We start from the raw sequence: 56,893 nt of genomic DNA, 5'->3' as shown, positions 1-56,893 counted from the left end.
TCGTCGGGCTGAGCAATATGACCGGCCATCCGATCCTTTCGGTGCCGGGAATCGCCGCTCACCTGCGACCGACGGGGTAGTTTCGGCCGCTGGTCCGGGCGGATGTGGATTCAGGCGGTGAGTTCGCGTTGCAGCGGGGTGCGGAAGCGGGGTATGGCACGGGTATCGCCGAACCAGGTTGTGGTGCGCTCGATTTCGGTGTCGATGAGCTTCCGGGTTTCCGGGGTGACGTCTTCGAGGAGGCGGGTGACCACCTCGCCGTCGGCGCGTTGGGCCCATCCGCCGACGATGCGGCCGTCGGCCCAGATGGAGGGGCCGATATTGCCGTTGGTGTCGAAGAGGGCGGCGGCGTGGGGGCCGAGGAACCAGTCGCGGGACTGCCAGCCCATGGGGGTGGGGTCGAGGGCTGGCAGGAGCGCGGCCCAGGGTTCGGGGGTGGGCACCGGGTCGAGGTCGTCGGTGAGGACGACGCCGGGGGTGCCGTCGAGGTCGACGTCGGTGATATCCAAGGGGGCCAGGGCTTTTCGTACATCGCTCGTGGTCCAGCCGGTCCACCATTTGAGGTCGCCGACGGGGGCCGGGCCGAAGACGTGGAGCCACCGGCGAACGAGTTCGGTGCGAGCCTGTTCGGCGGACATCGGTGTGAAGCCTTCGGGGAGCCAGGTTTCCACCGGTGCCCAGGTGTACTGACTGCTCGTCCAACCGCCGTTGGGGCGGCCGCGCACGATGCGGCCCTCGGCGCCGAGGATCACCAGAACCCAGGTGGTGATGCTCGTCGGCTTGGAATACGACTTGCCGGGCGCGGTGTCGACCTTGGTCTGCAGCCGGGGGACGTCCCTGCCCAGCTGGGCGCCGGTGGCCGCGCCACGCGCCAGGAGCGCCGCGTGGGTCTCGGCCTCCACCTCGCGTAACCAGGTGTCCACGTCGCCGATCCCGGCCTGCTCGAGATACCGGCCGTAGGCGCGGCGCTGCTTGAGCGCCAGCGCGTCGCAGGTGGAGGCCTGCAGCACCGGCAGCAGTTCGGTGGGGGCGACGAACATGGTGCGGCGCATGGCGAGCAGGCGCAGCAGGGCGCGATCGCCGTAGAGCGCCTTCTCCACATCCGCCGGGGTGAGATCGATACCGCGCGCGCCGACCGACAGGAACACCGTCGCCGGATCGGTGGCGTGCAGCACGACCATCGACCGGGCGATGTCGACCGGATCGGTGGACCGCGCCGAGGGAGCGAGCCGATGCCGGATCGCCAGGCGGGCACGCCGCTGCGCGCTATCGATCGAGAGCATGCGCCGAATCCTAGGCGGCCCCACCGACACGAAACGGCCGTCCGCTTAGTGTCCATTTTGTGCAGACCGTCCGGTCACCGTTTTCGCTCCGACGTGCGAATCCCGTTGCTATCGTCCGCACATGAGCGTTGCGCCACCCGTTGTCACCACGGCTGAACTGGGCGTGGACGACGAGGAACGCCCCGCACGAACCCTCGCCGGATTCCCGGCCAGGCTGGTCGGCCTCGTCGCGCTCACGGTGGCGCTGCTGTCGATCTGGCAGGTGTTCCGCCCGCTGGCCCAGGGCAGTCAGTACTACCTCGTGGTGTTCCTCGGTGTCGCGTTGCCACTGGTGTATCTGAGCTATCGGTCCTGGTGGGGCAGGCTGGACCGCGCGGACGCGCCGTCGGTGCTGGACTGGGTGCTCGCGGCGATCGCGCTGGTGGTGTGCCTGTACCCGATTCTGCCGCTGACCCTCGGCGACGCGGGCGGCGGTTACAACGCCTTCCTCGACCGGCAGGGCATGCTCGCCCCGCTCGATGTGGTGATGGGCGGACTGCTGCTGGTCCTCGTGCTCGAGGCGTGCAGGCGCACAACGGGTGCCATCTTGCCGATCGTGTGCCTGGTGTTCCTCGCCTACGGCTACTACGGCGGGTTGCTGCCGCAGAACTGGGCCATCGCGCACGCCGGACTCGACGTCGACCAGATCGTCGACGCCCTGTACAACTCGGGCAGCGGGTTCTACGGCACCCCGCTGGACGTGGCTGCCAGCTACATCGTGCTGTTCACCCTGTACGGCGCGGTGCTCGAATTCTCCGGCGCCGCACGGTTCTTCGTCGACCTGTCGGTGTCGCTGTTCCGCCGTTCGCACAGTGCGGCCGGGCGCACGGCGGTGGCATCAGGGTTCCTGCTCGGCACCGTGTCGGGATCGGGCACGGCGACGGCCGTGAGCACCGGCGCGGTCACCTGGCCGATCCTGAAACGGGCAGGGTACCGGCCGGAGCAGGCGGGCGGCATGCTCGCCGCGGCGGGCGTCGGCGCGATCCTCTCCCCGCCGACGCTCGGGGTGGCCGCGTTCATCGTCGCCGAGTACCTCGACGTGTCGTATGTGACCGTACTCGGCTGGGCCCTGATCCCGACGCTGCTGTACTACCTCGGCATCCTGCTGTCGGTGGAGATCGATGCCCGCCGCATCCACGCCGAAGGCCGCGCACCGGCCGACCTTGCCGACGGCCCGCTGCCGACGCCATGGTGGAAACTGCTAGGGCGCTTCGGGTATCACTTCTCGTCGCTGATCGTCATCGTGGTGCTCCTGCTCGCTGGAGTGAGCGCCACCCGGGCCGTCGTCTACGCGACGGCTCTCGCCCTGATCCTGGCGATCCCGGATCGGCTGCTGCGGGCTCGGACCGAAGCACCGACAACCGAAGCATCGACAACCGACGGATCGGCACCGGCATCGTCGACCACGGAATCGTCGACAGCTGAAGGGTCGAAGACCGATCCGACGGCGGGCACCGCTCCGAAGACAGCCGACCGCGCATGGTCGCGAAACGCTCTGGGCCGGTTCGTGTTCGAAGCATTGCGTGCGCTCTCGCTCGGCATGCGCTCGGCACTACCGGTAGTCGCCGTGTGCGCCGCGGCGGGCGTGATCACCGCGATGACAACCAAGACCGGCCTCGGCGCCCAACTGGCTTCGCTGCTGGTGCGGGCGGGCTCGGTGCTCTCCGACGACCCCGCCGTCGTCCTCGCCACCACCGCGCTGCTCGCGGCGATCGCGCTGTCGCTGCTCGGTCTCGCGGTCCCGGTGACGGCGTCGTTCGTGATCGGCTGGGTCATCATCGGGCCCGCCCTGCTCGATCTGCACGTGGCCGCGCCCGCTGCCGCCATGTTCGTCTTCTACTTCTCGGTGCTCTCGGAGGTGACCCCGCCGACCGCGCTGGCCGCTGTCGGCGCCGCCGCCGTCACCGGGGCGAAGGCCATGCCGACGATGTGGTCGGCGTTGCGCTACGCACTACCGGCGTTCCTCGTGCCGCTGATGTTCGTGCTCACCGACTCCGGACAGCACCTGCTCGGTCGCGGTGCGCTGCTCGACGTGCTGTGGGTGAGTGCGGCCGCGTGCGTGGGGGTGGCGGCCTTGGCGGTCGCGACCGGCGGCTGGATTCTCGGCGTCGGCGCGGTGGGGACGGTGCCGCGCGTGCTCGCGGGCGCCGCCGGTCTCACCCTGCTCTACCCGCATCCCACGGCGACGGCGATCGGGCTCGGAGTGCTCGCCGTCGCCGTGGCGGCCGGGGTGGTCGACCGCGTGCGTCATCGGAAAGCCACGGGCACACCGTGATCGGTCAACAGGCGGCGTCGCCGTCGAGGAAAGAGGTCGTCATGATCAGAACGCTTGGCATCGTCGTCGCGGCGAGCACCGCCGCCGCCCTGCTCACGGGCTGCGGCGGCAGACAGGACGCGCCGACGGCCGATGCGGGTGGCGAGGTGAGCTGTGAGGTGAAGCAGGACACCAGGATCGGCATCGCCACCGGCAACGCGACCGGTGTGTACTTCGCGCTCGGCAACGCTTACGCCGAACAGATCTCGGCGGCCACCGACGGCAAGGTCAAGGCCACCGCCGCCGAGACCGGTGCCTCGGTGCAGAACATCCAGCAGGTGGTCGGCGGCACCTATCAGGTGGGTTTCTCGCTGGCCGACTCCGCCGCCGACGCGGTGCAGGGCAAGGGCAGCTTCACCAGCGCCCAGCCCGTCCGCGCGCTGGCCCGGCTTTACGACAACTACACCCAGGTGATCGTGCGCGCCGACGCCGGCATCAACTCCCTCACCGACCTGCGTGGCAAGCGCGTCTCCACCGGCTCGCCCAAATCGGGCACCGAGGTGATCGCCCAGCGTGTTCTGCAGGCCTCGGGCCTCGACCCCGACACCGACATCTCCGCCCAGCGTCTCGACCTCACCAAGACCGTCGACGGGCTGAAGGACGGCTCGATCGACGCCATGTTCTGGTCCGGCGGCCTGCCGACGCCCGGTGTCACCGACCTGTTCACCACCGCGAAGGACAAGGTCAGGTTCCTCGACATCACGGGCGCGTTGCCGAAGCTGAAGGAGACCAACCCGGTCTACGAGGCCGGTTCGATCCCGGCCGCGACCTACGGCCTGAGTGCCGACGTGCCGACCGTCGTCGTACCCAACCTGCTCGTGGTCCGCGACGACCTCGACGCGAACCTCGCCTGCGTCCTCACCAAGACCCTGCTCGACCGCAAACCCCAACTCGAGCAGGCGAATCCGGCCGCCAAGGGCATCAATGCCGACACCGCGAGCAAGACCGCGCCGGTGCCGCTGCACCGCGGCTCCGAGGTCGCCCTAGGCTGACCTCGCCCGACGCCACCCGCGCCCGACACGCGGGTGCCACGGTCCCCGTCACCTGCCCGACAGCGGTGCCGGGGACCGTGCGCGTGCTGGGAACAACCCGTGCGGACCTGCGGTTGTGCGAAGCGGACGCCGACGAAAGAGGATGCGATGACCGAGGACGCGGGACGCGACGCACGCTGGCTGGGCGAGGAGCTCGATCTGGATGCCTACCTGGCCCGGATCGGCTACGACGGACCACGCACGGCCTCGGTCGCCACCCTGCGTGCCCTGGTGCGCGCCCACACCACGTCCGTCCCCTTCGAGAATCTCGAGATCATCCTCGGCCGCGGCATCCCGCTCGACCTGGAATCCCTGCAGCACAAGCTGGTCCGGCACGCGCGCGGCGGCTACTGCTACGAGAACGTCGGCCTCTTCGCCGCGGCTCTGGAACGGTTCGGGTTCGGTGTGCGGGGTCTGAGCGGCCGGGTGACCTACGGTTCGCTGGCGGGCGGGTCGATCCGGCCCGCCACCCACGCCCTGCTCCGCGTCACCACACCCGAGGACGGCCGGGTCTGGATCTGCGATGTCGGCTTCGGCTTCGGCCCGCTCGAGCCGTTCGAACTGGTCGACAGCTCGGGCGAATTCACGATCGGCGACTGGCGCTTCCGGCTCGAGCACCGCGACGACCTGTGGGTACTGCACCAATTCGGCCGTGACGGCTGGATCGATCGCTACACCTTCACCGAGAACCCGCAGTACCGTATCGACTTCGCGGTCGGCAACCATTTCGTGTCGACCTCGCCACACTCGCCGTTCACCACGCGCCCCTTCCTGCAGCGCTTCCATCCCGATGTCCACCACGTGCTCGACGACCTCACCCTGGTGACCGAATACCCCGACGGCACCGGCGAAAGCCGAGAACTCGATGCCGCGGACCTGCCGAAGGTGCTGGCCGATGTCTTCGACATCGAACTCGCCGCCGCCGACACGGACGTGCTCGTCACCACACCCTGGCGAACGAACTGAGCTCATTTCGGTCCCCCTGACACGGCTCGGCGGTTTGCTTCCCTCGTGTCGCTACGGCAAATTGATGGTTACTTGCCGGGAAACAAAACCCCGATCTTGCGGTGGGGTCCGATTCAGTGGGGTCGTTCGTGCCGAAGGTTCATGTCGCGCTGCCGGGTCGGCCGGAGCAGGGGGTCCGTACCAGCCGGGCCGCTGCCCGGCCGGGCTGGCGCACAGACCTGGACGGGTTGCGCGGTGTGGCGATCGCGCTGGTCGTGGCGTTCCATGTGTGGGCGGGCCGGGTCTCCGGCGGCGTCGACGTGTTCCTCGTGCTGTCGGGTTTCTTCTTCACGGGCGCGATCGTGCGGGGGGTGGAACGCGGCGGTGGGGTGAGTGCCACCGAGACCGCGCGCCGAACCCTGCGCAGATTGACCCCGGCACTGGTCGTGGTGCTCGCCGCGATCGCGGTCGCGACGATCGCCCTGCGGCCCTACACCCTGTTCGGGGAGACGGCGGCCCAGACCCTCGCCTCGATGTTCTACGTCCAGAACTGGTACCTGGCCGTCGCCGAACTCGACTACACCGCGCCCGACCCGACGGTGAGCCCGCTGCAACACCTGTGGTCGATGTCGGTCCAGGGGCAGTTCTACCTGGCGATCTTCGCGATCCTGGCGGGCTGGGCGTGGTTGCGTCGTCGGGGCAGGGCCGATCGCGCGACACTCGTCGCGGTCCTGACCGGAATCGGTCTGCTCTCCTTCTGGTACGCCACGACCGGCACCGGACACCATCAGGCCTGGACGTACTACGACACTGTCGCGCGCGGCTGGGAACTCCTCGCCGGTGCGGTCCTCGCCGTCGCCGCGCCCTGGCTGCGCCTACCGGCCCGGCTGCGCGGCCTGGCGGCGGCGGTCGGGCTGGTGATGGTCTTCGCGTGCGGTCCGCTCTTCGACGGTGCCACCCAGTTCCCCGGCATGGCCGCCCTGTGGCCGGTGACGGCCGCGTGCCTGGTGATCGCCGCCGGGTTCGGATCGGACACCACACCGGGAACCGCGAGCCGGATCCTGTCGGGGCGGGTGTGTACCGAACTGGGCGCGATGGCCTACCCGCTGTACCTGTGGCACTGGCCGATCCTCATCTTCTACCTCGGGGAGACCGGGCGCACCGACGCCGGTGTCGTCGACGGCCTCGTGGTGATCGGTGTCTCGCTGATTCCCGCCTACGCCACCGCGCGCTGGATCGAGGCACCGCTGCGCATGGCTCCGCGCGGTCAGCAGACACCACCGCACAAGGCCACCGGCACCCTCGTCGGGGCGCTCACCGTCGCGGTGCTCGCGTCGGCCCTCGGCTGGCAGATGGTGCTGCTCGCCAATCCGGCCGTGCCGCCCCGCGACCTCGACAGCCTGCGCTATCCAGGAGCCACCGCACTGCTCTCCGGTGCCGAATTCGCCAAGTCGCCCATGCGCCCCACCGTGTTCGAAGGTCACGTCGACACCCCCTCGCCGACCACCGACGGCTGCATCACGCCCAACCGCGAGGTCCGCACCTGCGTCTACGGCGACCCGGACGCCACCCGGTCGATCGCGCTGGTCGGCGGGTCCCATTCCGAACACTGGCTGCCCGCCCTCGAGGTCCTCGGCGCCGAACACGGATTCCGGGTGGTGTCCTACCTCAAGGAAGGGTGCCCGCTGGTGTTGGTCGACGAGCCGTCCTACGCCGAATGGCCCTTCCCCGAATGCCACGAGTGGTCGGTGGAGGTGCTCGACCGGCTGGCGGCCGAGCAGCCGGAGTGGGTGGTCACCCTCTCGACCCGCTACCGCCAGGACGCTCCCGGCGACGAAGTGCCCGGTGAATACCTCGAGGTGTGGTCGGCCCTGCAGGATCGCGGGCTCAACGTGCTCGCCCTGCGCGACACACCGCGCCTGCGTCGCGACGGGGTGTTCTACCGTGCCCCGGACTGTCTCGCCCATCGCGGCGATCCCGACAGCTGCGGTATGGATCGCAGCGAGGCCCTCGACGCCGTGGATCCCGCCGCCGCCCCCGCGGCCGGGTATCCGAACATCTACCTGCTCGACCTGTCCGACGCCGTGTGCCGCCCGCAACGCTGCCGGGTCGTGGAGGGCAACGTGCTGATCTATCGCGACGAACACCACCTCACCGCCAGCTACTCCCGGTCGCTCGCCCCCGAACTCGGGCGTCAGATCGCCGCCGTCACCGGCTGGTGGTGAGAGCGAGATCACCACGCGCGCTCCGCGTCCGGCTACCCTCGGACCCGTGCGCATCCCCCGCAAGGCATCGGTCCTGCTCGTCGCGCTCGCTGTCGTGCCCCTCGCGTGCTCGTCCGGCCCGGACCAGCCACAGACCGTGGCCGAGTCTTTCGCCCAGGCCCTGAGCAGCGGTGACGCGGCCGCCGCCGCGGCCCTCACCGACGCGCCCGACCAGGCCCGCCAGACGCTGACCACCCTGTTCGAGAACCTCGGCACGAACGACACCGTGCGGGTGAGCGCCACCGACGAGGCGAGCTTCACCCTCGAATCCACCTGGAAGCTCGGCACCGGCGGCCAGGACGAATGGACCTACACCAGCACCGGAACCGCCGACGAGAACGACTGGAAGATCGACTGGAACCCGGCGACCGTGGCGCCCGGCCTCGAGCTCGGACCGCTCAGCTACAGCCCGGTCCCGCCGAAACCCGCCCGCGTGCTCGACGCGAGCGGCGGCGAGCTGATGACCGAGCAGGTGGTGACCCTGGTGACCATCGCCCCCGACGCCGACCTGCCCGCCGTGGCCGCCGCGCTCGCGCCACACGGCGTCACCGAGGCCACCTTGAGCGCGGATCTCGGTGCGGCGCAGGGCAAACCGATCACCGCCGTCGCGCTGCGTGAGGCCGACATCGCGCCGGTCCGTGACGCGCTGACCGGACTGCGCGGGGTGACCCTCGCGCCGCAGCCGAGACTGCTGACCGTCGACAAGACCCTCGCCGCACCGACGCTGGCCGGGCTCACCGAACTCTGGCAGCACCAGGCCGACGACGCCGCGGGCTGGGCGGTACGCGCCCACACGCCCTCGGGCACCCAGCGCATCGCCGGTCCCGACGCCACCGCGACCACCGACATCGCCACCACCCTCGACATCGACCTACAGAACGCCGCCGAAGGCGCACTGGCACCGGTGCCGACGCCCGCCGCGATCGTGGCGCTGCGACCCTCCACCGGCGAGGTCCTCGCCGTCGCGCAGAACGCACCGGCCGACGCGCAGGGACCGATCGCGCTCACCGGCCTCTACCCGCCGGGTTCGACCTTCAAGACCGTGACGGTGTCGGCCGCGCTGCAGGCGGGCGGCGTCACCGCCGACACCGTGCTGCCGTGCCCGGGGCGCGCCACCATCGAGGGCCGGACCATCCCCAACGACGACGGTTTCGACCTCGGCGACGTCGCGCTGCACACCGCCTTCGCCCGATCCTGCAATACGACGATGGCGTCGCTCGGGGTGCGTCTGCCCGCCGACGGGCTCACCGAGGCCGCCGCACAGCTCGGTCTCGGCGTGGACTATGTGACACCCGGCTTGACGACCGTCACGGGGAAGGTGCCCGCCGCCCGGAATCCGGCGCAGCAGGTGGAGGCGAGCATCGGGCAGGGCACCGTGACGGCGTCACCGTTCGGGATGGCCCTGGTCGCCGCCTCGCTGGCCCGGGGGAGCGCCCCCGCCCCGTCGGTGGTCGCGGGCCGTCCCGGCACCGCCGACCGCCAGGCCGAACCGGTGCCCGTCGCGGTGACAGCGCAGGTGGAGGCCATGATGGCCGAGACGGTGAGCGCCGGAACCGCCACCGCTCTGCGCGACATCCCCGGTCTGCTCGGCAAGACCGGTACCGCGGAGTATCTGGACGACCAGCACGCGCACGGCTGGTTCGTCGGGATCCGCGACGACCTCGCCTTCGCGGTCTTCGTCGCCGACGCGGGCAGCTCCGGACCGGCGGTCGAGTCGGCGGGACGGATGCTTCGTGTGACACGATGAGCCATCTCACTCTCCGCAGGCGTGCAATCCCCCCGCTGCCGCACGCGGTCAACACCAGTCGAGCTACACTCGTCGGCGGGCCATATCCATGGTCAATACGCGGGATGTCACAATTTCGAGAAGGTTCGGAGTAGGCGCCATCGATACCGGTCAGAAGATCGCGGAGCATTACCGCCTGGTCGAGCGTATTGGTAGCGGCGGCACAGGCGTTGTATGGCGCGCTGTCGACGAACGCCTCCAACGCTCGGTTGCGGTGAAGCAGATCCACATCAAGCCGAGCCTGCCCGAGGCCGAGCGAGATGTGCTGCGCCAGCGGGCGATTCGCGAAGCCCGCAACGCGGCACGCTTCCAGCATCCCAACGCCATCGTCGTTTTCGACATCACCGAGCACAACGGTGATCCGTGCCTGGTGATGGAATACCTGAAGTCGGTGAGCCTCGCCGCGGAACTGGGCCAGAAGGGCCCGTTGCCGCTGCTCGAGGTGGCCCGCATCGGTGAGCAGGTGGCGTCGTCGCTGATCGCCGCCCACCAGGCCGGGCTCGTGCACCGCGACGTGAAGCCGGGCAACATCCTGCTCGGCGAGCACGGTGAGGTGAAGATCACCGACTTCGGCATCTCGCGCGCCGCGGGCGATGTGACCCTCACCGAGACCGGCCTCATCTGCGGCACCGCCGCGTACCTGGCGCCCGAAGTGGCGCGCGGCGCCGACCCGACACCGGCCGCCGACGTGTTCGCACTCGGCGCCACCCTGTTCCACGCGCTGGAAGGCGAGCCGCCCTACGGCGCCAACGCCAACCCGCTCGCCGTGCTCTACGCCGCGGCCAACGGCCAGGTGCGCGAACCGCACAATGCCGGTCCGGCCACCGATTTCCTGCTCGACCTGCTCAACCCCGAGCCGCTCGACCGGCCGACGATGACCGAGGCCCGCGACGCGCTGGCCGCCTTCGCCGACGACGCCGACGCGGTGCCCGCCGGGTTCGTCCCCGCCAGCGAGGCCTACGGCCGCCGCAACTCGGCCGCCACCACGCAGGTGATCCGGCAGTCCGGCGGCAGGCGTGCCTCGCACGCGGGCGCGTCCAACGCCGCCACCCGCCAGATCCGGTCGCAGCCGCGCCCGCAGCAGCCGCGCTACGACACCGCCGCGCATCCGCCCACCCAGGCCCAGCCCGCCCCCGCGCCGCGCAAGCAGCCGGGCAAGGGCCGTGCGGTGCTGATCGGGTCGGGTGTCGGCGCGGTGATCGCCGCGATCGCCGTCGCGATCAGTGCCATGAGTGGGTCGGACTCCGATTCGCCTCAGGTGCAGGCGAATTCGACGACGACGGCGCAGGCCGCTGTCGCGCCGACGACGACCTCGGCGATCCCCGCGCTTGGTCAGGCGCCCAATACCGGCACCGTGAACATCGGGTCGGCCGGTCTGCTGGTGGAGAACTTCTTCAGCGATCCGGCCGGGTCGTGGTCGATGCTCACCCCCGCCGCGCAGCAGGTGTACGGCAGCGAGGCGGAGTTCCGGCAGTACTGGAACTCCCGCGTGATCACCAGCTTCACCAGCATCACCGCCGTCAGCGGCAACAACGCCGACGGCTCGACCGATATGCGCCTGGCCAGCATCACCATCGACGGCCAGACCAAGTCGATGGTCATGCGCGTGGTGAACTACAACGGCAACCTGCGCATCGACGGCGACACCCGCTAGGTCACCCGCCGAAAACCGCTGGTCCGCCCGTCACACACGGGCGGATCGGCGCGTGAGGAGGATGTGGCGGAAAAGCGGTGGTTGCCGCCCATTAGGCTGGTACCTGACCTGATGCCACGCACAGAACAGGACCGCACTCCGATATGACTCCCCGCATCGAGCTCGCCCGCGTCGATCTGCGCGGTCGTACTCCCTCCGCCGCCGAGCTGCGCACCGCGCTGCCGCGCGGAGGGGTCGACGTCGACTCGGTGCTGCATCATGTGCGGCCGGTCGTCGACGACATCCGCGACCGGGGCGCCGAGGCCGCGCTGGACTACAGCGAGAAGTTCGACGGTGTCCGCCCCAGCGCGGTCCGGGTGCCGGTCGCCGAGCTGGGCAAGGCCCTCGACGCCCTCGACCCCGCCGTGCGCGCCGCGCTCGAAGTGGCCATCGAGCGGACCAGGAAGGTGCACGCCGATCAGCGCCGCACCGATTCGGTCACCGAGGTGGTGCCCGGTGGCACCGTCACCGAGAAGTGGGTGCCGGTGGAACGGGTGGGGCTGTATGTGCCCGGCGGTAATGCCGTGTACCCGTCGTCGGTCGTGATGAATGTCGTCCCGGCGCAGGCCGCGGGCGTGGAATCGCTGGTGGTGTCCTCGCCGCCGCAGGCGCAGTTCGGTGGGCTGCCGCACCCGACGATCCTGGCCGCCGCCGCGCTGCTCGGCGTCGACGAGGTGTGGGCCGTCGGTGGTGCCCAAGCCGTGGCGCTGCTGTCCTACGGCGGCATCGACACCGACGGTGCGGCGCTCGAACCGGTCGACCTCATCACCGGGCCGGGCAACATCTACGTGACCGCTGCCAAGCGGTTGTGCCGCGGGCTCGTCGGCATCGACGCCGAGGCGGGCCCCACCGAGATCGCCGTGCTGGCCGACGCCACCGCCGACCCCGTGCACGTGGCCGCCGACCTCATCAGCCAGGCCGAGCACGATGTGCTCGCCGCCAGCGTGCTCGTCACCGATTCGGTCGCCCTGGCCGATGCGGTGGATGCCGCCGTCAACGCCCAGCTGGCCGTGGTGAAGCACCACGACCGGGTGCGGGAAGCGTTGAGCGGCAAGCAGTCCGGGATCGTCCTCGTCGACGACATCGCGCAGGGTCTGCGCGTGGTCGACGCCTACGCCGCCGAGCACCTCGAGATCCAGACCGCCGACGCCGCTGCCGTGGCGGCGCGGGTGCGCAGCGCGGGCGCGATCTTCGTCGGTCCGTGGGCACCGGTGAGCCTCGGTGACTACTGCGCCGGATCCAACCACGTGCTGCCCACCGCCGGTTGCGCGCGGCACTCCTCGGGCCTGAGCGTGCAGACCTTCCTGCGTGGCATCCACATCGTGGAGTACACGGAGGCCGCGTTGAAGGATGTCGCGGGACACGTGGTCGCGCTGGCGAACGCCGAGGACCTGCCCGCGCACGGCCAGGCTGTGCAGGCGCGATTCGAGGCGCTGTCATGACCGGCGTTCGTGCGTCCAGCACTTGCGAGGTGACGGAATGAGCACCCCGACTGTGCCCGGTGCCTCGGCGACCCTCGATCAGCTGCCGCTGCGCGACAACCTGCGCGGCAAATCCCCGTACGGCGCACCGCAGTTGACGGTGCCGGTGCAACTCAACACCAACGAGAACCCGCACCCGCCGAGTCGCGCGCTCGTCGACGACGTCGCCGAATCGGTGCGCGCCGCCGCCGCCGACCTGCACCGCTACCCGGATCGGGACGCCGTCGCGCTGCGCCACGACCTGGCCGAGTACCTGACCCGCCAGACCGGTGTCGCCGTCGACACCAGCAATGTGTGGGCGGCCAACGGCTCCAACGAGATCCTGCAGCAGCTGTTGCAGGCCTTCGGCGGGCCGGGCCGCAGTGCCCTGGGTTTCGTGCCGTCGTACTCGATGCACCCGATCATCTCCGAGGGCATCGACACCGAGTGGCTCGAGGCCGCGCGCGGCAGCGACTTCTCCCTCGACATCGACTACGCCGTCGCGCAGATCGCCGAACGCCGACCCGACGTGGTGTTCGTGACCAGCCCGAACAACCCCACCGGCCACAGCATCCCGATCGACGACCTCGAGCGCGTGCTCGACGCCGCGTCGGGCATCGTCGTGGTGGACGAGGCGTACGGGGAGTTCTCGGCCGCGCCGAGCGCGATCACCCTGATCGACCGCTACCCGACCAAGCTGGTGGTCACCCGCACGATGAGCAAGGCGTTCGCCTTCGCCGGTGGCCGACTCGGTTACCTGGCCGCCTCGCCCGCGGTCATCGACGCGATCCTGCTCGTCCGGTTGCCGTATCACCTGTCGGTGGTCACCCAGGCCGCCGCCCGCGCCGCCCTGCGCCACGCCGACGAAACCCTCGCCAGCGTGGCCGAATTGGCGGCGCAGCGCGATCGGGTCGCCGCCGCGCTCGCCTCGTTCGGGTTCGAGGTGATCCCCAGCGATGCCAACTTCGTGCTGTTCGGCCGGTTCACCGACGCGGCCCGCGCCTGGCAGCACTACCTCGACGCGGGGGTGCTCATCCGCGATGTCGGCATTCCCGGCTACCTGCGCGCCACCATCGGGCTCGCCGCCGAGAACGACGAGTTCCTGCGGGTGAGCCGCGATATCGCCGCCACCGACCTCACCCAGTAGTGGAGAAACACATCATGAGCAGAACAGCGCGCGTGGAGCGGGTCACCAAGGAATCCTCGATCCTGGTCGAGCTGAACCTCGACGGCAGCGGCGACACCGAGATCTCCACCGGTGTGCCGTTCTACGACCACATGCTCACCGCCCTCGGTGCCCACGCCGGGTTCGACCTGGTGGTGCGTGCCGAAGGCGATATCGAGATCGAGGCACACCACACCGTCGAGGACACCGCCATCGTGTTCGGGCAGGCACTCGGGCAGGCGCTCGGCGACAAGAAGGGCATCCGCCGGTTCGGTGACGCCTTCATCCCCATGGACGAGACCCTCGCCCACGCCGCCGTCGACGTGTCCGGGCGGCCGTACTGCGTGTTCACCGGCGAACCGGAACACCTGGTGCACACCATCATTCCCAGCGCGGGACCCGGTGCGTCGTATTCGACGGTGCTCAACAAGCACGTGTTCGAATCGATCGCGCAGAACGCGCGTATCGCCCTGCACGTGCGGGTGCTCTACGGGCGCGACCAGCACCACATCACCGAGGCCGAATTCAAGGCGGTCGCCCGCGCGTTGCGCGCGGCCGTCGAGATCGATCCCCGGGTGAGCGGTGTGCCGTCCACGAAAGGTGTGCTGTGAAATCCGTCGTGCTGCTGGACTACGGCTCCGGCAACCTGCACTCCGCCGAACGCGCCCTGGTGCGGGCGGGCGCCCAGGTGGAGGTCACCGCCGACCCGACCGCCGCGCTGGCGGCCGACGGTCTCGTCGTCCCCGGTGTCGGCGCGTTCGCGGCGTGTATGGCCGGGCTGCGCGCGGTGCGTGGTGAACGCATCATCGGCCAGCGCCTGGCCGGTGGACGTCCGGTGCTCGGCATCTGCGTCGGCATGCAGATCATGTTCGACCGTGGTGTGGAGTTCGGGGTGGAAACCGAGGGCTGCGGTGAATGGCCGGGCACGGTCGCCGGTCTGGACGCCCCCGTCCTGCCGCACATGGGCTGGAACACGGTGAAAGCACCCGCCGAAAGCACCCTGTTCGCGGGCATGGACGCCGACACCCGTTTCTACTTCGTCCACTCCTACGCCGCCCAGCAGTGGGAACTGCCCGAAGCCGACCACATTCCGCCGCCGAAGCTCACCTGGTCGGAGCACGGTGTGCCGTTCCTCGCGGCGGTCGAGAACGGGCCGCTGTCGGCCACCCAGTTCCACCCGGAGAAGTCCGGCGACGCGGGCGCACAGCTGCTGCGCAACTGGATCGGGTCGCTGTAGGTCAGGTGAGCCTCGGGTCGGCGGCGGTGGATTCGATCGTTTCGCCCGGCGTGTAGTAGAGCTCCACGACGTTGTCGATGTCGAGGTGGCGGTGCCAGTGGCCCCTCGGCACGACGACGAATTGTCCTGCGGTGAGCCGGGTTCGGTGGTTGCTGTCGTCGGTCAGGATCTCCACTGTGACGCTGCCGTGCAGGACCATCAGGAATTCGTCGGTGTCGGGGTGCAGTTCCCAGTCGGAGCCGGGGAGTTCGGCGCCGTGATACATGCAGAAGGCGCCCGTGTTGAACGGGGCCAGTTCGCGAAAGTCGAACTGGGCAAGGGTTTTCGCGGTGGTGATGGGGTCATGTTTGCGCATGGTTCGGCCCTTCCGGTTCGGGTTCGGCGGTGATCGTCAGGGGAGTGGGTGGGGTGCCGGGTCCTATTCGACCCAGCGTCCGGCGGTGAGGAAGGCGCGGATCGGGGCGGCGCAGGCGGCCGGGTTGTCGAACCAGGGGTTGTGGCCGCCCGGGACTTCCTCGAGGTGTGCCGAGGGGATGCATCTGATGCCGGGAAGGGCCTCGGTCGGGGAGAGGATGACGTCGCCGCCGCCCCAGACGAACAGCAGTGGAATATCGATTCGACTCGAATCTGTTGGGGTGAGGACATTTTCGGGACGTGGTGTGCGGCCGTCGAGGAGTCGCGTCAGCAGGGAGCGATAGGTGGCGGCCTGACCTGGACGACGCAGGGGTAGCCGATGCAGGTCGACGAGGTCGTCCGACATGGCGGTGACCGCCTTCTCGCCGAGAGCCTCGGTGAGGGCGGCTTCGGCGAGAAGGCGCGGTGCGGGCAGTGTCATGAGAGCCTGTTCCACCCGGCCTCGGCGCGGGGTTGTCAGGGAGACCATCGCGGGAGTCGCCCGGGCGCCCGGGAGTGCGGTGGCTGGTGCGCCGAGGAGCACGGCCCGCGCGATCCGGTCGGGGGCGTCCACCGCGGTCCACAGGGTGCACAGGGCGCCGAGCGAGTTGGCGACGACGGTGGCTTTCGGTAGGTCGAGCGCGCCGAGGGTCGCGATCAGGGTTTCCACGGCGAATCGCCCTCGATCGCGGTCACGTCGGGGGCCGCGACCTCCCAGTCGCCACTCAACTCCGTTTCGGACGCGATCGGACGCACCTCACCAGCGTAGGCGCGTCGCGACGGGTCTCGCCGAAGGTCGGCCGCGGCCACCGGTGATCAGATGGCGGCCCGGCCCGAGTGGATTTCGCGCCGCAGGGTCGTGATCTGCCGCCGAGGCGGTAGGCGCGTCGCGACGGGGCTCGTCGGAGGACGACGGCAGCCACCGCCGATCAGGCGACCCCACATGAGTGCACAGAGTTCGTGGCTGCCGACGTGCCCGATTGCCGGACAAGGGAATCCGCCGCGGCGACGATGGGTCAACCGCGGCCGAAGTGGGCGTGGTCGGCGGCGGTGGTGCCAGCATCCCAGCCCTGTTCGCTGCGGATGGTGATCCCCTTGGCGCGGGCCGTGGGGAAGTAGGTGTCGAAGGCCCTGTCGAGCTGTTGACGATGAGACGCGAGAGCGGGGAGAAGGTCGGGGCGGTCGGTGGCGTGGGCGATGGTGGCGTCGGCGGCCTCGGTGAGCCGGTCGCCGATGCGGGTGGCGTAGGCGGTGAGGAAGGCTTTGCGGTAGTGCCGGGAACGGGTTTCGCCGGAGTCGGCGGTGTCGATCATCGTGCGGGTGGCCTGGACCAGCAGCGAGGTGGACAGGAGTTCGACGAGGTCGAGGTCGGTGTCGTCGCCGACCACGGTCACGAAACCCCACTCGGCGGCGAAGATCGCGCGGCACCGGTTGGCGTGGGCGACCCGGTCGATGAGCAGCGCTTTGGCGTCGGTGTACGGGGTGTCGAGCCAGATGCGGCGGGTGGCCGGGAGGTCGCTCGACGGCTCGAGCAGCAGGTGATCGATCGCGTATTTGGTGATCAGTTCCTGGGCTTTGGCCGACAGTGCCTCGGCCTCGTCGGGAAACGACGTGGATTCGGCCTTCGCGAGCAGTCCGCGCACCCGGCCGAGCACCTTGTCGTCCACACCGTGCCGGGGGCGAACCGGACCGGTCGACTCGAGCCTCGGCAGTCGCGCCAGGAGACCGAGGGCCTCGATCACCGTGGTCAGCGCTTCGTCCCCGGTGAGCAGGGCACGATCGGCCCAGGCGCGCAGATGGGGCGGTGTCCACCAGACCGCCGCCGCCAGGTCGTCGAGTTGAGATTCCCACAGCGGGTCGAGACGATGCGCCGCCATGAGATCGGTCAGATAGCCCAGCGCGAACTCGCCGAGGCGCCTGCGGGCGGCGTGGTGGATGTCGGTCGGCCGCCAGCCGAGATCGAAGGCGTGGGCGATGAGCCGCCCACCGGCCAGCTCGGCGCCCGCGGCGAGTTCGTCGGTCACCGTCACCGGGCCGATCGACTCGGCCCCGCCCCGCGCGGCCGCGGCGATGATCGCCTCGGCGATGGTCGTCGGGTCACCCGACCCGACGTCGAAGGCGGTCGGTGATGGTGGTTTGCGGCCGGTGCGACGTCGGCGATTCTGTTTGGCCATGGTCCATCGATCGTCCCCGGTCGTCGCCCGGTGGCCAAACGGGCAGTCGGGCGGCGAAGGTCGAGTAGCCCGATGCCGCCTGTCGCACGACCGGTTGCCAGTCGGCCACCGAGCGATCGTCAGGTCCTGGCGAGGCGGCGGTAGGACTCCGGATTCTGGCCGGTCCAGCGCCGAAACGCGCGACGCAGCGTGCGGGCATCGGTGTAACCCAGCCGCGCGGCGATCGCCTGCACCGGCAGGTCGGAGGCGCGCAGCAGGTGCTCGGCGCGCTCGCGGCGAGCCGCCTCGACCTCGTCGCGCCAAGTGGTTCCCGCCTCGGCGAGGCGGCGCTGGAACGTACGCGGGCTCGCGGCGAAGCGGGCTGCCACCGCGGTGAGGTCGAGACCACCCGCGGCCAGGTCGTCGAGGATCGAGGCGCGCACTGTGTGGGGAAAGCTCGGAATGGGACGGCTGTTGGCCACGGCGATCTCGGCGTGCCTGCGTACCAGTGCGCCCAGGTGCGGATCGGTGCCGGTCGGTAGCGCACCGACGTCGAGAAAGGTCAGCTGCGCGTGCGGTGCGCCGAAATCGATCCGGCGAGTGCCGAAGGCGTCGATCAGGTGCTGGTGTGTCGGCGGTGCGGGCTGGCGCAGGACGACGCGGACCGGAGTGATCGGGGTGCCGGTCGCCTCGCGCATCCGCCGCAGCACGGTCGACAACACGAACTCCTCGACCGGCGCGATGACCGGACTCGGTTCGATCGAGCCGATGCGGATGACGAGCAGACCACCGTCGGAGCGCACGGTCCACTCGACACCGGGATCGGTGACCAGCGCGCGCAGTTCGAAAGCGGCGCGAACGCTCTCCGCGAGCGAGGCCGCGCTGGTGAACAGGTAGTCCCATTCGGGTAGGTGCCCGCGCTCGGCCGCCGCGCCCGCGTGCAGCCCCGCACCCGGACCGCCTACCGCGTCGACGAGTTCCCAGATGCGCCAGATCGATGCGGTCGGTACACGCGCCAAGCCGTCGGCGGCGCCGGTGGGATCGAGACCGGGCAGGTGGCGAAGTTCGCCCTCGCCGACACCGATTCGCAGCGCCGTGGCCCGGATGAGGCGGGCGGTCCGAATCGGGATGGTGCTGTCGATCACCAACAGATGCTAGTCCCGAACCCGGGCACCGGCCGAACTCGTTTCGAGTGGAGACAGTGGCGCGGAAAGTCCGCAGGCGGGCGTCGGTAGTCCGCCGTCGGCGCCGGTGGTCAGCCGTAGCGTTTCCAGTGCGCCCCACGGCGCTCGACTCGAATCCGAAACTCTCCCATCGGAACCGGGAATGAACTCGCCAGTGCTAACTGTTCAAACATCTTTGAACGGTTAGCCCATATCAGTGGAAGGTCTCTCATGTCTCGTCTGCTCTCGTCCAGCCCGACACCGCCACCACGCCCACTGAGGCAAGTCCGATGAGAACGATCGAGCGGGCGAGGAGGCGGTCGTGAGCGGCCCGCGGACCTATGCGGTGCGGCCGGAGCAGCTGGCCTGGGCCGGGCTGGCGGCCATGACCGTGTCGTTCGGCCTGAACTTCACCATGGGCGTGTTCTTCGCTCCGGCGGCCGCCGAGTACGGCATCTCGGCCACCGTGCCCGCGGTCGCCGCCGCCCTCGGCACCGCGGTCACCGGCCTGGCCCAGCACGGCATCGGTCGGTTGCTCGACCGGGTCGGGCCCAAGCTCGTGCTGCTCGGTGGCCTCACCCTGATCTCGAGCAGTTACCTCGTCCTGGCCGAGGTGACCCGGACCTGGCAGTTCGTCGCCGCCTACATGGTGCTGGGCGGACTGGGGTTCGCGTCTTCCTCGACGCTCACCGTCACCACCCTGCTCGGTCGCGCCCACGGTGCGAATGCCGGGCCCGCCATGGCGCGGGCGGCGATCGGCATCAATGTGGGGCAACTGGTCGCGCCCTGGTTGGCCACCGGACTGTTCGGCCCGGTCGGGGTCCGCGGCACCTTCGCGATCCTGGGCGTGATCGGTTTGGGCGCGACGGTCGTGCTGGCCATGGTCTTGCCGACCGACGAGCGGGTTCGCTCCGATGCCGGATCAGGGGAGTCGCTCGCCGATCGCTGGAAGATGTTGGTCGGCTTCGGATTACACGCGGCAACGCTGTATGTGGTCGTCCTGATGCTGCCCAAGCACGCGGTGGAGCAGGGTTGGACGGTCGCCGGGGCGGGCAGGCTCGTCGCACTCGCCGCGCTGACGGCGGGCGTGACCTCGGCTGCGATGGTGCGGCTGCTGCGGCGCCACCCACCGGAAACCCTGCTGCGAGTGCTCTATTCGGTGCGGCTGGCGGCACTGCTGCCCGCCGTGTTCGTCCCGGGACCGCAGGTGCTGGTCGTGGTGGCGGTGCTGTTCGGCATCGCCTCGTTCCCGATCATCCCGCTGACCATGGCGATCCTCTCGCGTGGTCTCGACCCCGCCCGGATGGGCCGCACCCTCGCTCCGGCCTGGATCACCCACCAGCTCGCGGCCGCCGCCGGGCTCGGGGTGGCCACGGTCGTACACGCCCTCACCGACAGCTATCGCGGCTATTTCGCCCTCGGCGCGGTGTTCACCGTCGCCGCGGCCCTGTTGATCACCCCGGTTCGCGACCGCGAGCCGGTCACCGCCTGAGACGAATCGCCGCGGCGAGTTCGTCCAGGTCAGCTATCGAGAAAGAGATACCCATGAGCCAGACCCGTCACAACAGCGTCCAGATCCAGGGACAGACCATCTTCTACCGGGAAGCGGGCGACCCGGACAAGCCAACTGTGCTCCTGCTGCACGGCTTCCCGAGCAGCTCCGCCATGTTCCGCGACCTGATCCCGGCGCTCGCCGACGAGTACCACGTCATCGCACCCGATCACCTCGGTTTCGGTCAGTCGGGCGCGCCGAGCGTCGACGAATTCGACTACACCTTCGACGCGCTCACCGGCATCACCCTGGAACTGCTCGACACCCTCGGCATCGAGCGGTTCGCCCTCTACATCCAGGACTACGGCGCCCCCATCGGTCTGCGCATCGCCGCGCGGCATCCGGAGCGGATCACCGCGATCATCACCCAGAGCGGCAACGCCTACATGGAAGGTTTCACCCCGTTCTGGGAGGTACTCTTCGCGCACGCCGGTGACCGGGTCACCCATGAACCCGAGGTGCGCAAGCTGCTCGAGCTCGACGCCACGAAATGGCAGTACACCCACGGTGTTCCGGCCGACCGGTTGCCCCTGGTCAGCCCCGACACCTGGACACTTGACCAGGCCTACCTGGATCGTCCGGGCAACAAGGAGATCCAGCTCCAGTTGTTCTTCGACTACAAGAACAATCTCGACGGCTACCCCGGCTTCCAGAAGTACTTCGCCGAGCACCGTCCGCCGATGCTGATCGCCTGGGGTGAGCACGACGAGATCTTCGGTGCCGACGGCGCCCGTGCCTACCTGCGCGATCTGCCCGACGCCGAACTGCACCTGCTCGACACGGGTCACTTCGCGCTCGAGACGCACGGTCCCGAGATCGCCGCGCTGATCCGCGACTTCCTCGGCCGGGTCCTGGCCTGACGGCTCCCGACACCGCCCCGCGCGCTCGCGCGGGGCGGTATCGCATGTCTCAGCCGACCGTGAGGGATGGGTACAGTCGCGCGGGTGCCGACTCGTGCCCGAATTGGTAATTTTCGCGCAAATTCGACAGCTATTGTCCTGTGGAAATTGTTCGGAGACAAAAGAATGCGGTGACGTGCACTTGGCACGTCACCGCATCCGGCACCGACCAGAGGGGGTGGTCGGCAAGTTCTGCCGCGTCGAATTACTCGGCGGGGGTGTTGAGTTCGCGCGCGCCGAGCAGGATGTCGACGATGTTGGCGCCACCGCTGGTGAGGCTGTCGAATGCCGAGCTGCCGGTCTCGAGCACCTCGAGGCCCGCGAGCGCGGCGGCCGAACCGGTACCGGCGGCACCGAGGCCCGCCGAACCGGTGCCCGCGGCACCGAGACCGGCCGAACCGGTGGCCAGGGCGGGCAGGGCAGCGGCCGAACCGGTACCGGCGGCACCGGCACCGGCAGCGCCGGCACCTGCGGAACCGGTCGCGCCGAGGGCGGCCGAACCGGTGGCGCCGAGGGCGGCGGACCCGGTGGCGGCGGCGGCCGAGCCGGTGAAGGCGTTGGCGGCGGCAGCGGGGCCGAGCACGGCGATGGCAAGGGCACCGGCAACAGCGAGGGTCTTGCGAGTCATGGGATTTTCCTTTCGGTGCCTGCAATCACAGGCTGGTAACGCAGAGGGGCGGTGCGGCGATGAACTCGATAGGGGTTGGTGTTCCTGCCGACAAAACGAAAAGCTAATCGATGCGGGAAACGAATTGCTAATTGATTCCGCGTGGTGATAATCACCATTAATACTTGGTAAACGGAATGTTTCCGCAGGTCAACCGGGTTTGTTCGATCGGTCACATAACTGCTGGCGCATCAGTGGCTATCAGTCGTCGGAATTACGGCAAACTCATGGCACACATCGGTTGTGGGGGTTCGGGTATGCGCTCGGGGTGGCCCGAGTGACCCAGGGCGCACCGACCAGGACCGTTGCGGGCTCGACGGGGGAGACCTACTAGTCTGGTCGTTGTGAGTCTTGTGCTGTTGCCCGCGGTCGATGTCGCCAATGGGGAGGCCGTGCGCCTCGTCCAGGGGGAGGCCGGTAGCGAAACCGGATACGGGTCGCCCCGCGACGCCGCGCTCGCGTGGCAGGAGGCCGGTGCCGAATGGGTGCACCTGGTCGACCTCGACGCGGCCTTCGGCAAGGGCAGCAATCGTGAGCTGATCGCCCAGGTGATCGGCGAGCTGGACGTGAAGGTCGAACTCTCCGGCGGCATCCGCGACGACGACTCGCTGAAGGCGGCGCTGGCCACCGGCTGCGCGCGCGTGAACATCGGCACCGCCGCGATCGAGAACCCGCAGTGGTGTGCCCGCGTCCTCGGCGAGTACGGCGACCGGATCGCGGTCGGGCTCGACGTCAAGCAGATCGACGGCGAATGGCGGCTGCGCGGACGTGGCTGGGTGACCGACGGTGGCGACCTCTGGGAGGTCCTCGAGCGCCTCGAGCGTGACGGGTGCGCCCGCTATGTGGTCACCGATGTCTCCAAGGACGGCACGCTCACCGGCCCCAACCTCGACCTGCTCGCCCAGGTGGCCAATGCCGCCGAGGCGCCCGTCGTCGCCTCCGGCGGCATCTCGGTGCTCGACGACCTGGTCGCCATCGCTGGTCTCACCGACGACGGTGTCGAGGGCGCCATCATCGGCAAGGCGTTGTACGCGGGCCGGTTCACCCTGCCCGAAGCCCTGGCCGCGGTGCGCTGACCTCGCCATGACCACCGCGCCGAGCACCGCCGAACTGACCGACCTGCTGGCCGTCGCCACCCAGGTGTTGGACGGGGTGGTCCCGCGCTATCTGGAAGGCGTCGGCGCGCCGAGCGCGGTGGCCAAGGGCCGCAACGACTTCGCCACCGAACTCGACCTCGAGCTCGAACGCACCATCTCCGCGCAGTTGCGCCAGCGCACCGGAATCGCGGTGCACGGCGAGGAATTCGGCGGCCCGGAGCTGACGTCCGGCACGGCCTGGGTGCTCGACCCGATCGACGGCACTTTCAACTATTCGGTGGGGCACCCGATGTCGGGCATTTTGCTCGCCCTGGTCCACGAGGGCGAACCGGTGATCGGCGCGACCTGGTTGCCCGGCCTCGGCCGACGATACGCCGCGGTGCGCGGCGGTCCGGTGTCGCTCGACGGGGTGGCGCTGCCGCCGCTGGCACCGGGCAAGCTCGCCGACGCCATGATCGGTTTCGGCGCGTTCAACCTGGATTCGGCCGGACGCATCCCCGGTCAGTTCCGGTTCGACCTGCTCGGTGCGCTGAGCCGGTTGTCGTCGCGGGTTCGCATGCACGGCGCGACCGGGATCGACCTGGCTTTCACCGCCTCCGGCGTGCTCGGTGGCGCGGTGGTGTTCGGTCATCATCCGTGGGACAACGCCGCCGGGGTCGCGCTGGTTCGGGCCGCGGGCGGGGTGGTCACCGACCTGGCGGGCGAGCCGTGGACCATCACCTCCGGCTCGGTGCTCGCCGCCGCACCGGGTGTGCACGAAGAACTCCTTGACATGATCTGCGCGGTCAGCGACGAAGAACGAGGTTGAACACGATGGGTACCAGCACACAGCAGAGCACGCTGGCCGTCCGCGTGATCCCCTGTCTCGATGTGGACGCGGGCCGGGTGGTCAAGGGCGTGAACTTCCAGAACCTGCGCGACGCGGGTGACCCGGTGGAACTGGCCGCCACCTACGACGCCCAGGGCGCCGACGAACTCACCTTTCTCGACGTCACCGCCTCCACCGGCGACCGCGCCACCATGCTCGACGTGGTGACGCGCACCGCCGAGCAGATCTTCATCCCGCTCACCGTCGGTGGCGGGGTGCGCACGGTCGAGGACGTGGACCGCCTGCTGCGCGCAGGCGCCGACAAGGTGTCGGTGAACACCGCCGCCATCGCCCGCCCCGAGGTGCTCTCGGAGATGTCGCAGCGTTTCGGCTCCCAGTGCATCGTGCTCTCGGTCGACGCGCGCACCGTGCCAGACGGTCAGCCCGACACCCCGTCCGGCTGGGAGGTCACCACCCACGGCGGCAAGCGTGGCACCGGCATCGACGCCGTCGAATGGGCCATCCGTGGCGCCGAACTCGGTGTCGGCGAGATCCTGCTCAACTCGATGGACGCCGACGGCACCAAGGCGGGCTTCGACCTGCCGATGATCGCCGCCGTCCGGGCCGCCGTGCACGTTCCGGTGATCGCCAGCGGTGGTGCGGGCGCGGTCGAGCACTTCCCGCCCGCCGTGCGGGCGGGGGCCGACGCCGTCCTCGCGGCCAGCGTCTTCCACTTCGGCGACCTGACGATCGCCCAGGTGAAGGACGCCATGCGCACGGACGGCATCACCGTCCGCTGACGCTCAGGCCCGCCGTAACCGGGCCAGTGCGGCGTCGGGCACGAGTTCGCGCGGCACCACGAATCCCTGTGTGCCCGTTGGCTGTAGGAACACCACGTCGCCCTGGGTGAGCACCCGTTTGAAATCGACGTATCGGTTGGTGACCTCACCGGTGGTCTGCCACAGGCGCACCGCGTCATCGGTGTATTGCGCGCGCATCTGATGGCCGGGGCCCGCGATGGCCTTGAACTTCGGGTTCACCCGCGCCAGTTGCAATCCCACCGCCAGCGCGATGACCACCAGTTCGAAGGCGACGACGATGAAGAACGCGCCCGCCATCTCGCCGATGACGGCCTCGCCACCGTCGGAGAGCACCGAGATGGTGCCACGGGCGAGCATGAAAGCCGGTAGTGCCAGCAACAGACCCCATTTGTTGGGCAGGCGGAAGCTGACCAGGGCGGCAGCACGGTTCAAGCGCTTGGCCGTGTTGTCGTCGCACACGTAGGTGACATCGATCGGCGCGCCCGGCTGAGGAGACCCCGGCTGGGATGTGGGTGCGCCGAACTGCTGCTGCGGCGGCGCCGGGACCTGCCGTGGTGGCGACGCACCGAACTGCTGCGCTGGTGCGCCGAACTGCTGCGGCTGGGCCCCACCCGGTTGCCGCGTATACCCACCGAATTGCGGTGGTTGTCCGCCGAACTGCTGCTGCGGATACCCCGGCTGACCGGGCGGCGGATACGACTGTTGTGGATGCATGAAATCCCCCTGTGTGAAACGAACTCGACCGATCGTAGTCAACACCACCGACACCGGGATCTAGAGACCCATGTCGGCGGCGATGAGCGTGCGCAGGGTGTCGCTGTCGCCGCCCTGGAGTCGGTCGACGCGGTGGTCCGCGTACAGGCGAGCGATCGGGGAGTCGGTGAGATAGCCCGCGCCGCCGTGCAGTTGGAGGCAGCGATCGATCACCCGGCCCGCGGTCTCGGTGGCGAACAGTTCGGCGGACGCGGCGTGTGCCGGGTCGAGTTCGTCGCGGTCGTGGGCCGAAAGAGCACGGTCGACCACGGCTTCGATGGCGTCGACCTCGGCGCGGCAACCCGCCAATTCGAACTTGGTGTGCTGGACGGCGGCGACCGGACGGGTGATCGGGACGCCGTCGCGGGTGTGGTTGCGGGTGAAGCGGATCGCCGCCTTGGCGCGGGCGTAGGCGCCGACCGCGATGCCGAGCCGCTGCTGCGGCAACTGGACCGCCAGGTGCGCGGCGGCGCGATGCGGGTCGCCGAGCAGGTCGGCGGCGGGCACACGCACGTCGGTGAAGGTGAGTTCCGCGGTGCCGCTGACCTTGCGCCCCAGAGTGTCCAGTCGTCGGCCCACCCGGAAACCGGCGGCGCTCGCATCGACGACAAGCAGCGACAGGCCGAAAGCCGGATCGTCGGGGCGCGGCGGCGCGGTGCGGGCGCACACGATCACCCGGTCGGCGTGCACCCCGCCGATGACATAGGTCTTCGAGCCGTTCAGTACATAGGTGCCCTCGGCGGTCTGGGGCGCGGTCGTGCGCATCCCCTCCGGCTCCGATCCCGTACCGGGTTCGGACACCGCGAGCGCGAACATCGTGTCACCGGTGACGACACCGGGCAGCCACCGGGCCTGCTGCGCCGGGGTGGCGAGCGCGGTGATCAGCGGCAGGCAGCGGGCGAGGTGCGCGCTGGCACCACCGAACGACACAGCGGCCCTGGCGATCTCCTCGGCGAGCACCCCGCGGTAGGCCAGGGAGTTGTGGCCCGATCCACCGAACTCGACCGGCACCTCCAGCCCGAACACGCCGAGATCGCCCAGCCGGTAATAGAATTCGCGCGGCACGAGACCGTCCCGATACCACCGGCCGAAGCTCGGTACCACCTCGGCGTCGATGAACGCCCGGATCGTGGCCCGGAAGGCGACGAGATCGTCGTCGGAAGCTGTTCTGCGCATGCGTGATTCCCCTGTTGTCGGCGCACAGCCCGCCGGTGCGCACGGCCGGGCCGCGAACACCTCCGTGTTCGCGGCCCGGCATCGGACGAGATCGGTCACTTCGCGGGGGCGGGCACCCCGGGGTCCTTGCAGTAGGCACCCAGCTCGGCCGGGCACGGGGTGAGGATGGTGGAGAAGTACTGGTAGGCGGCGAACAGTGCCAGCGGACCGCCGACGGTGACCAGTCCGACCATCGTGCCAACCGCGCCGAGGGTGGCCGCGCCGAGCACACACCCGGCGACGGTCGCGCCGACCCACGGCGCGAGCAGCACGATCACCGGGCTGGCGATGACCGCTCCGGCCGCGCCACCGACCAGACAGCCCACACCACCGCCGAGGACCGCGCCGATGATGGCGGCGACGGCGCTGCCGATGGTGAGCCGCTGCGCGAACACACCGAGCGCGGATTGGTCACGGGGGGTGAGTGATTCGGCGACCTGCTGCACGGCGGCGTCCTGGGTGATGACATTCGTGGCCGCTTCGACCGGTGCGCCACCGTCACGTGATGGAGTGAGGGTGGCGCGGTCGCCATCGATGGTCGCCGCGATCGGGAATACCTTGTCGTCCATCCGGTACGACAGGGGCAGCGCCGCGACCGGCACGTCGGCCTTGGTGGTGAGCACGAGCTGACCGTCGACGACCTGCAGTTCTCCGTCGTTCGTCGACAGCACCGCCGCGTCGCCCTGTCGGCTGACCTCGTAGTGGACATCGGTCTGGGTGGGCTCGGCCTGGGCGTTGGCGGTGCCGACGCACAACGTCAGCGCCGTCAGCGCGGCCGTCGCGAGGGTGGTTGACATCTTCATGGTGATCCTCATCGATCGTGGGTGAACTGGGTGCCTCGCGGCACGGGACTACTTGCCGGAGGTATCGATCAGGCCCTCGGTGAGCGACCAGTGCTCACCTGCGAAGGTCTGGATGCCGACCGCTTCGAGCGGGAAGCCGTCGCCCGCACCGGTTTTCATGCTGATACCGGGCAGCATCAGGTCGGCGGAGACGTTGTCGAGCGAACGCATCGCGTCGCGCAGGCCCTCCCTGGTCGGGCACTTCGCCGCGTCGAGGGTCTTGTGGAAGCTCTGCGCCATCGCCCAGCCCGCCATCGCGTGCTGGTTGCCGGTGTCGGCGCCCGGCGCGTACTGGCTCAGCTTCGACTTGAACGTCTGCATGCCCGGGTCGGTGGCCCAGCGGGGATCGGCGGGGTCCTTGAGGAACGCCGCGCTCACCGTGCCCTGGATATTGGGCAGGCCGACCGGTCGCAGGGTGGCCATGGTGTTGGACACCTGGGTGAGGATGTGCAGCGGGTTCCAGGCGGTGTTGCGCACGTCGGCGGCCAGCGCCTGGGAGGCGAACTTCGGCGTCGAGAAGTTGAGCATCACCTCGGCGCCGGAGTTGGCCAGGTTGCGGACCTGCGCGTCGACGGTGGGGTCGGTGACCTCGAAGCTCTGCTCCGCGACCACCTTCACCCCGCTGCCCTCGGCGCCCTCACGGAACGCGGCGAGCAGGTCCTTGCCGAAGTCGTCGTTCTGATACAGCACCGCGACGGTGGCGTTCGGTCGCTGCTTCTTCACGTACTCGGCGTAGGCCAGGCCCTCGGTGCGGTAGCTGGGCTGCCAGCCGATGGTCCACGGATGGTCCTCGGAGCCGAACTTCGTCGCACCCGTGGCGACGAACACCTGCGGCACCTTGCGCTGACCGAGATAGTCGCTCACCGCCGAAGAGGTGGCGGTACCCAGGGTCTGGAAGACCGCGAACACCTGGTCCTGTTCGACCAGACGGCGGGTCTCCTCGACGGTCTTGGGCGGCTGGTAGCCGTCGTCGCGGACGAGGTACTCGACCTGGCGGCCGCCGATTCCGCCCTGTTCGGCGTTGACGTAGTCGAAGTAGGCCTTGATGCCCTTGGGCACCTCACCGTAGGCCGAGGCCGGACCCGACAGCGGGTACACGCCACCGAGTTTGAGGGTGCTGTCGGTGATGCCGGTGGTCTGCTGGCCCTGGCAGTCGCCCTGGCCGACGGTGCCGGTGTCGGCACCGCGGCCACCGCAGGCGGTGAGCGTGGCGACCAACGCGGCGGCCACCCCGAGGCACTGGATTGTCCTAGTACGCATGAGTTCTCCCTTTCCGGACACGGTGTCCGAGCCAGTGCGCCCATCGGGTGGCCAGACCGGCCAGTCCCTGGGGTGCGAGGTACATGACCGCGATGATCAGCAGTCCGAAGATGACGCCGGGCGCGGCCTGATTGACGTCCTGAGCCAGGCTCGGCACGAACATCACGAACAGTCCGCCCAGCACCGGTCCCCACGTGGTGCCGAGACCGCCGACGACGAGCCCGGCGAGCAGCGTGATCGACAGGGTGAGCGCGAACGAGTCGGGGGAGACGAAGGCGATCACCCAGGTGTAGACACAGCCCGCGACACCGGCGAGCAACGCGCTCCAGGCGAAGGCCAGGGTCTTGTAGTGCGCCAGGTTCACCCCGAGCACCTCGGCGGCGGTCTCGTTGTCGCGCACCGCGTGCAGGGCGCGCCCGACTCTTGACCGCAGCATTCCGGCGACCAGCACGAAACTCAGCGCGGTGGTGGCCAGGGCGAGGAAGTACAGCCACTGGTCCTCGGCGAGTCCGGTCCAGGCCGGTGGCACCGGCTTGTCGACACCGAGACCCATCGAACCCCCGGTGAGCCCGTCGAATCGTTTCAGCAAGGGCACCAGGAAGATCGCGATGGACATCGTGACCAGCGCCAAGTACAGCCCGCGCAGCCGCAACGCCGGGATACCGAGGGCGAAGCCGAGCACGACGGTGACCGCTGCCGCGAGCGGGATCGTCGCGAAATACGGTGTGCCCCACTGATGCATCGCGATCGCGGCCGTGTAGGCGCCGACCGCGAAGAACGCGCCGTGGCCGAGTGAGATCTGGCCGGTGTGGCCGACGAGCAGGTTCAGCCCGAGCAGGGTGACCGCGTAGATCATCGCCATGGCCAGCTGGAAGGTATGGAAGGGAACCAGCTGGAACGGCGCGGCACAGGCGAGCAGCAGGACCGCGGCCGTGAAGACCAGCGGAATCCGGGGGGCACGCCACCGCGCACGGGCCGGTTCCGGCTGGGGCGCGACCGATGTCGCCGTCGAAACTCTCACGTCACTCATACCCGTTCCACCGCCGCGTGTCCGAACAGACCTTGGGGGCGAAGCAACAGCACGCCCAGGATGATCACCAGCGGCACACCGATCTTGAGTTCGGTGCCGATCGCGTCGACATACGCGCCGGTGAGGGTTTCGGCGACGCCGACGATCAAGCCGCCCGCCACCGCGCCGCCGGGGGAGTCGAACCCGCCGAGCGTCGCCGCCGCGAAGGCGTAGATCAGGACACCGCTCATCATGTTGGGATCGAGGAACAGCAGCGGCGCCGACAGCACGCCCGACACCGACCCGACCAGCGCCGCGAGTCCCCATCCGAGGGAGAGCACGGTGCCGACCCGGATTCCGACGAGCCTGGCCGACTGCGGATTACACGCCACCGCCCGCATGGCCAACCCGATCGCGGTGTAGCGGAACAGCAGATACAGCAGTGCCATCACCAGGCCGACGACGGCGAAGATCCCGAGACTGCCGAAGCCGACACTGACCCCGGCCAGCCGGAACGCGCCGTCCGGGAAGGGATTCGGGAACGCCTTCACCTGGTAGGACCAGATCCAGCCCGCCGCCGCGTGCACGGTGAAGAACAAGCCGACGGTGACGATCACCAGGGTGATCTCCGGTTTGCCTTCGACCGGGCGGATCACCACCCGCTCGATCACCATGCCCGCGACGAACGAGACAACCAGCGTCAGGAGCAACGCGGCCCAGAACGGCATCACCTGACTCAGTTGCCAGGCGATGAACGCCGAGAACATGGCCAACTCACCCTGGGCGAAGTTCGCCACCCCGGTGAACCGGTAGATGAGGACGAGCGCCAGCGCCAGCCCCGCGTAGATCGCGCCCGCCGAGAGCCCCTCGACGAGCTGCTGCACGAATTCGGTCACGGCTGCACCCGGTATCCCAGGTAGGAGCGGACGACTTGTTCGTCGGCCTTGATCTCGTCGGCGCTGCCGGACAACACGATCCGGCCCGACTCGAGTACATGCGCCCGATGCGCGACACCCAGCGCCAGGTGGGCGTTCTGTTCGACGACTATCACGGTGGTGCGTTCCTCTGCGTTGATGGTGTGCACGATCCCGAACAGTTCCTGGGTGACCAGTGGGGAGAGCCCGAGCGACGGTTCGTCGAGCAGCAGCAGACGCGGGCGCAGCATCAGCGCCCGGCCGATGGCGACCATCTGCTGCTGACCACCGGACAGGCCGCCCGCCGGGTCGCGCCGCTTGTCGTGCAGGATCGGGAAGTACTCGTAGACGCGGCGCAGGTCGGACTCGATGCCCGCGCGGTCGCGGCGGGAGTAGGCGCCCAGGCGCAGGTTCTCCTCGACGGTGAGCGGGGCGAAGGTGCCGCGACCCTCGGGCACGTGGGCGACACCGAGCCGGGCCATCGCCTCGGGCGCCCGCCCGGTCACATCCTCGCCGTGCAGGCGCAGGGTGCCGCGCACCTTCACCATCCCGCACAGGGCGCGCAGGAGCGTGGTCTTGCCCGCGCCGTTGGGGCCGAGGACCGCGCACACGTCGCCCTCGGCGACCGAGAAGCTCACGCCGTGCAGCACTTTCGCCGCTCCGTAGCCCGCGTGCAGATCGGTGACGGTCAGGAATTCGCTCATGAGGCGGCCCCAAGGTAGGCGCGGACGACGGCCGGATCGCTCTGTACCGCTTCGGGTTCGCCCTCGGCGATCACCTGCCCGAACTCGAGGCACACCACGCGGTCGCAGGTGTTCATCACGAAACCCATGTGGTGTTCCACGACGACGACGGTGAGGTCGAGCTCGGTCTGCAGAGCGCGCAGCCGCGCGGCGAACTCGTCGACCTCACCGTGGCTCAGGCCGTTCACCGGTTCGTCGAGCAGCAACAGTCGGGGCCGCACCGCCAGCGCCCGCGCCAGCTCGATCCGCTTGAGCGTGCCGAAGGGCAGCCCGGCGGCCGGGTGGTCGGCGACGTCGGTGAGGTCGAGCCGGGCGAGCAACTCGTCGACCTCACCGCGCAATTGCCGCTCCGCGCGCCCGACCCACGGCATCCGCAGCCCCGCCGAGACGAAGCCGCCTCGGGTGCGGTGATGGGTGCCGACGAGCACGTTGTCGCGCACCGACATGCGGGAGAACAGACCGAGGTTCTGGAAGGTGCGGGCGATGCCGAGCCCGGCCAGCGCGTCGGGGCGGACCGTGGTCAGGTCCGTGTCGAGATAGCGCAAGGTACCGGAGGTGGGACGGTTGCGACGGGTGAGACAGTTGAACAGGGTCGTCTTACCCGCGCCGTTGGGCCCGATCAGACCGACCATCTCGCCCGCGGCGACCGTGAACCCCACATCCTGCAGGGCGGTGATCCCGCCGAAGCGCACCGTCAGGTGGGTTATGTCGAGCATGGGACGAACACTAAGAGCGCTGGTCAGCGCCCACATCGGACGTTGTGGACCAAAAACACGGCACCGGTGTCGTCCGCTGCGGACAGTGTGATCTGGTTGACACTCCGATCGCGGCCCTGCAAACTCCCCGGACATGTCAGCTGGATCACAACTGCTCGGCCACTCCGACCCGGTGCACGCCGAACGCGCCCGGATCGTCGGATGCGCCTACGAGCACGCCGACGAGATCGCCGACGATGTGATGGCGAAGTTGCGCGTCGAGTTGCCCGGCTATGACACCGCCGACCCCGGTTTCCTCGCCGACGTGCACGACCAGCTGGCCCGGCTCAGCCGCACCGGGCTCGGTGCCCTGCTCGAGCGTAAACGGGTCACCCCGGCCGATGTCTCCTACGCCAGGCAGGCCGCCGCGCGCCGTGCCCGCTGCGGGTTGCCGCTGGTCGACTACATCGCCGCGTTCCGGCTCGGTCAGCGGGCGATCTGGAAATCGCTGCTCGCCCACGCGGGCGACACCGAGGCGGGACGCGAGGCGGTGCTGTCGCTGGCCGGACCGCTGGCCCGCTACACCGACCTGATCAGCACCCAGGCCACCGACGCCTACCTGGAATTCCAGCAGTACGTCACCGCGGAATCGAGCCGCGACGGCCAGGCGCTGATGGACTCGCTGCTCGACGGTGCGCTGCCCGCGAGCGGGCCGCACCTGTCCGTGGCCACCGCGCACGGGATCGGCACCGAACGCACCGCGTCGCTGGTCGTGGTCACCGCGATGGTGCTCGACCCGTCGTCGTCGGCCGATTCGCTCTGCGAGACGAGGCAGGTGGTGTCGGCCGCGCTGGCGCGCACCGGTGTCAACGGGTTGCGCACCCTGTCGGTGGTGCGCGACAGCGAGATCGTGGCGATCCCCGCGCTGCGCCCCGACGGTTCGGCCGAGCATCTGTGCGAGCGACTGCGCGCGCTGCGCGAACAACTCGCCGCCGACGGCGTGGCACTGGCCGTCGGGGTGAGTACCGCGGTCACCGAGGTGGCTCAGATCCCGCGTGCGCACCGGCAGGCCAGGGCCGCCCTCGCCCTGCTGCCCGAGGACGGTGGGGTGCTCGCGCTGCCGCAGATGACGCCGTTCCGGTACCTGCTGTTGCGCGCCGACGACACCACCCGTCAGCTCGTCGATCCCCGCGTCGGCGCCGCGCTCGCCGACGACCGTGCCCGCGGCGGCACCCTCGCCGACACCGTCCGCGCGTTCGCCGCCGCCGACATGAACCTGCGCGAAGCCGCCGATGCCCTGCACATCCACCTCAACACCGCGAAGTACCGGCTGGGCCGCATCCAGGAACTCACCGGACGCAATGTGCGCAGTGTCAACGACCTCGTCGAGCTGCTCGTGGCGATCGAGCTGTTATAAACGACGGATGAGTCTGGATCCCGCCATCGCCGCCCGCCTCAAACGCAACGAGGCCGGTCTCGTCGCCGCGATCGCGCAGGAGAAGGCGACCGGCGACGTGCTGATGATGGCCTGGATGGACGACGAGGCCCTGGCTCGCACCCTCGAAACCCGCAGGGGTACCTACTATTCGCGCTCGCGCCAGCAGTACTGGGTGAAGGGGGAGACCTCCGGCCACACGCAGTACGTGCACGAGGTGCGCCTCGATTGCGACGGCGACACCGTGCTGCTGATCGTCGATCAGGAAGGCGCCGCCTGTCACACCGGCACCCACACCTGTTTCGACACCGACGTCCTGCTCGCGCGCGAAGCCGAGTGACCTCGCCCGCACCCGCCGACGGAGTGCGCGGGCAGCGAGGCTAACCGCAGTCTTCGGCCAGGGTTCGGTCGAGCTGTTCGGTGAGGGTGTGGCCGAGAGCCGCCAGTTGGGCCGTCTGTGGACCGTCGAGGCCGTCGAGGACCAGCTTGCGGACGGCGTCGAGATAGCCGGGCGTGGCCTCGATGACCTTCTCGAAGCCCTCGTCGGTGAGGACGGCGTACACGCCGCGTCGCCCCGCCGCCGAATCGCGACGTGCCCAGCCGAGTCGCTCGAGCTTGGACACCACATGGGACAGTCGCGATAGCGACGCATTTGCCTTGTGGGCGAGATCACTGAGCTGCAACCGGTGCCCGGCTTCCTCCGAGAGCAGGCTCAGCACCCGGAATTCGAAATGGGTCAGCCCGGATTCGCGCTGTAATCGGGTGTCCAGGGCGGCGGGAACCCTTGTCATCAAGGCGACTACCGCCTGCCACGCGCGCTGTTCCACCGGGTCCAGCCATCTGGTCATGGCTGAGGTCGCCTCGTGGTCGGGCAGCACTGCTGGGGGAGGGGGGCGCGCACCGAACCGAGTTTGCCACGACGTCGCTGTGGCGTCCGCCGGATTGCCCGGGTCGTGAGGTCACTCACAACCCGGGACGTGTCATCGAAGTCTCAGTACTCGCCGGAAACCGGTGGCGCGGTGGTCGGTTCGGGGGTCGCCTTGGCCGCGCGGCGGCGGTTCAGGCCCCGCTTGCCCATCAGTCCGAGCACGAGGGCGAACACAACCGCGGCCACGATCGCACCGACCAGACAGGCACCGCGGAACGCGGGCGCGTCGACATCGAGGATGCGTTCCCCGGCGTGCGCCGCATTGTTGCCACCGAGCACGATGGTGAGTGTCATCAGGTTCGGGAGGGCGCCGAGCAGTGCGATGACCACCGCCACACCGGCGATGAACTTGCCGCCCTTGCGTTTCCACATCCGCACCGCGAGCAGCAACAGCAGCAGCGGCACCAGCGTGAACACCAGGCCGTAGACCAGGCCCCACCAGATCCCCTGGGTGAAGCTGCCGTGCACCAGGTTCGCCAGCCGCTGCGCCCACCATCGCGGGATGAACGACGCGAGGATGAAATAGGCGATCACCAACACGACCGCTGTGGCCAGTGTGATGATCGCCCGGTTACGCCACACGGTGGCCGTGGACTTCTGACCGCTCGACCGCACTTCGCCGGTTGTCATTCTCCCAGCGTAGGTGCGTCGGGCGCGCCGGGCACCGATCCGTGCCCGGCGTTTCCTGATCGCTATCCGGCGGATTTCGTCCGCTCGCGCAGAAAGCGCAACGCCTCGTCGGCGTGCACGGCCGCGCGCAGCTCGCCGGTGACGACCTTCAGGATCGTCCGATCGGTATCGATGACGAAGGTGTGCCGTTTGACCGGGGCCAGTTTGCCGAGCAGTCCGCGTTTGACCCCGAAACCGGCCGCGACCGCGCCGTCGGCGTCGGACAGGACGGGGTAGTCGAGCCGCTGTCGACCCGCGAAACCGGCCTGCACCTCGACACTGTCGGCGCTGATCCCGGCGCAGGACGCGCCGAGGGCGGCGAATTCGGCACTCAGATCCCGGAAATGGCAGGCCTCGGCCGTGCAGACCGGAGTGTTGGCGGCCGGGTAGAAGAACAGCACGAGCGGCCCACCGGCCAGCAGGGCGTCGAGGGAACGGAGTTCACCGGACTGATCGGGAAGTTCGAACGGGGGCGCGGTCTCACCTGGCTGCATGCGCACGACCCTAACGGCCGGGTGCGGCGGGCGGAAGATCCCCGCTCACCGAGGTGAACGGGGACCGGGGGCCTAGCGTTGCAGCAGGGCCTTGATCTTCGGGTTGCGGATCTCCATCACGTCGAGGATGCCGTGCACGCGCAGCATCGGCTCCAACTTCAGGAGGCGATCGCGGTGTGCTTCGTACTCGATCGGAAAGGACTTCTCGTCCAGATCCTGCATGGCTTTGGCGTAGGTGACGAACGATGTGAGCGCGCTCGCCGCGGACTGCTGTCCAGGACCGTTGTACTGCTGCGACACAGGGACCTGTCGGCCCATCTGTGCGCCCTGATGCGAGGGATTCAACATGGCTCCTCTCGGAAGAAGGGGTACCGCATGCGACATGGAACGCGCGCGAGTGTAGTGATGCCGGTCACGGCGGCTTTCGGCGCCCGGTCGTGACCGTCGCGGGCGGGGTGGTCGGGGCAGGATGCGGCCACGACGCGGCGCCTGGGATGATGGCCGCATGCAGGGCGCGCCGACATCGACCACCACCACCCGCGAGCAGTTCCGGTTGCTCGCCGCCGAGCACCGGGTGGTCCCGGTGACCCGAAAGGTGCTGGCCGACTCCGAGACCCCGCTCTCGGCCTATCGCAAGCTGGCCGACGACCGGCCGGGCACCTTTCTGTTCGAGTCCGCCGAGAACGGCCGCTCCTGGTCGCGCTGGTCGTTCATCGGCGCGGGCTCCCCGTCGGCGCTGACGGTCGTCGACGGCGAGGCCGCCTGGCTCGGCACCGTTCCCGCCGACGCGCCTTCCGGGGGCGACCCGCTGCGGGTGCTGCACGAAACTCTCGAACTGCTGCGCACCGAACGTCTGCCCGGGCTGCCCCCGCTCACCGGCGGCATGGTCGGCTACCTCGGCTACGACGCGGTCCGCCGCATCGAGCGCCTGCCCGAGCTGGCCGAGGACGACCTGAACCTGCCCGAGCTGGTGCTGATGCTGGCCACCGACCTGGCCGCGTTCGACCACCACGAGGGCGCGATCACGCTGATCGCCAACGCGGTGAACTGGAACAGCACCGACGAACACGTCGACGCCGCCTACGACGACGCCGTGGCCCGGCTCGACCGGATGACCGCGGCGCTGGCCACTCCGGCGTCGTCGACGGTGTCGGTCTTCGACCAGCCCGAACCCGACTACCTGCGCAGACGGACCACCGAGGAATTCTGCTCGGGCGTGCGCAGGCTCATCAAGGAGATCGAGGCGGGCGAGGCGTTCCAGGTGGTGCTCTCGCAGCGCTTCGAAATGGAGTACACCGGCTCCCCGCTCGCGGTCTACCGGATGCTGCGGGCCTCGAACCCGAGCCCGTACATGTACCTGATGCACATTCCCGACGGCGACGGCGGCACCGCGTTCTCCATCGTCGGCTCCAGCCCGGAATCGCTGGTGACCGTGAAAGACGGTGTCGCCACGACACATCCGATCGCGGGCACCCGCTGGCGCGGGGCGAGCGCCGAGGACGACGTTCTGCTGGAGAAGGACCTGCTCGCCGACGACAAGGAGAACGCCGAGCACCTCATGCTCGTCGATCTGGGCCGCAACGATCTGGGCCGGGTGTGCCGCCCCGGGACGGTACGCGTCACCCAGTACCGGCACGTGGAGCGCTACAGCCACGTGATGCACCTGGTGTCGACGGTGTCGGGTCAGCTGGCCGAGGGCCGGATCGCGCTCGACGCGGTCCGCGCGTGTTTCCCGGCGGGCACCCTCTCCGGTGCGCCGAAGGTCCGGGCGATGGAACTGATCGAGGAACTCGAACCGACCAGGCGCGGGATCTACGGCGGCGTGGTGGGCTATCTCGATTTCGCCGGAGACGCCGACACCGCCATCGCCATCCGCACCGCCCTGCTCAAGGACGGCACCGCCTATGTCCAGGCGGGTGCGGGTGTGGTCGCCGACTCCGACCCCGTCGCCGAGGACACCGAGGCACGCAACAAGGCGATGGCGGTCCTCAAGGCGATCGCGGCCGCCGGGACCCTACGCACGTATGAGGGCGGCGCCGAGTGAGTGCGCGGGACGCCGACCCGACGAACAGTAATGACCCGGCAGGCGACAGCGACTCGATGAGCGATAGCGGCACGGCGCGTGACGGCGGCTCGGTCGGCGGCGGTGGCTCGGTGGGCGGCGGTGGCTCGGTGGGCGGCAGTGGCTCGGCAGGCGGCAGTGGCTCGGTGGGCGATAGCGGCTCGGCAGGCGGCAGTGGCTCGGTGGGCGACAGCGGTGCAGCAGGCGACAACGGCGTGAAGGGCGACGGTTCGACAGTGGGCGCGCGAGTGGTCGCACCGGCTGCCAAACCGGTGGTTCCGGTCATCCTGCTGGCCGTGGCGGCGGCCGGTCTGTGGGCGTCCTCCCGGATGACCTGGGTGACGGTGCGGTCGGCCGACGGCCTCACCGAACCCCGCACCGACAACCTCGACGGCGGCACCTGGTTCGGGGCTCTCACCCCGCTGGCGCTGGTGCTGGTGGCCGCGATCGCCGCGGTCTTCGCGGTGAAGGGCGTGCTGCGTCAGTTGCTCGGCGTCGTGGTCGCGGTGGTCGCCGCGGTGGCGGCCGTTCCCGGTTTCGCGCTGACCATCGGAGCGGGCCGGACCGCCGAACGGGCGGGCACCCTCGCCGAACTGCCCGGCCGGGCGACGGTCACCGGCGCGGAAGCCCATGTCTTCCCGGCGGTGCTGTCGGTGCTGGCGGCGGCGTGCGCCCTGGCCGCGGGCGTGCTGCTGACCCGGCGGGCCGAGACCACAGCCCAACTGTCGGGCAAGTACGACAACCCCGTCTTCCGTCGGGCCGACGCCAGCGCTCAGGTGAACAACCAGGACGGCGCGGCACCACTGTCGGACCGCGTGCTGTGGGACGCCCTCGACGCGGGCACCGATCCCACCGACACAACGGACGACGACGACCGCCCGACCCGGCACGGGCCGTGACCGGGCACGTGACCCCCGGCACCCCCGCCGCAGAGACACGCGCGGCGGCCATTTATTCTTGTCAGGCATCGGTGAGACAGCGCCCGGGGGGACTCTCGGGCGAGAAGTTCGTCTCCCCAGAAAGGATTCGAGCCAGATGACGGTACTCGACTCGATTCTCGACGGGGTTCGGGCGGATGTTGCCGCTCGCGAAGCCCTCCTCGATTTTCAGGCGATCAAAGCTGCCGCGGCCGCCGCGAAGGCGCCGCTGGACGCGCGCGCCGCGCTGCACGAGGACGGGATCGGTGTCATCGCCGAGGTGAAGCGAGCCAGCCCCTCCAAGGGCGCGCTGGCCGACATTCCCGACCCGGCCGTCCTGGCCAAGGCCTACGAAGACGGTGGCGCCCGCATCATCAGCGTGCTCACCGAGCAGCGCCGCTTCGGTGGTTCGCTCGACGATCTCGACGCCGTGCGCGCAGCCGTGAACATCCCGGTGCTGCGCAAGGACTTCGTCGTCGGTCCGTACCAGATCCACGAGGCCCGCGCCCACGGCGCCGACGTGATCCTGCTGATCGTGGCCGCGCTCGAACAGGACGTGCTGTCCTCGCTGATCGACCGCACCGAATCACTCGGCATGACCGCTCTCGTGGAGGTGCACACCGAAGAGGAAGCCGACCGTGCCCTGGAAGCGGGCGCGTCGGTGATCGGGGTGAACGCACGCAATCTCAAGACCCTCGAGGTAGACCGCGACGTGTTCGCGCGGATCGCGCCCGGTCTGCCCTCGGAAGTCATCCGGGTGGCCGAGTCCGGCATCCGAGGCACCGCCGACCTGCTGGCCTACGCCGGGGCGGGCGCCGACGCGGTGCTCGTCGGCGAAGGCCTGGTGACCAGCGGAAACCCGCGCGCCGCCGTCTCCGACCTGGTGACCGCCGGGGCGCATCCCTCCTGCCCGAAGCCCGCGCGACGGAGCATCCGATGAGCGCGCTGCCCCAGGCCAGCGCGGGGGTGGCCCAGCACAGCGACTACGAACCCGACGCGGGCGGGCACTTCGGTGTCTACGGCGGACGGCATGTGCCCGAGGCGTTGATGGCCGTGATCGAGGAGGTCACCGCCGAATACGACAAGGTGCGCTCCGACCACACCTTCCTCGACGAACTCGACCGGCTGCAGCGCGACTACACCGGTCGCCCCTCGCCGGTGTTCGAATGCACCCGGCTGGCCGAACATGCCGGTGGCGCCCGGATCTTCCTCAAGCGTGAGGACCTGAACCACACCGGTTCGCACAAGATCAACAATGTGCTCGGTCAGGCGTTGCTCGCCAAGCGGATGGGCAAGACCCGCGTCATCGCCGAGACCGGTGCCGGTCAGCACGGTGTCGCCACCGCTACCGCCTGCGCGCTGCTCGGCCTGGACTGCGTGATCTACATGGGTGCGGTCGACACCGCCCGTCAGGCGCTCAACGTGGCCAGGATGCGGCTGCTCGGCGCCGAGGTGATCTCGGTGACCTCCGGTTCCCAGACGCTGAAGGACGCCATCAACGAGGCGCTGCGCGACTGGGTCACCCACGCCGACGACACCTACTACTGCTTCGGCACCGCCGCGGGCCCGCACCCGTTCCCGCTGATGGTGCGCGATTTCCAGCGCATCGTCGGCATGGAGGCGCGCGAGCAGATGCTCGAGCGTGCCGGTCGGCTGCCCGACGCCGTGGTGGCGTGTGTGGGCGGCGGTTCCAATGCCATCGGCATCTTCCACGCCTTCATCCCCGACGCGGGCGTGCGGCTGATCGGTTACGAAGCGGCTGGCGACGGCGTCGAAACCGGAAGGCACGCGGCTACTTTCACCGGCGGTACGCCCGGTGCGTTCCAGGGTGCCTACTCGTACCTGCTGCAGGACGAGGACGGCCAGACCATCGAATCGCATTCGATCTCGGCCGGTCTGGACTACCCGGGCGTCGGCCCCGAACACGCCCATCTCAAGGACATCGGCCGCGCCGAGTACGCACCCATCACCGATACCGAGGCGATGGACGCGCTGCTGCTGCTCTCGCGCACCGAGGGCATCATCCCGGCGATCGAGTCCGCCCATGCCGTGGCCGGAGCTCTGAAGCTCGGCACGGAACTCGGCGAGGGCGCCATCATCCTGGTCAACCTGTCCGGTCGTGGTGACAAGGACATGGACACCGCGGGCCGCTGGTTCGGCCTGTTCGATGAGGAGAACCAACAGTGAGTCAGCAGTCGCGTCTGGCCAACACTTTCGCGGCCGCGCGCAGCGAGGGCAGGGCGGCGCTCATCGGCTATCTGCCCGCGGGCTATCCCGATCTGGCCGGTTCCATCGACGTGGTCCGGGCGATGGTCGAATCCGGTTGCGACATCGTGGAAGTCGGCGTCGCCTACTCCGACCCGGTGATGGACGGCCCGGTCATCCAGCACGCCGCCGAGCAGGCGCTGCGCAGTGGTGTGCGCGTGCGTGACGTGTTCTCCGTCGTCGAGGCGATCACCGACGCTGGTGGTCAGGCCGTGGTGATGAGCTACTGGAACCCGGTCCTCAAGTACGGCGTCGACAACTTCGCCCGCGATCTGGCGGCTGCGGGCGGCGCGGGCATCATCACCCCGAACCTGATCCCCGACGAGGCCGACGACTGGTTCGTCGCCTCGTCCACCCACAACCTGGACCGCATCTTCCTCGTCGCCCCGTCCTCCACCGAGGAACGGCTCGTCAAGACCCTGGAAGCCTCACGCGGCTTCATCTACGCGGCCTCCACCATGGGCGTCACCGGCGCCCGCGACGCCGTCTCCTCGGCCGCCCCCGCCCTGTGCTCGCGCATCCGCGCCCACTCCGACATCCCGATCGGCGTCGGCCTCGGCGTCCGCTCGGGCGCCCAGGCCGCCGAGATCGCCGCCTACGCAGACGGCGTCATCGTCGGCTCGGCCCTGGTCTCGGCCGCCGCCGAGGGCCTGGACGCGGTCCGCGCGCTCACCTCGGAGCTGGCCGAAGGGGTGCGCGCCGCATCCGTGCGGACGTAGCCGCCGCCAGCTGGCTCAGGCCACATCGAACGCTTGTTCGCCGAACTCGCCAACCGCAACTCCGGCGCTCGGCGTGCCGCAGCGTCATTGAACTCCGTGCCCACATCCAGGCCTCGATTCAACGCATGGAACGCCGACCCGGAATCGTTCGCCTGGATCAAAATCGGCGACCGGATCCTCAAATCACTTGCCGGTCATTGACAACGTTTAGCGATTCGCGATGTCACGTCAATAAGGAAGTTCAATCCCCGCCTTCTTCATCATTGTCTCGTACGAAGATTGCACTGTCCCCAACCGTTCAGCTAGGTCGCCGAGAACGAATTTGGTTTCCTCGCTGTCTCCAGCATTCAGTAGTTCTCTAGCTTCGGCCAGAATGTCGATGAGAATGCTGAGCGTATCTCCCTGTATCAGGACGCCTGGGAACTTTCTCCCGAACCATCTGATCAGAGAGTAGTCGCCTTCAGTTTCAAGGAGTTCCGCTGAGTTGTCCATACTGTTTCCTTGCTGATCGAAAGGTAGGAATGGCTGGGGAGCTCTAGCTATCGGCGGACGACGTGCGGACTCACGCGCAGAGCATCAGCACTGCTAGATCTGGGTTGAATGAGGTGTTGGCGGCGGCGCAGGCCGTGTCAGCACCCACCGACGCCTGGGGGAAGATATGTTCGTTTCTGGGCCCGGTGTTCGTCGATTCAATCGAGACCGATGGTATCGCGGCTACCGAATCCTTCGCATCGGTCGGTGCGAATCTGAATTCCGTGGCTGACCAGTTCACCGATCAGGTCACGATTAACGCAGGAGATCTGAACGCGAAGGCGGCTGGATTGTCGGTGGACCGGTGGCGCGCCATTCGAAGACGAGTCAGTCACTGTCCGCAGAGGTCGATGCGGTTGGCTCGAAACGCAACTAGTGGGAATATGTTTCCCAACTAGCCCAGAGTGCGTGCTTTCACTTCGGCGACCAAACCGGACTACCTACCTGCTGTTTTCTACTTTGGCAGGGCTGTCGACGGTATCAGTCGTCTCCGGACGGTATGTGGTTTCTGGGCCGAGTCACCTCTGGGTCCGCGTTCGACGTCGAGGATTGAGATGGTGATCTGCACGCGATCCGACGCATGGTGAATCGTGTTGTCGTCATGTGGTCGACGACAGGCTATCGGGTCACAACGGCCACGAGGTCGGTCCCTCCACTAGCCTGGTGGCCGTGAACTCAGTCCTGGCCTATATCCCGAGTCCGCCGCAGGGTGTCTGGCAGCTCGGGCCCTTTCCGTTGCGGGCGTACGCGCTGTGCATCATTCTCGGCATCATCGTGGCCATCTGGTGGGGTGAACGCCGGTGGCAGCAGCGTGGTGGGCAGGCCGGGGCGGTGCTCGACGTGGCGATGTTCGCGGTGCCGTTCGGGCTGGTCGGCGGCCGGATCTATCACGTGGCCACCGACTGGCACAAATACTTCGGGCCGGACAAGAACCCCGTCGAGGCGCTCTATATCTGGCAGGGCGGGCTCGGTATCTGGGGCGCGGTGTTCTTCGGTGGCGTCGGCGCCTGGATCGCCTGCCGGATCTACAAGATCCCGCTGCCCGCGCTCGGTGACGCCATCGCCCCGGCGGTGCTGCTCGCCCAGGCGATCGGGCGGCTCGGCAACTACTTCAACCAGGAGCTCTACGGCCGCAGCACCGAGGTGCCGTGGGGTCTCGAGATCTACGCTCGCTACGACACCGAGACCGGCGCGCGCGACATGATGAACGGCGTGTCCACCGGGCAGGTGCTCGAGGTGGTCCACCCGACGTTCCTCTACGAGATGATCTGGAACATCGTGGTCGTGGTGCTGCTCGTGCAGATCGACAAGCGCTACCGGATCGGGCACGGTCGACTGTTCGCGCTCTACGTCGCCGGGTACAGCTTCGGCCGGTTCTTCGTCGAGCTCATGCGCAGCGACGAGGCGACCCACGTGCTCGGCATCCGCGTCAACTCGTTCACCTCCGCGCTCGTCTTCCTGGGCGCCATGGCGTACTTCGCGTTGGCGACCAAGGGTCGCGAGGATCCGGCGCTGTTGCAGCCGGGTGCGGCGCCGCGACCGTGGCCGTGGCAGCTGTCGAAGCTGCGCGCTCTCGGTGCGGCCGAGAAGACCGGCGACGACGGCAAGGTGGACCTCGGGAAGAAGTCGGAGCCCGCCGAGAAGTCGGCCGAGGTGAAGGACGAGTCGCCCGAGCCGTCGGAATCGGGTGCGAAGAAGGCCTGATCCGGCAGATTTCAGGCTGATCGACGGGTGTTCGTCAACACGACGGGCGCCCGTCGCGATATTCCGGTGAGTGTCGCGTCCCGTGACGAGTGGGCACCCGAGAAGACAGCGGCCGGTGGTACCGGCCACAATGACCGTGATCGTCGCGGGCGCACCGCCGTTCGGCCGATCACCACATGGCCGGGGGCCACGACGGGTACCCGCACGAATGATGGAGGACATGAGTGACCGACCCCTACAACCCCAATCCGCAATACGGCCCTGATCTGAGCAAGCAGCCCGACTCGGGCGCGCACCAGCAGTACGGTCAGCCCGCCTACGGCCAGCAGCCCTCGGACCCGTACGCCCAGCAGCCCGGTTACGGTCAGCCGCAGTACGGCGCGCCGCAGCCGCAGTACGGTCAGCCCGCCGACCCGTACGCCCAGCAGCAGCCGGGTTACGGTCAGCCGCAGCCGTACGGCATGCCGCAGGGGTACAACCCGGCCGACCCGGAGGCCCCCTACGGCCGGGACATGTACGGGGTTCCGTTCTCGGACAAGCAGAAGCTGATGGCCGGTCTGCTCGAGATCTTCCTCGGCAGTTTCGGTGTCGGCCGCTTCTATCTCGGCTACACCGGTCTCGGCATCGCCCAGATCGCCGTGGTCTGGCTGACCTGTGGTCTCGGCGCCATCTGGCCGCTGATCGACGGCATCATGATGCTCACCGGCAAGGTGCCCGACGCGCAGGGCCGCCCGCTGCGCGACTGATCCGGTCCGCGTCCGTGACGGGTGTCCTGCCTCGGCGGGGCACCCGTCACGTGTTTCCCGGCCCCCATTCCGATCATGATGAGCGATACTCTGTGTCGGTCGTGCGCGGCGCCGTAGCGTCGCTTGGCCTGCGCGTGCCCGGTGCGCGCAGCGGAGAAAGGGATGTCCGTGCGCAAAGTTATTGCCGCCGTCGTGCTCGCTGTCGTCGCGGCGACGGGTTTGTCGGCCTGCTCGTCCGCGTCCGACCCGAATGTGCTGAAGGTGGGCACCGAGGGCACCTACGCGCCGTTCAGTTACCAGGAGAACGGCGAGCTCACCGGTTACGACGTCGAGGTCGCCCGCGCGGTCGGCGAGAAGCTCGGCAAGCGGGTCGAATTCGTGCAGACACCGTGGGACTCGATCTTCGCCGGACTGGAATCCAAGCGCTTCGACCTGGTCGCCAACCAGGTGACGATCAACCCCGAGCGCACCGCGAAGTACTCGCTGTCGCAGCCGTACACCACCTCCGAGGGCGTGATCGTCACGCGCGCCGACAACACCGACATCACCGGCCTGGCCTCGCTCTCGGGCAAGACCACCGCGCAGTCGGCCACCAGCAACTGGAGCAAGGTCGCCAAGGACGCGGGTGCGAAGGTCGAGGCGGTCGAGGGCTTCGTGCAGGCGGTGCAGCTGCTGAAGGCGGGTCGCGTCGACGCCACCGTCAACGACACTCTCGCGGTGGGCGAGTACACCAAGAAGACCGCTGACACCGGTATCAAGGTCGCCGCCAAGACCGGCGAGGTCAGCAAGCAGGCCTTCGCGGCCCGCAAGGACGACGCCGCGCTGGTCGCCGACATCGACCGGGCACTGACCGAACTGGCCGCCGACGGCACCCTGGCCCGCCTGTCGGAGAAGTACTTCGGCACCGACGTCAGCAAGTAGCGGATGGATCAGGCGACCTGGGAGCTGATCCGGCGCAATCTGTGGCCGATGCTCGAGGCGACGGTCACGATGACGTTGCCGCTCACCGCGATCAGCTTCGTCATCGGCCTGGCCATCGCGGTGGGTGTCGCGCTGGCGCGGATGTCGGCGCGGCGGGTGCTGTCGTGGCCCGCCCGCTTCTACATCTCGATCATTCGCGGCACCCCGCTGCTGGTGCAGCTGTTCATCGTGTTCTACGCGCTGCCGCAGTTCGACGTCGTCATCGATCCGTTCCCGGCGGCGGTCATCGCGTTCAGCCTCAATGTGGGCGGTTACGCCGCCGAGGTGGTTCGCTCGTCGATCATGAGCGTGGCAGGCGGCCAGTGGGAGGCCGCGGAATCGCTGGGCATGACCTACCCGCAAACCCTGTGGTACATCGTGTTTCCGCAGGCTGCCCGGATCGCCGTGCCGCCGCTGTCCAACACACTGATCTCCCTGGTCAAGGACACCTCGCTGGCCTCGACCATCCTGGTCACCGAACTGCTGCGCACCGCCCAGCTCGCCGCCGCCCCCACGTTCGACTTCTTCGCCCTCTACGGCGTCGCCGCCCTCTATTACTGGGCCATCTGCCTGGTCCTCGGCTTCGCCCAAACCCGCTTGGAAACAAGACTTTCCAGACACGTCGCCGTCAGGTGACGACGGATTTCGTGAACACATGGGTAACTCATCGGGAACGCTAGGCCCCCTTTCCGTCGAAACCGCCGGTCCGGTCGACACCTGACCACAACCCTCCGCCCGGCAAAATTCGCGGGGAGGCGGACAAGCACTAGGCTGAGGGGCGTGATGCGACGGACGAAGATTGTGTGCACCCTCGGGCCGGCCACTGCCTCCCAGGACCGTATTCGTGAGCTCGTCGAAAGCGGCATGGATGTAGCCCGGCTGAACTTCAGCCACGGCGAGCACGCCGACCACGCCGACAACTACAAGATGGTCCGCGCGGCCTCCGACGAAACGGGTCGCGCGGTCGGCATCCTCGCCGACCTCCAGGGCCCCAAGATCCGCCTCGGCCGCTTCACCGAGGGCAAGACCCACTGGGCGACCGGTGAGCAGGTGCGGATCACCGTCGACGAGGTCGACGGCACCCACGACCGCGTCTCGACCACCTACAAGGAACTCGCCCAGGACGCCAGGGCCGGTGACCGCCTGCTCGTCGACGACGGCAAGGTGGGGCTCACCGTCGAGGCCGTCGAGGGCAACGACGTGGTGTGCCGGGTCACCGAGGGCGGCCCGGTCAGCAACAACAAGGGCCTGTCGCTGCCCGGCATGAACGTGTCGGTGCCCGCGCTGTCGGGCAAGGACATCGAGGACCTCGAGTTCGCCCTGAAGCTCGGCGTGGACTTCATCGCCCTGTCGTTCGTACGCTCGCCGTCCGACATCGAGCTCGTGCACGAGATCATGGACCGGGTCGGGCGCCGGGTGCCGGTGATCGCCAAGCTGGAGAAGCCGGAGGCGATCGAGAACCTCGAGGCCATCGTGCTCGCCTTCGACGCGGTGATGGTCGCGCGCGGTGACCTCGGTGTCGAGTTGCCGCTCGAGCAGGTGCCGCTGGTGCAGAAGCGGGCGATCCAGATGGCGCGCGAGAACGCCAAGCCCGTCATCGTGGCCACCCAGATGCTCGAGTCGATGATCGAGAACTCGCGCCCCACCCGCGCGGAGGCCTCCGATGTCGCGAACGCGGTGCTCGACGGTGCCGACGCGGTGATGCTGTCGGGGGAGACCTCGGTCGGTGCCTGGCCGATCGACGCGGTGCGCACCATGGCCCGCATCGTCACCGCCGTGGAATCCGAGACGTCGCGGGTGCCACCACTGACCCATGTGCCGCGCACCAAGCGTGGCGTGATCTCCTACGCCGCCCGCGACATCGGCGAGCGGCTCAATGCCCGCGCCCTGGTGGCGTTCACCCAGTCGGGTGACACCGTGCGCCGTCTGGCCCGCCTGCACACCCCGCTGCCGCTGCTGGCGTTCACCCCGCTGCCGGAGGTGCGCAGTCAGCTGACGCTCACGTGGGGTACCGAAACCTTCATCGTGCCCATGGTCGACAGCACAGATGCGATGATCCACCAGGTGGATCAGGCGTTGCTGTCGATGGATCGTTACCGCAAGGGCGATCTGGTCGTCATCGTGGCCGGGTCCCCGCCGGGTACCGTCGGTTCCACCAACCTGATCCATGTGCACCGCATCGGCGAAGAGGACCATTAGCAGTGAGTAGTTCGGTAGACGAGATGATCGACACCGGGCGGGACGAGCCGTCATCCGATCTGCGGGTGCTGCTCGACCTGCTCGATCTGGAAGAGCTCGGACCGGACGTCTACCTGGGCAATCACCCGGAGAAGGTGTGGAGTCGCACCTTCGGCGGTCAGCTCGTGTCCCAGGCGATCATCGCCGCCGGGCGCACCGCGGGTGAGCGTCCGCTGCACGCGATCAACGCGCATTTCGTGCGCGGCGGCGACGTGAAGAAGCCGATCGAGTACCACGTGCAGCGGCATCGCGACGGGCGCGCGCTGGCCAACCGGACGGTGACCGCCAGCCAGGACGGGCAGGAACTGTTCGTCATGCTCGCCGCGTTCCAGGACTGGGGCAAGGGGCTCGAGCACGCCCACGATGCCCCCGTGGTGCCCGATCCGGAGTCGTTACCCCGGGTCGAGGAACATTTCGCGGGGTTCGAGGACAAGCTCGAGATGTTCATCAACGCCCCGCACCCGATCGATATGCGCTACACCAACGATCCGGCGTGGATCCTGAAGGGCACGGGCGCCAAGCTGAACCACAACCGGGTGTGGATGCGCACCGACGGCGCGCTGCCCGACGATCCGCTGCTGCACGTCGCCGCGCTGGGCTATTCGTCGGACACCACGGTGCTCGATTCGATCATCACCACGCACGGTTTGTCGTGGGGACTGGACCGGATTCTGGCGGCGACGGTGAATCATTCGATCTGGTTCCATCGGCCGTTCCGGTTCGACGACTGGTCGCTGTACGCCACCGAGTCGCCGGTGGCGGCCGGGTCGCGCGGGCTGGCGACGGGCCGGTTCTACTCGCGCAGCGGCGAATTGCTCGCCACCACGGTGCAAGAGGGCGTCATCCGCCACTTCCCGGCCCGCTGAGGACGGTTCAGCGGCGCTCGACGTCGGGTTCGAACTCGGCGTCGCTGCGCTGATGGGCGCGCAGCGTGAACGGAACCGACCGGCCCGCGCCGTACACGGCCAGCGCCAGTCCGGATTCGAGGTCGGCGATGTCGTCGTCGCTGAGGTCGGTGGGTTCACCGACCAGGCTCAGCGCGATCTCGAAGGTCGCCTCGGACTGCGGCTGGTGGCCGGGATGATCTGCGCGCCATCGGTTTTCGAGGTCCCGGTGGACGGTGTCGGTGGCGTCGACCGGAAGGGTGAAGCGCCAGGCGAAGACGTCGCGGTCCTGGATGTGGTCGGCGAGGACGCCGCGGATATCGGCGACGATGCGGTCGAGGACGTCCGGCGTCACGTACACATGCAGAGAAACATCCGAAATGCGTTTCGGCATGTCCGAGTCCTGTCGTGTGTCGAACCAGCATGGGGAACAGCACGTCCGCGCCGAAGTGTAATCGCTGTCCGCCCTCGCGAACAGACCTTCATCTCCTGCGTTGCGCGGCGAGGAAGGCCGCCAGCGGTCGCGTCCCGCCCGGCTCGATCACCAGTCCCGGCCGCTCGTCCTCGCTGAGCTTGGTCTGCTCGTGCGGCGCGAGGGCGCTCAGCAGGGGGAAGAGCACCTCGGCGATGCGATCGCCGACCTCGACGAACGCCTCGGGCGACAATCCGATCGGGTCGGCGATGTTCTCCCGGCCGACGTAGGCGAGGTCGTTGCGGGCGCGGTGCAGCGCGGCAATGGATTTCGCGCCGGTGACCTTCGCGATCCGGTGCGCTTCGATGAGGGTGAATGTGCGTGGCGCGACACCGAAGGCCAGCTCGGCCACCTGGTCGCGCAATGCCTCGGTCATGGTGAGCACCAGATCGGCGCGATCGACCATTTCGGGCACGAGTTTGCGGGCCTTGAATCCGGTGGTGTCGCCACCGAGCCCGGCGATCGTCTCCGCGGCGAGCGGTTCGGCCGGGAAACCGACGAGCGCACGGGTGCCCGCGCTTTCGGCGGTGAGGCCTGGCAGTCCGTTGTGCGTCGCGAATGCCCGGGTGAGCCGTTCGGCGATCACCGAGCGGCAGACATTGGAGTTGCAGACGAACAGCACGTGCATACCGACACCGTAAACCCGGTCATTGTCGTGCAGTAGGCCAGAATTGTAACCATCACAGGCGTGCTGCTATTTATTCACCTTTCGGTTGAATTCCGTACATTCATCGCGATGCGAAATCCGTTGTGTGTGACCGTGATACCCGTGTCATCGAAGTGGTAAACCTTCGTTCCGGATGTGTCCATCATCACTTGTTCCGGAGTGTGGTAATTCGGTTCGGAAATGAATTCCGAACCGCGGGCGACTGTCGTCGACTCGCCCGGCGGGCCCGACGGCGGCCGTCGGCGAGGCCCGGTTCGCTTCCAGGCGTGTCGGGACGCTATAGTGACCGCGGTGCGCCGGGTTGGCGGAACTGGCAGACGCGACGGTCTCAAAAACCGTTGTCCGAAAGGACGTGTGGGTTCGAGTCCCACACTCGGCACCACGGCGGAAGCGCGGCATCGGCCGCGCTCCGCGGGGGAGTATCTGTCGCGGGGCACGCGATGACCTCGCACACGTGTCACCCGCGGTTCCGGCAGCTCCACGCATTCGGAAGTGGACGCGATAGGTACTCTCGACATCGGCAGTCGGAATCCAGAGGGGTCGAACCTATGAGCACGAATGCAGCAGGCGCGGGCGCCGCGGGTGACGTGGTGGCCAAGCGCGTTGTCGTGGCCGAGGACGAGGCCCTCATCCGCATGGACCTCGTGGAGATGCTCAAGGAAGAGGGCTACGACGTCGTCGGCGAGGCGGGCGACGGTCAGCAGGCCGTCGAACTGGCCGAGCAGCTGCGCCCCGATCTGGTCATCATGGACGTGAAGATGCCGCGCCGCGACGGCATCGATGCCGCCGCCGAGATCGCGACGAAACGTGTTGCGCCCGTGGTGATCCTGACCGCGTTCAGTCAGCGCGACCTCGTCGAGCGGGCGCGCGACGCCGGTGCGATGGCGTACCTGGTGAAGCCGTTCACCAAGTCCGACCTCGTGCCCGCGATCGAACTCGCCGCGAGCCGTTTCCACGAAATCTCCGCGCTGGAAACAGAAGTCGCGAATCTGTCCGATCGGCTCGAGACCCGCAAACTGGTCGAGCGGGCCAAGGGTGTGCTCATGCAGACGCAGGGTTTGACCGAACCCCAAGCGTTCAAATGGATTCAGCGCACCGCGATGGATCGGCGCACCACCATGAAGGCGGTCGCCGAAGTCGTCCTGGAGAACCTCACCCCGCAGTGACGCCGAACCGTAAAGCTCCGGTGCGCGCCCAGGAAACCGGAAAAACTTTACGTAAGCGAAACAATAACGTGAACTATGACCGGACACGAAGCGTCCGACATGATGCGAATGTGATGCGGATCTAACAAAGCGACGATATGTTCTCACCGGGTCGAACGTGGGTCGGCCCCCTCGGTGACCCCGGGGTGCACAGGACATAGAGGTGAGACGTGCTCAGTTCGACATGGCGCAGTCGTACGACGCGAGGGGTTCTGGTTATCGGAGCCGCCGCGTCGTTGGTGTTGTCCGGATGTAGTGACAAGTCGTCCGATGGCGGCGGTGGCGGCAACACCGATCTCTCCATCCAGCCCGTTGTGCAGCTCGACACCGAGGGCAAGGCCGTCGCCCAGACCGACGCGGGTGCGGCCGCCGACCCGGCCGGTGACGGCAAGGCCAAGTGCGCGCCGACAAGCATCGCGATGGCCGGACCGCTGACCGGTGGCAACGCCGCGCTCGGCATCAACATCACCATGGGCGTCAAACTCGCCCTGGACAAGCACAACAAGGCGAACCCGGATTGCCAGGTCTCGCTCAAGGAATTCGACACCGAGGGCAAGCCGCAGAACGCCAGCCAGAAGATCCCGACCATCGTCGCCGATCCCAGCATCGTCGGTCTGATCGGCCCGACCTTCTCGGGTGAGACCAAGGCGACCGGCCAGATCCTCAGCGAGGCGGGCATGCCGACGCTGACCGCCTCGGCCACCAATCCGACGCTGACCCAGAACGGCTGGAAGACCTTCTTCCGCGGCCTCGGCAACGACAACTCGCAGGGCCCGGCCGTGGCGAACTACCTCACCAAGGAGAAGGGCTTCAAGAAGATCTGCGTCGTGCAGGACAACACCGACTACGGTGCCGGTCTCGCGCAGGCCTTCCTCACCGCGGCGGGCGGCGCCGCCGATCCCTCCTGCGCGGCCAACGTCAAGGAAGGCGACAAGGACTTCTCGGCGACGGTCTCCAAGTTGTCGGCGGCCAAGCCCGACGCCATTTTCTACGCCGGGTACTACGCCGAGGCCGCACCGTTCGTGCAGCAGCTGCGTTCCGGTGGCGTGACCGCGACCTTCGTCTCCGCCGACGGCAGCAACGATCCCGAGTTCGTGCGCCAGGCCGGTTCGTCGTCCAAGGACGCGCTGCTGTCGTGCCCGTGCAGCCCGGCGCCGGAGAAGTTCGCCGCCGAGTACACCGCGTTCAACGGACAGGCCCCCGGCGTCTACTCCGTCGAAGGCTACGACCTGGCCACGATCCTGCTCAAGGGCATCGACTCCGGCAAGGTGACCCGTGCCGACCTGGTCGAGTACGTCCGTACCTACACCGGCACCGGTGTGGCCCGTGAGTACAAGTGGGGCGAGACCGGCGAATTGGCCAACATCCAGATCTGGATGTACGAGGTCAAGTAGTCCCATCTGAGCGTGTTGCGGTGCGCGTGGCAGCTGTTGCCGCGCGCACCGCTCGCCTGACGCGAGAGTAACCATGACATCAGCCGCATCGCTCGGTGTGACCCTGTTGGCCGAGGGGTCCATCGATTTCAATGTGTCCGGGGTGATCGACCAGTTCTGGAAACTGACGGTCGACGGTCTCACCTACGGCTCGATCTACGCGCTGGTCGCCGTCGGCTACACGCTGGTCTACGGCGTGCTGCGACTTATCAACTTCGCCCACTCCGAGATCTTCATGCTCGGTATGTTCGGTACGTACGTGGGGCTGGAGCTGCTCGGCTTCGCCCCGAGCGGCAATGTGTATTCCCAGGGTGTCGTCCTGACGATCACCTATCTCGGCCTGGCGATGCTGTTCGGCATGCTGGTCTCGGGCATCGCCGCCGTCGGTCTGGAACGCGTCGCCTACCGGCCCCTGCGCAGGCGAGGCGCCAAACCACTCGCCTTCCTGATCACCGCGATCGGTATGTCGTTCGTGATCCAGGAATTCGTGCACTACATCCTGCCCAAGATCAAGCCGGGTCTCGGCGGTTCCAACGCGCAGACCGGCATCCGTCTGGTCGAGCCGAAGGTGCAGTTCACCTTCCTCGGCGCCCAGGTGACCAACGTGGCGCTGGTGATCTTCGCGGCGGCGATCGTGCTCGCGGTCATCACCGAGGTCGTCATCAACCGGACCAAGTTCGGCCGTGGCATCCGCGCGGTTGCCCAGGACCCCGACACCGCGACCCTGATGGGTGTCTCGCGGGAACGGGTCATCATGCTGACCTTCCTCATCGGCGGTCTGCTGGCAGGCGCGGCCGCCATGTTGTACACGCTCTACATTCCCACCGGCATCATCTTCTCCGGCGGTTTCATTCTCGGTATCAAGGCTTTCAGCGCCGCGGTACTCGGTGGCATCGGCAACCTGCGCGGCGCACTGCTCGGCGGGTTGATCCTCGGCGTCGCCGAGCAGTACGGGCAGATCCTGTTCGGCACCGAATGGCGTGACGTGGTCGCGTTCGTGCTGCTGGTGACCGTGCTGATGTTCCGGCCCACCGGCATCCTCGGCGAGAGTCTGGGGAGGGCACGCGCATGACCGACACGACGAAAACCGCAGTGACGCAACAGGACAAGCGTGGCATCGGCGACGCGATCCGCGGCTGGTGGGACGGGCTCTCGCGGCCCGGCCAGTGGGCGGTCGGCATCCCGGTGATCGCCGTGCTCGCACTGCTTCCGCTGTTCCCGCCGCCGTTGCTCGACACGCCGGGCGCGAGTTTCGCGGGTGTGATGGCGCAGTTCGCCATGTACGCGCTGATCGCGATCGGCCTGAACGTGGTGGTCGGCCAGGCCGGTCTGCTCGACCTCGGCTACGTCGGCTTCTACGCCGTCGGTGCCTACACGGTCGGCCTGTTGACCAGCCCGAACAGTCCGTGGAACCAGACCGATGGTGGTTGGCTCGAACCCGGCTGGGCGTGGGTGGCCTGCCTGCCGATCGCGGTCGCGCTCACCGCGCTGGCCGGTCTGATCCTCGGCGCGCCGACGCTGCGGTTGCGCGGTGACTACCTGGCCATCGTGACGCTCGGCTTCGGTGAGATCGTGCGCCTGATGGCCGACAACCTCGGCGAACTCACCAACGGCAGCCTCGGGTTGTCCAAGATCTCCTATCCGGAGGTCGGCGAGTCCGAGACGAAACCGGGCGGATTCTTCTCCCCGGGCAACCTCGGCGACCCCGACAGCTGGAATCCGTTCACCAGGGCGAGCAACGGCGCCTGGTGGTTCTGGCTCGGCCTGGCGCTGGTCGTGGTCGTGCTGCTGGTGATCGGCAACCTCGAGCGCAGCCGGGTCGGTCGCTCCTGGGTCGCGATCCGCGAAGACGAGGACGCCGCCGAGATCATGGGCGTGCCGACGTTCAAGTTCAAGCTGTGGGCGTTCGTGATCGGTGCGTCGGTCGGCGGCCTGTCGGGCGCGATGTACGCCGGTCAGGTCACTTACGTCAACCCCAAGCAGTTCGACATCATCTTGTCGATGCTGTTCCTGTGCGCGGTGGTGCTCGGCGGATCGGGCAACAAGCTCGGCGTGATCGTCGGCGCGTTCCTCATCGCCTACCTGCCGGTTCGGCTGCAATCGGTGCAACTGGTGTCGAACGAATCGACCGGTTATCTGCTGCTCGCGGTCGATGTCGCCGTCCTGGTCGGGCTCTGGCTGCTGTGGCGGTTGCGTGGCAACACGCTGGGGGTGTGGGCCAGGCGCGCGGTGACAACCGGCGCGGTGGTCGCGGTGATCCTCGGACTGCTGTTGCTCGGCAGTGTGTTGCTGCACCGCCAGGGCGGCGCGCAGTCCCTCGGTGACCTGAAGTACCTCTACTTCGGCATCGCGCTGGTGGTGATGATGATTCTGCGACCGCAGGGCCTGTTCCCGGTGCGGCAGAAGCTGCTCACCTACGGCAGACAGGTGTACCAGGCCGTGCGCAAGCCGGCCGAACTGATCGGAGCGAGGCGATGACCGGGCCGGGCGCGGGCGACGCGCTGTACGACAACGAAGACATGGCCGCCGGGTACAAAGCGGCACCGGAGGTCGAGCCCGCGGGCGAGGTCGACGTGACCGCGGTGCTGCCCGAACTGGGCGATGCCGAGGCCGTGGCCGACGTGGTCGCACCGCACCGAGCGATCGAGACCGCCGTCGGCGAGCCGTTGTTGCGCACCGACGGGCTGACGGTGAAGTTCGGTGGTCTGACGGCGCTGGACGGGGTGAGTTTCGAGATCCGCCGCGGCGAGATCCTCGGGCTCATCGGCCCCAACGGCGCGGGCAAGACCACCTGCTTCAACGCCATCACCGGGGTGTACAAACCGGCGGCCGGCAGCGTGCACTTCGACGGCAAACCGCTGGCCAAGACCAAGCGCAACGAGATCACCCGGCTCGGGATCGCGCGCACGTTCCAGAACGTGCGGCTGTTCGGGGAGATGACGGCACTCGAGAACGTCGTCGTCGGCACCGACGCCCGTCACACCACCTCGGTGCCTGGCGCGATCTTCCGCACCGCCAAGCACCGGCGCGAGGAACGCGACGCCATCGAACGAGGTATGGCGCTGCTCGAGTTCGTCGGCATCGCCCCGCGCGCGGTGGAGAAGGCACGCAACCTGTCCTACGGCGACCAGCGCAGGCTCGAGATCGCGCGAGCGCTGGCCACCGAGCCCAAACTGCTGTGCCTGGACGAACCGGCCGCAGGGTTCAACCCCAGCGAGAAGTCGGCGCTGATGGATCTGATCCGCAAGATCCGCGACGACGGCTACACCGTGCTGCTCATCGAGCACGACATGCGCCTGGTGATGGGCGTGACCGACCGGATCGTGGTGCTCGAGTTCGGGCGCAAGATCGCCGACGGGCTGCCCGCTCAGGTGCGCGAGGATCCGGCGGTGATCGCGGCGTACCTCGGTGTGCCCGACGCGGACACGGTGGCCGAGGTGCGGGAGGAAGCCGACGCCGCCGCGGCGGAGGGTGCGACGCCGACCGCCGGGGCCACCGTGGGCGGTACCACGGTGCTCGAGAAGACCGAATCCGCCGAGCCCCCCGCGCAGGCACCGCTGCTCGAAGTGCGCGATATGGTGGTGCACTACGGCAGAATCGAAGCGCTGCACGGTATTTCGCTGTCGGTCGCGCCCGGCGAGCTGGTCACGTTGCTCGGCGCCAACGGTGCGGGCAAGACCACCACCATGCGGGCGTTGTCGGGTCTGCTGCCGCTCACGTCCGGGCGGATCCTGTTCGAGGGCAAGGACATCACGGCGATGAAGGCTCACGACCGGGTGGTCGAGGGTCTCATCCAGGCACCCGAAGGTCGTGGCGTATTCCCCGGGATGACGGTGCTCGAGAACCTCGACATGGGTTGCTACGGCAGGCCTTTCGACGACAAGGGTGAGTACCAGAAGACGCTCGAGTGGGTGTTCGAGCTGTTTCCTCGGTTGGCCGAGCGGCGTAAGCAGGTCGGTGGGACGCTGTCCGGTGGTGAACAGCAGATGCTGGCCATCGGGCGTGCGTTGATGGCTCGTCCGAAGCTGTTGTTGCTGGACGAGCCGTCGATGGGTCTTGCCCCGATGGTGATCCAGCAGATCTTCCGGATCATCAGTGAGATCAACCGGCAGGGGACGACGGTGTTGTTGGTGGAGCAGAACGCGCAGCAGGCACTGACGCGTAGTGATCGGGCCTACATTTTGGAGACCGGTGAGGTGACCAAGACCGGTGCCGGGGCTGATCTGCTCACTGATCCTGCGGTGATGTCCGCGTATTTGGGTGTGGACTGAGGTCGGGTAGGGGGTGAGAGGGCCGGGTGCGCTGGGGAGCGTGCCCGGCTCTTTTTGTTTTGCGCCCATGGAGGTATTGGGCTGTGTTTGTT

Annotated in this window: 55 protein-coding genes, 1 tRNA gene and 1 pseudogene (1 of these 57 cut by a window edge); 36 read left to right on the top strand and 21 right to left on the bottom strand. The window is 68.6% G+C overall.

Annotated elements, in window-relative coordinates; genetic code table 11:
• Positions 1–80, top strand: the final stretch of a protein-coding gene (locus NC7_RS26740; protein WP_157102187.1) for a sialidase/neuraminidase family protein. The gene continues 2,182 nt to the left of window position 1, outside the view; 80 of the gene's 2,262 nt are visible here — the last part of the coding sequence; its start codon lies beyond the left edge, outside the window; its stop codon occupies positions 78–80.
• 30 nt (positions 81–110) lie between these two features.
• On the opposite strand, the gene NC7_RS26735 is transcribed toward NC7_RS26740, so the two are convergent.
• Positions 111–1,283: a winged helix DNA-binding domain-containing protein gene (locus tag NC7_RS26735; RefSeq protein WP_067988258.1), complete on the bottom strand. Its 1,173-nt coding sequence runs from the start codon at positions 1,281–1,283 to the stop codon at positions 111–113.
• Between the two features lie 121 nt (positions 1,284–1,404).
• Here NC7_RS26735 and NC7_RS26730 point away from each other — a divergent pair, with 121 nt between their 5' ends.
• The 10 genes from NC7_RS26730 (at position 1,405) to hisH (ending at position 15,217) form a co-directional block, all read left to right on the top strand.
• On the top strand, positions 1,405–3,597 hold the full coding sequence (locus tag NC7_RS26730) for a TRAP transporter permease (protein ID WP_067988256.1): 2,193 nt from the start codon (positions 1,405–1,407) through the stop codon (positions 3,595–3,597).
• Positions 3,598–3,638: 41 nt separating this feature from the next.
• Positions 3,639–4,628, top strand: coding sequence for a TAXI family TRAP transporter solute-binding subunit (locus NC7_RS26725; protein WP_067988357.1), 990 nt, complete (start codon positions 3,639–3,641; stop codon positions 4,626–4,628).
• Positions 4,629–4,775: 147 nt separating this feature from the next.
• Positions 4,776–5,633, top strand: coding sequence for an arylamine N-acetyltransferase family protein (locus tag NC7_RS26720; RefSeq protein ID WP_067988254.1), 858 nt, complete (start codon positions 4,776–4,778; stop codon positions 5,631–5,633).
• 128 nt (positions 5,634–5,761) lie between these two features.
• Positions 5,762–7,837 (top strand): acyltransferase family protein, encoded by a 2,076-nt coding sequence (locus NC7_RS26715; protein ID WP_236573646.1) that lies wholly within the window; start codon positions 5,762–5,764, stop codon positions 7,835–7,837.
• Between the two features lie 46 nt (positions 7,838–7,883).
• Positions 7,884–9,623 carry a penicillin-binding transpeptidase domain-containing protein gene (locus tag NC7_RS26710; protein WP_067988252.1) on the top strand — a complete coding sequence of 580 codons (1,740 nt, stop codon included), beginning with the start codon at positions 7,884–7,886 and terminating at the stop codon, positions 9,621–9,623.
• Positions 9,624–9,711: 88 nt separating this feature from the next.
• Complete coding sequence (locus NC7_RS26705) at positions 9,712–11,316, top strand: serine/threonine-protein kinase (RefSeq protein WP_084458813.1); 1,605 nt, start codon at positions 9,712–9,714, stop codon at positions 11,314–11,316.
• 143 nt (positions 11,317–11,459) lie between these two features.
• Positions 11,460–12,797, top strand: a complete 1,338-nt coding sequence (hisD, locus tag NC7_RS26700) for a histidinol dehydrogenase (RefSeq protein WP_067988249.1) — start codon at positions 11,460–11,462, stop codon at positions 12,795–12,797.
• A 37-nt stretch (positions 12,798–12,834) separates the two neighbouring features.
• Positions 12,835–13,962 carry a histidinol-phosphate transaminase gene (locus tag NC7_RS26695; RefSeq protein WP_067988240.1) on the top strand — a complete coding sequence of 376 codons (1,128 nt, stop codon included), beginning with the start codon at positions 12,835–12,837 and terminating at the stop codon, positions 13,960–13,962.
• A 14-nt stretch (positions 13,963–13,976) separates the two neighbouring features.
• Positions 13,977–14,591: an imidazoleglycerol-phosphate dehydratase HisB gene (gene hisB / locus NC7_RS26690; protein WP_067988351.1), complete on the top strand. Its 615-nt coding sequence runs from the start codon at positions 13,977–13,979 to the stop codon at positions 14,589–14,591.
• The gene (gene hisH / locus NC7_RS26685) at positions 14,588–15,217 is read left to right on the top strand and encodes an imidazole glycerol phosphate synthase subunit HisH (RefSeq protein WP_067988237.1); all 630 of its coding nucleotides are present in this window, start codon (positions 14,588–14,590) and stop codon (positions 15,215–15,217) included. The genes hisB and hisH overlap by 4 nt, the downstream gene beginning before the upstream one ends.
• 1 nt (position 15,218) lies before the next feature.
• On the opposite strand, the gene NC7_RS26680 is transcribed toward hisH, so the two are convergent.
• The 4 genes from NC7_RS26680 to NC7_RS26665 form a co-directional block, all read right to left on the bottom strand.
• On the bottom strand, positions 15,219–15,572 hold the full coding sequence (locus NC7_RS26680) for a cupin domain-containing protein (protein WP_067988227.1): 354 nt from the start codon (positions 15,570–15,572) through the stop codon (positions 15,219–15,221).
• A gap of 63 nt (positions 15,573–15,635) precedes the next feature.
• Positions 15,636–16,280: an alpha/beta hydrolase gene (locus NC7_RS26675; RefSeq protein WP_067988224.1), complete on the bottom strand. Its 645-nt coding sequence runs from the start codon at positions 16,278–16,280 to the stop codon at positions 15,636–15,638.
• Between the two features lie 346 nt (positions 16,281–16,626).
• Positions 16,627–17,784: a DUF2786 domain-containing protein gene (locus tag NC7_RS26670; RefSeq protein ID WP_067988222.1), complete on the bottom strand. Its 1,158-nt coding sequence runs from the start codon at positions 17,782–17,784 to the stop codon at positions 16,627–16,629.
• A gap of 119 nt (positions 17,785–17,903) precedes the next feature.
• Entirely contained in the window at positions 17,904–18,908 is a 1,005-nt protein-coding gene (locus tag NC7_RS26665; protein WP_067988349.1) for an AraC family transcriptional regulator, read from the bottom strand.
• 340 nt (positions 18,909–19,248) lie between these two features.
• On the opposite strand from NC7_RS26665, the gene NC7_RS26660 reads away from it, so the two are divergent.
• A complete protein-coding gene (locus tag NC7_RS26660) occupies positions 19,249–20,418 on the top strand; it encodes an MFS transporter (RefSeq protein WP_067988219.1) in 1,170 nt (389 codons plus the stop codon).
• A 53-nt stretch (positions 20,419–20,471) separates the two neighbouring features.
• Entirely contained in the window at positions 20,472–21,338 is an 867-nt protein-coding gene (locus NC7_RS26655) for an alpha/beta fold hydrolase (RefSeq protein WP_067988216.1), read from the top strand.
• 244 nt (positions 21,339–21,582) lie between these two features.
• On the opposite strand, the gene NC7_RS29760 is transcribed toward NC7_RS26655, so the two are convergent.
• Complete coding sequence (locus tag NC7_RS29760) at positions 21,583–22,005, bottom strand: hypothetical protein (RefSeq protein WP_067644751.1); 423 nt, start codon at positions 22,003–22,005, stop codon at positions 21,583–21,585.
• 383 nt (positions 22,006–22,388) lie between these two features.
• Here NC7_RS29760 and priA point away from each other — a divergent pair, with 383 nt between their 5' ends.
• The 3 genes from priA to hisF are packed head-to-tail and all read left to right on the top strand — an operon-like array spanning position 22,389 to position 24,749.
• A complete protein-coding gene (gene priA, locus NC7_RS26645; protein ID WP_067988213.1) occupies positions 22,389–23,120 on the top strand; it encodes a bifunctional 1-(5-phosphoribosyl)-5-((5-phosphoribosylamino)methylideneamino)imidazole-4-carboxamide isomerase/phosphoribosylanthranilate isomerase PriA in 732 nt (243 codons plus the stop codon).
• A gap of 7 nt (positions 23,121–23,127) precedes the next feature.
• Positions 23,128–23,949, top strand: coding sequence for an inositol monophosphatase family protein (locus NC7_RS26640; protein WP_067988211.1), 822 nt, complete (start codon positions 23,128–23,130; stop codon positions 23,947–23,949).
• Positions 23,950–23,954: 5 nt separating this feature from the next.
• Complete coding sequence (gene hisF / locus NC7_RS26635) at positions 23,955–24,749, top strand: imidazole glycerol phosphate synthase subunit HisF (protein WP_067988209.1); 795 nt, start codon at positions 23,955–23,957, stop codon at positions 24,747–24,749.
• A gap of 3 nt (positions 24,750–24,752) precedes the next feature.
• Here the strand turns inward: hisF and NC7_RS29755 are convergent, their stop codons facing one another.
• The 8 genes from NC7_RS29755 to NC7_RS26595 form a co-directional block, all read right to left on the bottom strand.
• Positions 24,753–25,484: a hypothetical protein gene (locus tag NC7_RS29755; protein ID WP_067988206.1), complete on the bottom strand. Its 732-nt coding sequence runs from the start codon at positions 25,482–25,484 to the stop codon at positions 24,753–24,755.
• Between the two features lie 60 nt (positions 25,485–25,544).
• On the bottom strand, positions 25,545–26,699 hold the full coding sequence (locus NC7_RS26625; RefSeq protein ID WP_067988204.1) for an acyl-CoA dehydrogenase family protein: 1,155 nt from the start codon (positions 26,697–26,699) through the stop codon (positions 25,545–25,547).
• A 95-nt stretch (positions 26,700–26,794) separates the two neighbouring features.
• On the bottom strand, positions 26,795–27,535 hold the full coding sequence (locus NC7_RS26620; protein ID WP_157102186.1) for a DUF8020 domain-containing protein: 741 nt from the start codon (positions 27,533–27,535) through the stop codon (positions 26,795–26,797).
• 54 nt (positions 27,536–27,589) lie between these two features.
• Positions 27,590–28,840, bottom strand: a complete 1,251-nt coding sequence (locus NC7_RS26615) for an ABC transporter substrate-binding protein (RefSeq protein WP_067988196.1) — start codon at positions 28,838–28,840, stop codon at positions 27,590–27,592.
• Positions 28,830–29,870, bottom strand: coding sequence for a branched-chain amino acid ABC transporter permease (locus tag NC7_RS26610; RefSeq protein ID WP_067988192.1), 1,041 nt, complete (start codon positions 29,868–29,870; stop codon positions 28,830–28,832). Before NC7_RS26610 ends, NC7_RS26615 begins: the two co-directional genes overlap by 11 nt.
• Positions 29,867–30,745, bottom strand: a complete 879-nt coding sequence (locus NC7_RS26605; RefSeq protein ID WP_067988189.1) for a branched-chain amino acid ABC transporter permease — start codon at positions 30,743–30,745, stop codon at positions 29,867–29,869. The genes NC7_RS26610 and NC7_RS26605 overlap by 4 nt, the downstream gene beginning before the upstream one ends.
• Entirely contained in the window at positions 30,742–31,467 is a 726-nt protein-coding gene (locus NC7_RS26600) for an ABC transporter ATP-binding protein (protein ID WP_067988187.1), read from the bottom strand. Before NC7_RS26600 ends, NC7_RS26605 begins: the two co-directional genes overlap by 4 nt.
• Positions 31,464–32,222 carry an ABC transporter ATP-binding protein gene (locus NC7_RS26595; protein WP_084458810.1) on the bottom strand — a complete coding sequence of 253 codons (759 nt, stop codon included), beginning with the start codon at positions 32,220–32,222 and terminating at the stop codon, positions 31,464–31,466. The genes NC7_RS26600 and NC7_RS26595 overlap by 4 nt, the downstream gene beginning before the upstream one ends.
• 133 nt (positions 32,223–32,355) lie before the next feature.
• On the opposite strand from NC7_RS26595, the gene NC7_RS26590 reads away from it, so the two are divergent.
• Both NC7_RS26590 and hisI read left to right on the top strand, forming a co-directional pair.
• Positions 32,356–33,618 carry a PucR family transcriptional regulator gene (locus tag NC7_RS26590; protein WP_067988182.1) on the top strand — a complete coding sequence of 421 codons (1,263 nt, stop codon included), beginning with the start codon at positions 32,356–32,358 and terminating at the stop codon, positions 33,616–33,618.
• Positions 33,619–33,625: 7 nt separating this feature from the next.
• Complete coding sequence (gene hisI / locus NC7_RS26585) at positions 33,626–33,976, top strand: phosphoribosyl-AMP cyclohydrolase (protein WP_067988177.1); 351 nt, start codon at positions 33,626–33,628, stop codon at positions 33,974–33,976.
• 40 nt (positions 33,977–34,016) lie between these two features.
• On the opposite strand, the gene NC7_RS26580 is transcribed toward hisI, so the two are convergent.
• The 4 genes from NC7_RS26580 to NC7_RS26565 form a co-directional block, all read right to left on the bottom strand.
• A complete protein-coding gene (locus NC7_RS26580) occupies positions 34,017–34,484 on the bottom strand; it encodes a MarR family winged helix-turn-helix transcriptional regulator (RefSeq protein ID WP_067988347.1) in 468 nt (155 codons plus the stop codon).
• 143 nt (positions 34,485–34,627) lie between these two features.
• Positions 34,628–35,194 (bottom strand): permease, encoded by a 567-nt coding sequence (locus tag NC7_RS26575; RefSeq protein ID WP_067988172.1) that lies wholly within the window; start codon positions 35,192–35,194, stop codon positions 34,628–34,630.
• A 62-nt stretch (positions 35,195–35,256) separates the two neighbouring features.
• Complete coding sequence (locus NC7_RS26570; protein WP_067988170.1) at positions 35,257–35,727, bottom strand: peroxiredoxin; 471 nt, start codon at positions 35,725–35,727, stop codon at positions 35,257–35,259.
• Between the two features lie 72 nt (positions 35,728–35,799).
• Positions 35,800–36,075, bottom strand: coding sequence for a hypothetical protein (locus NC7_RS26565; protein WP_067988167.1), 276 nt, complete (start codon positions 36,073–36,075; stop codon positions 35,800–35,802).
• Positions 36,076–36,232: 157 nt separating this feature from the next.
• On the opposite strand from NC7_RS26565, the gene NC7_RS26560 reads away from it, so the two are divergent.
• From NC7_RS26560 to trpA, 5 genes are all read left to right on the top strand, one after another.
• Positions 36,233–37,771 (top strand): anthranilate synthase component I, encoded by a 1,539-nt coding sequence (locus tag NC7_RS26560; RefSeq protein ID WP_067988165.1) that lies wholly within the window; start codon positions 36,233–36,235, stop codon positions 37,769–37,771.
• A gap of 56 nt (positions 37,772–37,827) precedes the next feature.
• Positions 37,828–38,688, top strand: a complete 861-nt coding sequence (locus tag NC7_RS26555) for a TIGR02234 family membrane protein (RefSeq protein ID WP_307613958.1) — start codon at positions 37,828–37,830, stop codon at positions 38,686–38,688.
• A 136-nt stretch (positions 38,689–38,824) separates the two neighbouring features.
• Positions 38,825–39,646 (top strand): indole-3-glycerol phosphate synthase TrpC, encoded by an 822-nt coding sequence (gene trpC, locus NC7_RS26550; RefSeq protein WP_067988162.1) that lies wholly within the window; start codon positions 38,825–38,827, stop codon positions 39,644–39,646.
• The gene (gene trpB, locus NC7_RS26545) at positions 39,643–40,893 is read left to right on the top strand and encodes a tryptophan synthase subunit beta (protein WP_067988159.1); all 1,251 of its coding nucleotides are present in this window, start codon (positions 39,643–39,645) and stop codon (positions 40,891–40,893) included. Before trpC ends, trpB begins: the two co-directional genes overlap by 4 nt.
• Complete coding sequence (gene trpA, locus NC7_RS26540) at positions 40,890–41,690, top strand: tryptophan synthase subunit alpha (RefSeq protein ID WP_067988154.1); 801 nt, start codon at positions 40,890–40,892, stop codon at positions 41,688–41,690. The genes trpB and trpA overlap by 4 nt, the downstream gene beginning before the upstream one ends.
• A gap of 228 nt (positions 41,691–41,918) precedes the next feature.
• On the opposite strand, the gene NC7_RS26535 is transcribed toward trpA, so the two are convergent.
• Entirely contained in the window at positions 41,919–42,182 is a 264-nt protein-coding gene (locus tag NC7_RS26535) for a DUF6959 family protein (protein ID WP_067988151.1), read from the bottom strand.
• Positions 42,183–42,881: 699 nt separating this feature from the next.
• Between NC7_RS26535 and lgt the strand changes: the two genes are divergently transcribed.
• From lgt to NC7_RS26505, 6 genes are all read left to right on the top strand, one after another.
• Positions 42,882–43,925, top strand: a complete 1,044-nt coding sequence (lgt, locus tag NC7_RS26530) for a prolipoprotein diacylglyceryl transferase (RefSeq protein ID WP_084458818.1) — start codon at positions 42,882–42,884, stop codon at positions 43,923–43,925.
• Between the two features lie 224 nt (positions 43,926–44,149).
• Positions 44,150–44,671 (top strand): TM2 domain-containing protein, encoded by a 522-nt coding sequence (locus tag NC7_RS30395; protein ID WP_067498102.1) that lies wholly within the window; start codon positions 44,150–44,152, stop codon positions 44,669–44,671.
• Between the two features lie 162 nt (positions 44,672–44,833).
• Positions 44,834–45,592, top strand: a complete 759-nt coding sequence (locus NC7_RS30335; RefSeq protein ID WP_159372898.1) for an amino acid ABC transporter substrate-binding protein — start codon at positions 44,834–44,836, stop codon at positions 45,590–45,592.
• Positions 45,593–45,595: 3 nt separating this feature from the next.
• The gene (locus NC7_RS30330) at positions 45,596–46,267 is read left to right on the top strand and encodes an amino acid ABC transporter permease (protein WP_067988148.1); all 672 of its coding nucleotides are present in this window, start codon (positions 45,596–45,598) and stop codon (positions 46,265–46,267) included.
• Between the two features lie 144 nt (positions 46,268–46,411).
• The gene (gene pyk / locus NC7_RS26510; RefSeq protein WP_157102185.1) at positions 46,412–47,830 is read left to right on the top strand and encodes a pyruvate kinase; all 1,419 of its coding nucleotides are present in this window, start codon (positions 46,412–46,414) and stop codon (positions 47,828–47,830) included.
• Positions 47,831–47,853: 23 nt separating this feature from the next.
• Positions 47,854–48,735 (top strand): acyl-CoA thioesterase, encoded by an 882-nt coding sequence (locus tag NC7_RS26505; protein WP_067988144.1) that lies wholly within the window; start codon positions 47,854–47,856, stop codon positions 48,733–48,735.
• Positions 48,736–48,742: 7 nt separating this feature from the next.
• Here the strand turns inward: NC7_RS26505 and NC7_RS26500 are convergent, their stop codons facing one another.
• Both NC7_RS26500 and NC7_RS26495 read right to left on the bottom strand, forming a co-directional pair.
• On the bottom strand, positions 48,743–49,147 hold the full coding sequence (locus NC7_RS26500; RefSeq protein WP_067988142.1) for a hypothetical protein: 405 nt from the start codon (positions 49,145–49,147) through the stop codon (positions 48,743–48,745).
• Positions 49,148–49,235: 88 nt separating this feature from the next.
• Positions 49,236–49,853, bottom strand: coding sequence for an arsenate reductase/protein-tyrosine-phosphatase family protein (locus NC7_RS26495; protein ID WP_067988140.1), 618 nt, complete (start codon positions 49,851–49,853; stop codon positions 49,236–49,238).
• 334 nt (positions 49,854–50,187) lie between these two features.
• On the opposite strand from NC7_RS26495, the gene NC7_RS26490 reads away from it, so the two are divergent.
• From NC7_RS26490 to NC7_RS30320, 7 genes and pseudogenes are all read left to right on the top strand, one after another.
• Positions 50,188–50,274: transfer RNA gene (locus tag NC7_RS26490), tRNA-Leu, on the top strand.
• A gap of 166 nt (positions 50,275–50,440) precedes the next feature.
• The gene (locus NC7_RS26485) at positions 50,441–51,058 is read left to right on the top strand and encodes an ANTAR domain-containing response regulator (RefSeq protein ID WP_067498083.1); all 618 of its coding nucleotides are present in this window, start codon (positions 50,441–50,443) and stop codon (positions 51,056–51,058) included.
• A gap of 275 nt (positions 51,059–51,333) precedes the next feature.
• Positions 51,334–52,491: a branched-chain amino acid ABC transporter substrate-binding protein gene (locus NC7_RS26480; RefSeq protein ID WP_067988136.1), complete on the top strand. Its 1,158-nt coding sequence runs from the start codon at positions 51,334–51,336 to the stop codon at positions 52,489–52,491.
• A gap of 73 nt (positions 52,492–52,564) precedes the next feature.
• Positions 52,565–53,602, top strand: a complete 1,038-nt coding sequence (locus tag NC7_RS26475) for a branched-chain amino acid ABC transporter permease (RefSeq protein ID WP_067988133.1) — start codon at positions 52,565–52,567, stop codon at positions 53,600–53,602.
• On the top strand, positions 53,599–55,008 hold the full coding sequence (locus tag NC7_RS26470; protein WP_067988129.1) for a branched-chain amino acid ABC transporter permease: 1,410 nt from the start codon (positions 53,599–53,601) through the stop codon (positions 55,006–55,008). The genes NC7_RS26475 and NC7_RS26470 overlap by 4 nt, the downstream gene beginning before the upstream one ends.
• A pseudogene (locus NC7_RS30325) lies at positions 55,005–55,949 on the top strand (ABC transporter ATP-binding protein); the annotation flags it as partial. The gene NC7_RS26470 and the pseudogene NC7_RS30325, both read left to right, overlap by 4 nt.
• Positions 55,950–56,105: 156 nt before the next feature.
• Entirely contained in the window at positions 56,106–56,801 is a 696-nt protein-coding gene (locus NC7_RS30320) for an ABC transporter ATP-binding protein (protein WP_236573654.1), read from the top strand.
• The last annotated feature ends 92 nt before the right edge of the window (positions 56,802–56,893 follow it).

It is taken from the genome of Nocardia caishijiensis NBRC 108228 (assembly GCF_001612825.1).
GTDB lineage: Bacteria > Actinomycetota > Actinomycetes > Mycobacteriales > Mycobacteriaceae > Nocardia > Nocardia caishijiensis.
Note: the sequence above shows the minus strand (reverse complement) of the source record. Positions and strands in the feature narration are given on the sequence as shown.

Coding starts and splice junctions, on each gene's coding strand:
- NC7_RS26735 (WP_067988258.1), bottom strand. CDS start 1,283: ATGCTCTCGATCGATAGCGCGCAGCGGCGTGCCCGCCTGGCGATCCGG.
- NC7_RS26730 (WP_067988256.1), top strand. CDS start 1,405: ATGAGCGTTGCGCCACCCGTTGTCACCACGGCTGAACTGGGCGTGGAC.
- NC7_RS26725 (WP_067988357.1), top strand. CDS start 3,639: ATGATCAGAACGCTTGGCATCGTCGTCGCGGCGAGCACCGCCGCCGCC.
- NC7_RS26720 (WP_067988254.1), top strand. CDS start 4,776: ATGACCGAGGACGCGGGACGCGACGCACGCTGGCTGGGCGAGGAGCTC.
- NC7_RS26705 (WP_084458813.1), top strand. CDS start 9,712: ATGGTCAATACGCGGGATGTCACAATTTCGAGAAGGTTCGGAGTAGGC.
- hisD (WP_067988249.1), top strand. CDS start 11,460: ATGACTCCCCGCATCGAGCTCGCCCGCGTCGATCTGCGCGGTCGTACT.
- NC7_RS26695 (WP_067988240.1), top strand. CDS start 12,835: ATGAGCACCCCGACTGTGCCCGGTGCCTCGGCGACCCTCGATCAGCTG.
- hisB (WP_067988351.1), top strand. CDS start 13,977: ATGAGCAGAACAGCGCGCGTGGAGCGGGTCACCAAGGAATCCTCGATC.
- NC7_RS26680 (WP_067988227.1), bottom strand. CDS start 15,572: ATGCGCAAACATGACCCCATCACCACCGCGAAAACCCTTGCCCAGTTC.
- NC7_RS26670 (WP_067988222.1), bottom strand. CDS start 17,784: ATGGCCAAACAGAATCGCCGACGTCGCACCGGCCGCAAACCACCATCA.
- NC7_RS26655 (WP_067988216.1), top strand. CDS start 20,472: ATGAGCCAGACCCGTCACAACAGCGTCCAGATCCAGGGACAGACCATC.
- NC7_RS29760 (WP_067644751.1), bottom strand. CDS start 22,005: ATGACTCGCAAGACCCTCGCTGTTGCCGGTGCCCTTGCCATCGCCGTG.
- NC7_RS26640 (WP_067988211.1), top strand. CDS start 23,128: ATGACCACCGCGCCGAGCACCGCCGAACTGACCGACCTGCTGGCCGTC.
- hisF (WP_067988209.1), top strand. CDS start 23,955: ATGGGTACCAGCACACAGCAGAGCACGCTGGCCGTCCGCGTGATCCCC.
- NC7_RS29755 (WP_067988206.1), bottom strand. CDS start 25,484: ATGCATCCACAACAGTCGTATCCGCCGCCCGGTCAGCCGGGGTATCCG.
- NC7_RS26625 (WP_067988204.1), bottom strand. CDS start 26,699: ATGCGCAGAACAGCTTCCGACGACGATCTCGTCGCCTTCCGGGCCACG.
- NC7_RS26620 (WP_157102186.1), bottom strand. CDS start 27,535: ATGTCAACCACCCTCGCGACGGCCGCGCTGACGGCGCTGACGTTGTGC.
- NC7_RS26615 (WP_067988196.1), bottom strand. CDS start 28,840: ATGCGTACTAGGACAATCCAGTGCCTCGGGGTGGCCGCCGCGTTGGTC.
- NC7_RS26610 (WP_067988192.1), bottom strand. CDS start 29,870: ATGAGTGACGTGAGAGTTTCGACGGCGACATCGGTCGCGCCCCAGCCG.
- NC7_RS26600 (WP_067988187.1), bottom strand. CDS start 31,467: ATGAGCGAATTCCTGACCGTCACCGATCTGCACGCGGGCTACGGAGCG.
- NC7_RS26595 (WP_084458810.1), bottom strand. CDS start 32,222: ATGCTCGACATAACCCACCTGACGGTGCGCTTCGGCGGGATCACCGCC.
- NC7_RS26590 (WP_067988182.1), top strand. CDS start 32,356: ATGTCAGCTGGATCACAACTGCTCGGCCACTCCGACCCGGTGCACGCC.
- hisI (WP_067988177.1), top strand. CDS start 33,626: ATGAGTCTGGATCCCGCCATCGCCGCCCGCCTCAAACGCAACGAGGCC.
- NC7_RS26580 (WP_067988347.1), bottom strand. CDS start 34,484: ATGACCAGATGGCTGGACCCGGTGGAACAGCGCGCGTGGCAGGCGGTA.
- NC7_RS26575 (WP_067988172.1), bottom strand. CDS start 35,194: ATGACAACCGGCGAAGTGCGGTCGAGCGGTCAGAAGTCCACGGCCACC.
- NC7_RS26570 (WP_067988170.1), bottom strand. CDS start 35,727: ATGCAGCCAGGTGAGACCGCGCCCCCGTTCGAACTTCCCGATCAGTCC.
- NC7_RS26565 (WP_067988167.1), bottom strand. CDS start 36,075: ATGTTGAATCCCTCGCATCAGGGCGCACAGATGGGCCGACAGGTCCCT.
- NC7_RS26560 (WP_067988165.1), top strand. CDS start 36,233: ATGCAGGGCGCGCCGACATCGACCACCACCACCCGCGAGCAGTTCCGG.
- NC7_RS26555 (WP_307613958.1), top strand. CDS start 37,828: ATGAGCGATAGCGGCACGGCGCGTGACGGCGGCTCGGTCGGCGGCGGT.
- trpC (WP_067988162.1), top strand. CDS start 38,825: ATGACGGTACTCGACTCGATTCTCGACGGGGTTCGGGCGGATGTTGCC.
- trpB (WP_067988159.1), top strand. CDS start 39,643: ATGAGCGCGCTGCCCCAGGCCAGCGCGGGGGTGGCCCAGCACAGCGAC.
- NC7_RS26535 (WP_067988151.1), bottom strand. CDS start 42,182: ATGGACAACTCAGCGGAACTCCTTGAAACTGAAGGCGACTACTCTCTG.
- NC7_RS30335 (WP_159372898.1), top strand. CDS start 44,834: ATGTCCGTGCGCAAAGTTATTGCCGCCGTCGTGCTCGCTGTCGTCGCG.
- NC7_RS30330 (WP_067988148.1), top strand. CDS start 45,596: ATGGATCAGGCGACCTGGGAGCTGATCCGGCGCAATCTGTGGCCGATG.
- NC7_RS26505 (WP_067988144.1), top strand. CDS start 47,854: ATGATCGACACCGGGCGGGACGAGCCGTCATCCGATCTGCGGGTGCTG.
- NC7_RS26500 (WP_067988142.1), bottom strand. CDS start 49,147: ATGCCGAAACGCATTTCGGATGTTTCTCTGCATGTGTACGTGACGCCG.
- NC7_RS26495 (WP_067988140.1), bottom strand. CDS start 49,853: ATGCACGTGCTGTTCGTCTGCAACTCCAATGTCTGCCGCTCGGTGATC.
- NC7_RS26485 (WP_067498083.1), top strand. CDS start 50,441: ATGAGCACGAATGCAGCAGGCGCGGGCGCCGCGGGTGACGTGGTGGCC.
- NC7_RS26475 (WP_067988133.1), top strand. CDS start 52,565: ATGACATCAGCCGCATCGCTCGGTGTGACCCTGTTGGCCGAGGGGTCC.
- NC7_RS26470 (WP_067988129.1), top strand. CDS start 53,599: ATGACCGACACGACGAAAACCGCAGTGACGCAACAGGACAAGCGTGGC.
- NC7_RS30320 (WP_236573654.1), top strand. CDS start 56,106: ATGGTGGTGCACTACGGCAGAATCGAAGCGCTGCACGGTATTTCGCTG.